A 57,671-nucleotide genomic window follows, 5' to 3' on the forward strand; every position below is an offset into this window, starting at 1 on the left:
CGCTAATACACCGCTCAGCGTTTTTCCGACCCAGACGGCGGCATTCAATGGCACGCTGACGTCCGTCAATGGCTACGTGAGCAAAGTCACGCTCAGTTGCGGAACGGGTGCTCCGGGAGCGTGCACGATTCCGGGCAATCCAATTACTCCGACGGCGGGCGGTGCTGCGTTCGGCGTTTCGATGAACAGCGGGAACACCGCGGGGGACTACAGCTTTAACATCCACGGCGTGGGCGCGGATGGCAACTCGATCACGCACGACGCGGCGGTTGCGCTGCACGTTGTCGATTTCGGATTGAGCCCGCCGGTCCCGAGTACGGTCACCGCGCAACAGGGTGGAACCTCTAACACCACAACGTTTCAAGTGACGGGATTGGGATCGTTTGCAGGAGCTGTGACGCTGAGTTGCCAGGGGACGGTGATTACAACCGGGGCAACCTGCAATTTCCTGCCGTCGGCTACGGTGAGTCCGACTGTGGCGAACCCGGTCACGGTGTCGTTGACGGTATCGGTGCCGTCGAGTGTGGCGGTGAACAGCTATGCAATCACGATCCAGGCCGCAACTGCGGGTGCACCCGCGCCGAAGACGCAACCGCTCACGCTCGGAGTGATTGCGCCGCTGCCGGATTTTGCAGTGGCGGTCACGGCGAATCCATCCACGGTACTGGCACAGCAAACGATCCAATGGGCCGGTACATTGACGGCTATCAATGGATACAACAAGACGGTCGTTCTTTCGTGCGGGGTAGGAAAACCCGGGACGTGCAAATTCACGCCTGCATCGCTGGTGCCGACAGCGAACGGAGCCCCGTTTACAGTCACATTGGGGAGCGTCACCGCGGCAGTGTTCGATTTCACGATTCAGGGAAGTGACGGAACGTTGGCCCGCGCATCGACCAACAAAACACTAACCGTGAATACGGATGTGCAAGTCCCCACATCAATGGCAGACGCAACGGCGCAGCCTGGACAGACGGCGACGACGTCGCTCATGCTGGCGCCGATCGGTGGCGGCACATTCAGCGGGGCGGTGACCTATGTATGTTCAGGGCTTCCCGCCGGACTGTTGTGTGTGTTCAATCCTCCGCAGATTGCCGCGGGCGGACCAGCGACGAGCGTGGGCCTGAGCATCCTGACGGCGGGACCGTTTGGGGGAACGCAGCGGCCATCGCACGGTCAAAACCGCCTTCCCCGACTGCTCACGGGGCTACCACTGGCGGGCATCATGCTCATCGGACTGGCCAGGAAACGGCTGCCCCGCTGCAACCTCCTCGCGCTGAGTATGATGCTGATTTTCTTGGCAACCTTCATCGCGTGCGGAGGACTCGGCGCGAAGAATGAACCTCCTCCACCTCCACCGCCAGTGAGCGTGACGGTGAATCCGAGCGTTGTGAATACTCTCTATCCGAACCTGAACGGAGCACCACCGCAGACACAACTGTTCGCAGCCACGGTCCACAATTCGACTAACCAGAGTGTGACTTGGGCTGTAACCGGCGGAGCCGCAAACGGGACGGTCGATGCGAACGGACTGTACACGGCTCCGGTGGCGCTTCCGGTGGGGGCAGTCACGGTAACAGCCAGCGCTCAGGCAGACAGTGGCAGGTCTGGAGATGCCACGGTCAATATCCAAACTCCAACGCCGTCCGGGACGTCCGCAATCACCGTCACTGTAACGGAAGCCACGCAGCCACAGGCGCAGCATAGTGTGACCTTCAACCTCACGATCCAGTGAGAAATTTGTAGTTTGGTGATTGGAAACTTCACGGCACGGCGGCGAGTGGCACATTCTTCTGTTGCGTCGGCGGGATCATCGACTCTTCCGGCCGTTAGGGATGCGATAGTATCGAGTGTTGTCGCATTCGGGTTGCAACCACAAATTGCAAATCCTATGTACGACATTGCGATTGTTGGCGGCGGTATCGTAGGCCTCTCGGTGGCCATGCAGGCGAGCGAGCAATATCCTGGCTTGCGGGTGCTGATCCTGGAAAAGGAAAACGGGGTTGCACAGCATCAGACCGGGCATAACAGCGGCGTCATCCACAGCGGGATCTACTACAAACCGGGATCATTGAAGGCGCGGCTGTGTGTCGAGGGTGCGCGGGAGATGGTGGATTTCTGCCAACGCAACGCCATCGCCTACGAAGTCTGCGGCAAAGTCATCGTTGCGATCAACCCCGAGGAGACTGCGCGTCTCGATGGCTTACATCAACGCGGGCTGGCCAATGGCCTGACCGGTCTCGAAGTGCTGGGTCCCGAGGGGATGCGCGAAATCGAGCCACATCTGGTCGGCGTGAAAGCACTGAAGGTGCCTTCGACCGGAATCACCCACTACGGGGAAGTCGCTCGCAAGTACGCAGAGATTGCCGTCGCTCATGGGGCTGACCTCAAGACCGGCGCGGGAGTGACGGGATTTCGGAATTCCGCTGATGAAATCGTGGTGCAGACTCGCGCGGGAGATTTCTCCACGCGTTATGTGGTCAATTGCGCGGGCCTATACAGCGATAGGATTGCGCGGCTGGCAGGGCACGATCCGGAAATCATGATCGTGCCGTTTCGCGGCGAATACTACGACTTGATCCCAGAACGCAGTGGATTGGTGCGGAATCTCATTTATCCGGTCCCCGACCCGCGCTTCCCTTTTCTGGGTGTGCATTTTACGCGGCGTATTACTGGAACGATCGATGCTGGTCCGAACGCCGTCCTCGCACTGCGGCGGGAAGGTTACCGGCGTACGGATTTCAAAGTTGGTGAAGCGTTCGAAACGCTTACCTATCGCGGGTTCCTGGCGATGGCCAGCCGGCAATGGCGCTACGGGCTTTCGGAATACAAGCGGTCGTTTATGAAGAGCGTGTTCGTGCGCTCGCTGCAGGAACTGATTCCCGAAGTCCGGGCAGAGGATTTAGTTCCGGGCGGAGCCGGCGTACGCGCGCAGGCATTGGCTAAGGACGGCAATCTGGTGGATGATTTTCGCTTCGTTCCCAAGGACCGGTTTTTGCATGTGCTGAATGTTCCGTCCCCGGCGGCAACGGCCTCGCTGCCGATTGGACGAGAAGTTTTGAAGATGGTTCCGATGCAATTTTTGACGCACTGATCGGCGTCCGCCGGCCCGCAAACCCGATCACCCTGGTGTAGTCTGGACATTCGCGAATACCAGCCCGGAGAACAAGCCATGAGCAAGAGTGTGACCCGCAAACAGAAAGTCGCTTTCCTCGGTACCGGCAAGATCGGCGGCATCATATTGCAGGCACTGCTCCGCGATGGCCTGCTTTCACCGTCGCAGACGTGGGCCACGGTGGCGCACCCCGAACGCGCGCGGGCACTCAAGGACAAGCTCAAAGTCCACGCCGGAACCGACAATCTGGAAGCGGTACGCGACGCCGACATTATCTTTTTGGGTGTGAAACCGCAGGTCGTAGTCGAAGTGGTGCGGGAGATCCGCGCGCATGTCACTCGCAAGCAGCTATTGATTTCGGTCGCTGCGTCGGTGCCCACGGAGATGATCGAGCGGGAACTGGACGGAGAGGTGCCCGTCGTACGCGCCATGCCGAATACACCTTGCGTGTTGGGTGCGGGCATGACCGCTCTGTGCAAGGGACGATTCGCGCAGAAGCATCATCTGGATCTGGCGTCAAAGTTTTTCGATGCAGTCGGCCGTACGGTTGTGGTCGACGAAAAACATATGGATGCGGTGACTGGTCTATCGGCGAGCGGGCCGGCGTACATCTACATCATTCTCGAGTCGCTGGCCGAAGCGGGAGTGAAGGTCGGATTGCCACGCGATATTGCGACTTTGCTCGCCGCCCAGACGACACTCGGCGCGGCGCGGGTGGTGCTCGAGACGGGAGATCATCCGGCACTGCTGAAAGACGCGGTCACTACTCCAGCGGGATGCACGATCGACGGAATCATGGAATTGGAAGAAGGCAAATTGCGCGTGACGCTGATCAAGGCGGTGGTAAAAGCGGTGCAGCGCGCGAAGGAACTGGCATTCTCGTAAATTGAGAACGGGCCGTTACCGGATTCAGATTGACCCTTGCTTGTGCGACCGCATAGTGCGACGAGCGCAGTTCTACCTGCTTCAACCTCCGGAGCTGCAATAGCCCCAGAAATAAGCGATCCATTTATTTCGGCCGGTAGTGTGGAATCGAATCTGGGCCGTCAACGGCAGCGGCTCAAGCCGGATTTTGGCGGGCCTGAAGGCCCGCCCTGATACGAACTTTTCCAACTAGCGGCACGAGTGGAACTCGTGCCCTTCCCGAACTCGCGCGAAATAGGAGTTTTTCAGCAGCCTGTCATGCCGTTTCTTCTTCCGAGCATTGCGGCATCGCTAAAGCGATGCCCTGATACGAATCCCTGACACGAATCCCCGGCAGGACTCCCTGATGATCAAACTGCACCACCACCCAGAAGGACGGGCACTTTAATCCGGCAGCGAAAACTTCAAAGTGACATCAGTTTGGAATTCCGCGGGACGGCCCTGGAGGCGGTACGGTTCGTAACGCCAGTTGCGGACAGCGTCGGTGGCGGCTGCGGCCAGGAGTGGATCGCCGGTCAGGACGCTGGTAGACGCGATCGAGCCGTCCGCGGCAACGATTACTTCCAGAACAACCTCTCCGGTGCGGTGAGCGGCTAAGGCATCCGGCGGATACTGCGGTTCGGTGCGCTGGCGCAACCGGCTTTCGGCTAGATCGGGTGCGAGCCAAACGCGTCCAGAAGGGCCGACGGTAGCCGCTCCGGGTCCCGCATCACTGGCAGCGGATTTTTTCGGCGCAGCCGGATCCATCCGGAAAACAACTTTGCCTTTCTGGTAGACGACGAGCCCACCGGGGTTCGCGTCGGACGGAGGCTTAGCGGTGACGTCCGCAGCACTCTGTTGTCTTGCCGGAGTTGTGGAGGGACCGGAACTTTTTTCAGCAACTTGCGGCGCCGGCGCAACCGATCCACGCGTTCCCCCTGTGCCAAGCCATCCGATACGGGATCCAATCAGGAAGCTGATCGCAACCGCAAGCAAAATGGCTAGACCGCCGAGAACGAGAGTCCAGATTTCGTAGGGCGCATGCTTGTTCGGCACCGTATAGGTAGACGAGAGCACGAAGGGCGTTATGTCCGGGACAGTCGCGATTTTTGGCCGCTGTTCCAGTTCAAGCGCGGCACGGCGGATTCGAGTCACCTCACGAGCAAAGATCTCCAGCAGGTTCTGATCGGTGTCGACAAACTCCGACGAGTCGGTAGCGAACACTTCCAGCACTCCGACCAAGTCCGCCGAATCCAGCACGGGAACGATCAGCATGGAGCGGATTCCCAGCCGGCGAGCGGCTTCAGCATCGACCCGGGGATCGGTTTCGGTGTCGAGACAGAGTTGGGATTTGTGTGTGCGCAGACAGGCACCGGAGAGGCCGTCGCGCGTGTTGAGAGAGATGCCGAGATCGGGAGCGTGGTCTCCGGTGGCGGCGCGGCACACCATTTCGTCATCGCGCTTGAGGGCCAGGGCAGCGGATCGGGCGCGCGTGGCGGTAGCGGCGCGCACCACTAATTCATTGAGCACCAAATCGAGAGCGAGTCCGAGCGGAAAGCCGCCGGCGATTTGCTGCTCAAGGGCTTCCACCAGATCCGTCCGGGCAAGCGGATTGGAATCTTCTTCGCGCGCTTCAGACCACGACATGGGTTGCGGGAACATGGCAGAGTCCCGGTAGCCTGCCGGCGTGGCAATCGAAAGCAGGCTCAGAGGCGAGTTTCCCGCGAATTCGCAGAGATGTCAATTCGCGGAACGTACCTCGGCACTTGCGAGTGTTACCACTCGTAATTCCGGAGTACGAGGCAGGTTGTAAAAGGGGCCCGGATACAGAGCAAAGCGAACTATTGCGCAACTTCGGTAAAAAGCGCCGGACTGCCGACGCCGGCAGCGCTGGCACTGATCGTCACACCGCCCGGGACGCCGGGCAGTTGGTAGAAGTCCAGGGCGGTTCCCGTATTGTCCGTGGCGACGGGATTGCCGGAGAATTGGCCTCCGCTTCCAGCATCGTCAAACACGACGTCCACACCAGAAACAGGGTTCGCGTACTGGTCGGCGACGATCACTGCGAGCGGCTGTGGTAGCAGAGATCCGGCAGGCCCGATCTGACCATCGCCCCCGCTGACCGTCACAGACGACGGCGGTCCGGGAGTGATGGTTTCGTGAAACGACGCGGAGGCGGAACCTGCGGTGGCGGTAATTGTGACCGGACCGGCGATCGTCCCTGCCGTGTAGGCGGCGCTCGCACTACCACCGCTGTCGGTTGTGGCGGGACTACCGGTAAAACTTCCAGACGGAGCCGTGAATGTCACCGATGTTCCGGCAACTGCATTCCCTCCTTGATCGGTCACCTTCACGGCGAGCGATTGTGGAAGTGGAGAGGTAACGGTGGCGGACTGACTGTCCCCGGAGATGATTGCAACATTGGCGGGGGGCCCAATTACAGCAGTTTCGCCGAACTTGACGGCTTTCAGACCGGTCGAATTGGCAACCACAATGACCTTACCGGGAAGGTTGGGCAACTGGTATGAGACACGAGCTTTGCCCGCTGCGTCCGTCACCAGCGTTGAAGGAGTCAGGATACCGCCTTTGCCACCGTCATCGAACGTCACGGTGACATTGGGGACACCATTCTTATTGGCGTCCTGCACGGTTACACCGAGCAGAATTGGCAACACTGTGCCTGCGGGTCCAGTCTGGCCGGGTCCGCCCGCATTCACCATTCTCACCGGCGCGCCTGCGGTAGCGCTCGCCGAGAAGAGCAGATCGCCAAAGCCGACTGAGGAAGCCGTCAGCGTGTAGGTCCCGACTTTTGCAGGTGTCGTGTAGACAGTTGTCGCGATGCCGCTGGAGTCGGTCGTAGCCGATGCCGGATTGAACGAGCCACCTTTGCCGCCGTCGCTGAACGTGACGGTGACGCCGGGAAACGGAACATTCGAATAGGCCTGTACCGCCTGGACCTGAATGGGTTGCGGCAGCGGAGTCTTGACTGGTGCGGTCTGGTTGGCTCCGGCGATGAGCGACATGTAGTGACGAAGTCCGAATACTTCCAGGGTGGTGCGGGTCGCCATATAGACTCTGCCATTGGCGACGGTCTGGGTAACGAAGTGCGAAATTTCCGGCAGGTTGTCGCGCGACATCTGGTGCGAGTTGTAAAGCATCTTCAAGCTGATCGCGTCGTAGGCGTACAGCTGGCCGCCGTTAAATTCCCACACAATTCCATTGGTGTTCCCATTGGCGGAGATCGATGGCGCGTGTGCGCCCGTCAGTTTGAGGGTGGTACTGGCAACCGGTGCGCTCGAGAGCATGCCCCCGGAGATTGAAAATACTTTCAGGAAATCAGCCTTCGCACTGAAGTAAAGCCGCCCGTTCCAATACGCTGGAGCGCCGCGCATCGAACCGACAACACCGACCAGCTCCTGGATGATCTGAGTATCATTCGGAGCATACATGCCCAGAAGGTCACGATTCAGAACGTAGATGGTGCCCTGCTTGCCGGATGCCACGATGACATGCGGGAATGGTCCCTCCAGATCGGGCAACACGAGCGGCGAGCAGCCGCTGAGATCAAGATCGTGAGCGTTAAGGAATGCCACCGAGCCGGGAATGAAGTAATCGACCAGATCCAGATTGCCGTCCAGTTTAAGCACGGCGTGCGTGTAGCCCTGGCCACCAGTGTCAACGTCGAAATTTCCTTCGGACGTTAATGGATAGATGTATCCAGCGTCGTCCGCAGCCAAACCACCACCGGCTTGCCAGATCGAGGTCAGGCCGTGATCAGGATTGGTATTGAAAACACCGGTCTGCTGCAACGTGGCGCCGTCATAGCCCAGCACCCAGGAATGGTTGTTGTCATTGCAGTAGTTCGAACCAAAGGCGAGGTACACGATGCCATTGAGGAAGAGCAGGCCGGGACGGTTCTTCTGATGCAGACTATTGAAGTTGACGACTGTTCCAGCGTTGCTGGTGATCGTAGCGCTAATCGTTACCGGACTGCCGGGCTTCTCCTGCCCGGTTGCCACATCCAAGGCGTGCAACTGATGGCGCACGGTCCCGTTGTCCAGGATCTTCGCGACCACGTACATGGTATTCGTGACGGTATCGATGGCAGGGGTGGCAACAATTCCCTCCTGCGTGAAACCAGGTCCTCGATCTTCCGTGGTAGCGCAGGGCAGAAAAGCCCCGCTCGCGGTCGTAATGCCGTTGCCCGGATCCGTGAAATTCACCTGCCACAGGGGTGTGGCGTTGGCTCCTCCGTTGCTCTCCGCATCGAAGGCGTAAACCGTATCAGCCATGGTCGCCACATAGACGACGTTGTGCACTCCCTTGCCCGGTATATTCACGTTCGGGACGTACAAGGGTTGCGCCAGAGCCTGATAGTCAAGCGGGTAGCTGAAGAGACGGCCAAAGTTATTCTTGTCGATGTTGCCGGGAGTCAGCAGACCTTCGTTGGTGTTCGCGCCGGTGCGCGCGTTGTCTCCGTGACTGGTCGGCACGGGCGTCTGTGCGAAAGCGACGGACGCAAGCATGCAGAACACAAGGCAACTCGCGGCCATGAGCCTGGTGCCTGGCCGGCCAAAACTCGAACGCAACGGACGCACTGCATGGGAGCGGGGGGTACCCACTCGCTCGACGGGCTTCATGAACCTCATTACCACGTTCCTCCAGAGATAAGTGCTGCCAAGTCAGTATTCGATGAAAGACGAAACGGTACCTGGGAAAGAGCAGTTGTTACGCCAAGGGGGAAAGGAGTTCTGTTCCTACTAAAGGGTTCTGGGGACTTGGCTTCCTTATAACACGGTCGTTTTGGCCCCGAATAGAAATTTTTGGAACTGCAAACGTTTGCACATATTGAACAGCTGATCGGCGACATCCGAGACACTACGGCAGGAGTTAGTAATCGAAACGCAACCGCACGGAGACGCTGCGTGGTGAGCCAATCGCGGTGCCCGAGAAAATGCTGGCGAAGTTAATGACATTCAAGCGGTCGTTCAAATTCCTTATGTCGCATTGCAAACGTACGGCGCGAGTTTCTTTGCGGTACAGGTCCACTGCGCCGGAGAGGTCGACCGCCAGCAACGGCTTGACGCGGCCGGCGGGCAGGTTGACTCGATCTACCACCGCTTGGCCGAACTGTTCCACCAATGTGGCGATGTCTTCGCCATCAAGTTCTACCGGAAGGCCAGTCCCGTACGAGGAACCGAGCGCCACCCAGAACCTTGACCATGGCTGATAACGAACTTGCCCATGGACGGTATGCCGCTGGTCCTGCGAATTCCAGACACGGGCGTGAGAATTCAGCTCATCGCTCACGTCCTCACCCAGGAACAGCCCTCCTACAACCGGAAGCTGGGCCGAGGCCACCTGATACGAATAACTGACCCACGCAGTGACTGGTCCCCACTGCGGGAGCACGAATTGACTCTCGACACCGTAGACATCCGCGGAATGGAGCGCGATGGGAAAGCTGACTCCGGTATTGAGCAGCACATCGTCGTCGGCAAAATTCCGCAGATTTCTTCGAAACAGATTCGCAGAGATATGTGCTTTCCGGAATAGCTCTTTCGTGGCCCCCAACTCGTAATAGTTGCCGCGCGACGGTCGCAATGTAAGTTGGGCGGCCTCGCCATCCAGTGTGCGCACTTCTGCCGAGGTGCTAAGGAGAAGGTTTTCAATGGCCGGCGTACCAAACACGCGGTCATACGATCCACGAAACACGACGCCCAATTTCGGCACATACCAGGCAAAGCCAACACGAGGACTGAACGCCGATTCATCAACTCTGACTTGATAGTGGTCGAAGCGAATACCGGCGCTGACATTCAGGTTGCCGAAATGAATGTTGTCCTGAAAGAAAATCGCTTGTTCCCGGTCGCGTCCACTCTCGTGAAACGCGAAATCGATGGGAGTAGACGGATCGAAACCTTCGGGATCCGTAATGTGATAGGAGAATCGTTCGTGAACCAGGGTGTAGATCATGTCCACACCCGCCTTCAGTTCGTGGTGTTTCAGTGCGGCGGCGACGGTGCCACTGAGATAGCCTTCGCGAAATCCACGATCCTGAAAAACTTCGATCGGCGTAGAAAGCGCATTGGAAACCAGGCCCGCTTCGGTATCGCGCACTCGGCCTTGCACTGTGCCCATCACGTCGGACGAAAAAGTGTGCTGATAGGAAAACTGCCCGGACACTTCCTTATTGTTGCGGTCCTGTCGCTGGCCGGCGTCCTGCTGGATCAATTCATTGGGAACCAACAATCCCGAGCGCGCATAGATCACGGAAAAGCGGAGTCGATCCTGGGGAGTGAGGTCACGCTCGAAGCTTCCCTTCACGCTGGCCATGGTCGCGCGGTTGGTGAAGTTCTGGAGGACGGGCGGGTCGAGAAAGCGGTCGGTGCGCGCACTCTCCATGCTCAGGCCCAATACATTGCGACCGTCGTAGTAACTGGTCCCCAGGAAGCCGTTCGCGGTGCCGAAGCTACCTCCACCCAGCAGTACCGTGCCGTGCAACCCACGGGCCGGATTACGGTCCGACACAGTTTCGATGACGCCACCGACTTTTCGTCCGAATTCAGCGGGGATGCCTGAGGTATACATCTTCACGGACTGCACATCCTCTAAATCCTCGGTGGCGGAGAACGCGGGGGAACGATTGTTCAAAATGGGCAGGCCGTCGACTACATATTGTGTGTCGTATTCCGCACCGCGCGGATGCAGCACGCCATTGGCTTCAAGCAGCCAGCCGGGCTGGGTCTGCACAACGTCGATTGCCTGCCGTCCGGGGGCGGTTGCCTTCCAATCGCGCAAAGCGATCGCCCCGAGTTGATAGGTGTTCCCGGTATTGATGGTGTCCATCAGCGTGTCGGAATCCTGGACATTGACGGTTTGCGTCACGGAAGCGACGGCGAGCGAAGCCGCAAATTTCAGCGGCAATTCGGAGCGGATTTCGATCAGTGTGGCGAAGATCGAGAATCCAGCCTCCTCCAGGGTCAGTTTGTAAGCACCCAGCGGAAGCTTGCGGGCGACATATTCCCCGGAGGCTGAAGTATCGAAGCTCAACTCGAAGTGATTGGCCTGGCTTGAAAGCGTGCCATGAGCGGGCAAAGCGGCGCCGGAAGCGTCCGACACCGAGAGGCGAAGTTCACCCGAGCGATCTTGTGCGATTGCGCCCGGCGGCAACACGACCAGGAAAGCCGCAAGGAATCCGGCACGTAAGAAAGTTTGATTCACCTGTTTCTCTTAGATGCGTCGGGGATGCGCCGTCTAGCGGTTATTATATCTGGGCCACGAGCCTGCCCTGCCGCTCCGGATGTCCCACACCTTCTGGTGTGACGGCACGAAGGTGGCATCCGGTTGCCTTGGTGGCGAGGGTTTGGAATCTACTATGGCGCATGCCCAATGACAGCGGATCAACCTTCGCGGTTCCCTCTCACTTCCGAGCAGCGCCACGCCGTCAGTGCCAGCTTTCTGGGCTGGACGCTGGATGCCTTCGACTTCTTCGTACTGGTCTTCATGGTCGACGTTCTGGCCGCGCACTTTGGAGTGTCGCCGTCCAAGATCATCTTCACCACCGCTATCACTCTGGCGATGCGTCCCTTGGGAGCCTTGCTCTTCGGCATGTTGGCCGACCGCTACGGGCGCCGCACACCACTCATGGCCAACGTGGTGTTTTTTTCAGTCGTGGAGTTGCTCTGCGGATTCGCTCCCAACTACACCGTGTTCCTGATCCTCCGGGCGATCTACGGTATCGGCATGGGGGGAGAATGGGGCGTCGGGGCGTCGCTGGCGATGGAGAGTGTCCCTGCAAAATGGCGCGGCACAATTTCCGGGATCGTGCAGTCCGGATATTCCTGCGGTTATCTACTAGCCGCGGTGGCCGCGAAAGTCATCCTGCCGATGTGGGGATGGCGGGCGATGTTCTGGGCGGGCGGCCTGCCCGCACTCCTGGCTTTCTACATTCGCTTCAAGGTGACGGAGTCGGAAGCGTGGAAGCAGCATCGGATGCCGGGCTTTCGCGCGATTGTCAGTACAGCGGCAGCAAATTGGAAACTGTTCCTGTACATGGTCGGCATGATGAGTTGCATGCATTTTCTGTCCCATGGAACGCAGGATTTGTATCCCCACTTCCTGAAATCGGTGCATGGCTTCTCCACGTCGACCGTGGCGAACATCGCGATCATCTACAACCTCGGATCGCTGCTCGGAGCGCTCACCTTCGGACAACTCTCGGAGCATATCGGGCGACGAAAGAGCCTGATCAGCGCGGCGCTGCTTTCTTTGTGTGTGATCCCACTGTGGGCTTTTGGCAACAAGTTGACGGCGTTGGCAGTGGGCGCGTTTCTGATGCAGGTGGGAGTGCAGGGTGCGTGGGGAATCATCCCAGCCCATCTGAACGAACTGTCTCCGGCGGCGGTTCGCGGGCTGATTCCGGGATTGGCGTACCAACTGGGAATTCTGGTGGCTTCGCCCGTCAACAGTATTGAATACGCATTGCGCGATCACTTCGGATACTCACGGGCGCTGGCTGGCTTCGAGATTGCGAACATCATCCTGCTTACGGTCGTGGTCGCTCTCGGGCCAGAAAAGAAAGGCAGGGACTTTCTTGCAGGACCAGACCGCACCGGACCTTAGACCCCAGACCCTTTCGGGCCTTCGGACCAAGTCAACTGTTTCATTCGGAGGGCACGAGATCACACAGGGAAAGGCCTTGCGGTTGCGCTGTCAAGCAACTGCGCCAGGAGCGGCACGCCTTCAACCGATCTTGCCGGCACCAGGTGTCGCACTCTTCACTTTTTTGTGTTCGAACGTTACTGCCAGGGCCAGCATCACACCGATGAGGCCGAACGCTGCCAAAGCTACTAAAGCGATGATCAGGATGGGCATATGACCCTCCTACTTTCGCATTCTGACCACCGCTGCAAGTCGACGCCGTGACCGCTATCACTGGTTGGTGTGACAGACCGAATTCCCATTCCTGCTCTCGATGAAACCAAGATTCATGTTGCGCCGCAGACGCGCTCCGAAACACTGCTAGATTGGTTTTCAGACGACGGGAACATACCCGCGTGATCCCTTGAAGGAGCTTGGCGTCATGCGCATCGCAGTGGTTGGATCTGGTTATGTAGGGTTGGTTACAGGGACATGTTTTGCAGAACTCGGGCACGAAGTTGTGCTGGTCGACAATGATGAGAACAAACTGGCGGAACTTCGGGCCGGCAAGGTTCCCATTCATGAGCGCTTCCTGAATGAAATGTTGGCGCGGCTGCGCGGCCATCGCATGCGATTCTCAGGCGATCTGGAAAACGCGGTGCGGGAGTGCGACGCGATCTTCATCGCGGTCGGAACCCCTCCCACTGACCGGGGAGATGCGGACATGTCGTACGTCGAATCGGTGGCGCGTGAAATCGCGGGCGCGGTGGACAGCTACAAGGTAGTGGTCGAAAAGAGTACGGTGCCGGTATACACCAGCCAATGGATCCGCACCGTCATCATCCGCAACGGAGCGAGCGCGGCCTCGTTTGATATTGCTTCCAATCCTGAATTCCTGCGCGAAGGAACGGCGGTCAGCGATTTTCTCTACCCTGACCGCATCGTGGTGGGAGTGGAGAACGAACGCTGCGCCGCCGTACTGCGGCAGATTTATGAACCGCTGACGAGTGGCGAATATTACCGTCGCGCGGATGCGATCCCGTGCCCGAACGGTGCTGCGAACCCGCCCCGTCTGATCCTCACGAGCACGCGCAGCGCGGAATTGATTAAGCATGCTTCGAATGCATTCCTAGCCATGAAGATTTCTTTCATCAATGCGGTGGCGTCAATCTGCGAATCGGTGGGAGCGAATGTCCAGCAGGTATGCGATGGGGTAGGCGCAGATTCACGGATTGGGCCAGGCTTTCTGAAGCCAGGGATCGGCTACGGAGGATCGTGTTTCCCCAAAGACTTGCTGGCCTTCCGCGCAGTCGCGAAGGAATGTGGATACGATTTCCGGTTGCTCGACGAAGTCATCCGTATCAACGAAGACCAGCGCCATCGCTTCTTACGCAAGGTCCGCAGCGTGCTTTGGACATTGCGGGGCAAGCGTTTGGGAGTGCTCGGCCTCGCATTCAAAGGGGGTACGGACGACATCCGCGAATCGCCCGGCCTGGCGCTGGTCCAGGAACTGCTCCACGAGGGCTGCCACATTTGCGCCTACGACCCCGCGGCCATGGAGCGCGCCAGGGAGATTCTGCCGTCGAGCGTCGAATATGCGGACGGACCGTATGCGGCTGCGGCACACGCGGATGCGTTGCTGATCCTGACGGATTGGGAAGAATTTGCAGCGCTGGATCTAGTCCGCCTGCGAAAGCAGTTGAAATATCCCATTATTCTTGACGGGCGGAACTTGTATGATACTCAAAGCATGTCGGCGCATGGTTTTTCGTATTACAGCGTGGGCCGCCCGGCGGCGTTGACGGAAGAGGCGGCGGTTGCGGCCGAACCGGCAAGAAGGCAGGTTTCCTGAACTCATGAAAACGCGGGCTCTGGTCACGGGAGGAGCAGGCTTCCTCGGTTCACATCTCTGTGATGCTTTGCTGGGAGACGGCTACTCCGTCATCGCCGTCGACAACCTGTTGACAGGACGGCTTTCCAATCTCGAACACCTGCGAAATGAATCTCGTTTCGAATTCCTTGAACAGGATGTTTGCAGTCCGATCGAGAGTGGCACGGTCGATTACGTATTTCACTTTGCCAGCCCCGCTAGCCCGGTGGAATAGCTGTGCACGGAATTGCGACTCTGCGAGTAGGGTCTTACGGCACGTTTGAAGCGCTGGAACTGGCGAAGCGCTACGACGCTCGATTTGTCATGGCTTCTACTTCGGAGTGTTACGGTGACCCGCTGGAACATCCTCAAACCGAAAACTATTGGGGACACGTCAATCCAGTTGGGCCGCGGTCAGTTTATGACGAGGCCAAGCGCTTCTCCGAAGCCGTCACCATGGCGTATCACCGTTATCACAAGGTAAATACCTGCATCCCGCGAATTTTCAACACCTATGGACCTCGTATGCAGATCAACGATGGCCGGGTGATTCCCAACTTTATGGCACAGGCACTGCGGGGTGAGAAATTAACCGTCTATGGCGATGGCAGTCAGACGCGGAGTTTCTGCTACGTGAGTGACGAGATTGAAGGACTGGTGCGCCTGTCGCGATCTTCGGAACACCTGCCGGTAAATATCGGAAATCCCCACGAGTTCACCATCCTGGAATGTGCGCGGCAAATCATTGACGTCAGCGATTCGGCGAGCAAGATTCAATTGGAACCATTGCCGCTCGATGATCCGAAGCAACGATGTCCGGATATTTCCAAGGCGCGGCGATTGCTGGGCTGGGAACCGAAAGTAGATCTGGCGCAGGGGCTGAAGTTGTCGCTGGCCTATTTTCGTAAGGAAGTACAACTGACCAGCGGTGCCGTGCGCTAGCGCGGCATCTCATCGAGAGTGGGACCGGCAGCGAGTTGCGCCAGGAGGCGCAGGATTTCTTCGCGTTCGGCCTCACTGTCAAACGTGAAGCGCACGCCCATTCCAAATCCAGGATGAACAGCCTGTACCTGACCCCGAATCTTCAGTTTCATGTCCGCCGTGCGAACCACGATCTCAACGGAAGGCTGGCCGGAAAGAGGGGACGGCATCTCCACGTAACAGCCGCCTTCGCTTACGTCAGACAATGTGCAGCGCATCGGTACGCTGCTGCCCGCGCGGTAGAGTTCCGCGCCCAGCTTACAGGCGAAGCGGCGCTCGCCACGACGATTCCCAGCTAGTCCGGGCTTGTTTGCTTCCGGCCGTGGTTGCGAACCTTGGGGCGTGACGGGACGCGCAGGCGGTGCATCCTTGTCTGGAGCGGACCGAAAACTATTCTGCAGGAGCCACTCGTGCATGAGCCGGCGCGAGGACTGGGGAACATCCACGAAGCGGATTCCGGTACGGCCCGCCGCATCCTGCCAGGCCACTTCTCCGGAGAGGCGTACCGGTTTCTGTTGTCCGGGAAGAGCAAACTGAAAATACACTTTACCGGCGGGAGGCAGAGGATCTCCGCTCCGCAATGAGGTACCGCCATCGCTGAGATCCACGATGGTTCCACTGCCATCTTCCTTGCCTGGATAGGCAACCGTGGTCGGTGAATTCAGCGGAATGCGAGGGCCGCGTCGCCGCTCGCGACGCATCAAGCCTCGGGCCGCGCGCAGGCTGAGCCGAATCCGATCGATGGAGAGTGGCCGGTAGAGAACAAAATTTGCGCCCAGTCCAAAAAGTGGGCGAGCGCTGAAGTCCGCGTCGAGGATCGCGATGAGAAGCGTCTTCCGACTCTTGGTATGAGTCTGGCGCAGCTTGGCCACAAATTCTTCAGAGCTCTGGTCAGCCCGATAGTCAAGGATGACTGCGTCGAACGTGTCTTTATGCAGGCGTTCCAGTCCGCGGGAAATGGAGGGCGTGTGCTCCGCCGCAATGTCCATTTCCGTGAGTACGGTGCTCAGCAAGTTTGCCGAGTCCTGGTCCGGACACACCACAAGAACGCGCAAATCCATGATGTCAGCATCCTAGGGGGCACGCGGAGGTAACGACAAGTTACCTGTGTCATGAGGAAACTTTCGTCATCTGGACTTTCTTACCGCCGGGTCTAAGCTGACCGTATGTGCAACCCCCGCTTGCACGTCGATCTCAACCCCAGGAACTCCTAACATGGCAACCAAGACCGGCAATTGGATGATGGCAGTTGGCGCACTCATCGTGTTTATGGGTTTGTGCTTCCTGCCTGCAGCGTTCGGGCCCGATGCAGACCGAACCATGCTGGGCGCCGGATTCGTGGTCGTATCCATGGGATTGCTGACGATATCGTCGGGATTCTATGTCAAGGCGCGGAACATGGAAGGCCCCGCGGAACCGGCGAGCGGGTCGGCGAATGCCAAGCGAACGCGCGGGAAAGCGATTTGCGATCAGTGTGGCGAGGATGAACCCGTCATCCAGTGCCGGGTGCATCAGCTGCATTTGTGTGCCAACTGCTTAAGCGCACACTACGACTTCCGCTCGTGTGCGTATGTCCCGAGTACAAGGCGCGGCGTAACGGCCAAAGCGCATGCGGCCGGTTCCTCACAGACCAGCAACGCCTAAACTTTTGTAACCTCCTGCCGATTACATCTCCAAAGGACAGTGTGCGAAGGTGCGGTGTACCCCGGTACTTTGACCGATGCCCCATTGGTCCCTACCATCACCGTAGTTATCCCCCATGTTGAGAGCGGTCCGAAAGGATTGCGCTTGGCGTGGGCGAAATTCTATTTGCAGACAACGAGTGAGAAAGCGGCTTCGGCAACGCTTATGAAAAGCCTGCGAACCAATCGATCGCGTCGGACCAGTGGCTTCAGTCTGCTGGAAATGGCCATGGTGCTGGCGCTGATAATCATCATGGCTACCATTTCGTTCATGAGTCTGCAACCGATGTTACGGCAGCAGCGCCTGAACAATTCTTACAACCTGGTGCTGGGCGCAATGCGACAGGCGCGGGATAACTCGGTCGCGCAGCGCACTTCCTACGTAGTCATCCTGGACAGTTCGACCTTGCCGCACAAGATTACGGTCTCGCCCACGTTTTCAGGTCCGCAGGGGATTCAGAGTACGGTCACCTATACCTTTCCGAGCGATGTGCAGTTCAAGGCGGAAGCGGGCATTCCGACTGCCGCCAACAAAACGCCGGATGGTTTTGGAACCGGGGCGCAGGCGATTGATTTCGGATACACGGGCCAGGGAGCGGGTGTAGGCGGTCAGAATCGAATTTATTTTTGTCCGGACGGTTCCGCGCAGGACGCAGCCGGCGGTGTAGGCCAGTGCTCGGGCAATCTCAACGGTGGCGTGGTCTATATTTCGCGCCCCGGAGAGTTAATGAGTTCACGCGCGATCACGGTGTGGGGAGGGACGGGTCGCATGCGCGGGTGGCGACTCTATCCCGGTGGAGGAGGTCCAACATGGCAACGACAGTAGAAGTGGAAAACAAGCCGGCAGCCGAGGTTCGCAGATCGCAAAGCGGATTTTCGCTGCTCGAAGTGGTCATCTCCATGGCAATTCTCACCATCGGGCTGGTCAGTCTCTTGGGCGTGTTCGGCATTGCGATGGCGGCGACGCAGGACTCACAGCAAGACATGATCGCGAAGCAACTGGCCAACGAAGCGGTCGAGAGTATTGTCACTGCGCGCAATACCGCCCAATTGCAATGGAGCGATATCCAGAACGTGTCCGATGGCGGCATCTTTCTGAATAATTATCAGCAGATGTTCGTGGCCGGCGCGGACGGCGTGCTGGGAACGGCAGACGACATCTCGGGTGGCGTCTATCAGAAACTTACCGAACCGGGCCCGGACGGAATCTACGGGACCTCGGATGACATCAAGCTTCCCCTGTCGAACTACCAGCGCAAGATTGAGATTCAGCCAGTGACGGACGCAAGTGGAAACGTCGTGGCCTCGCTGCGCGCTGTCAACGTGACGATCCAGTACAACACACCGCGGTTGCAGTCTTCGAAGACGTATGTACTGACATCGTTTGTTTCGCAGTTCCGGTAATAAGGGGGAATATGCAACGCCGAGTCAAGATCCGCAACCAAGGTTTCACCTTGCTGGAAATGATGATCGCGATGGCACTGGGAGCCGTTGTGCTGGCCGCGGCGGTGGAGATGTTCAGCAAGAGCCTGGGCGCCACGTGGCTGGTTTCACAGCGCGCGGAAATGCAACAGGACTTTCGCGCTGCCGCCAACATGCTGACCAAGGACGCCAGCATGGCGGGCTCGGGCATGGGCAACAACGTCCAAGTCGCATTGCCCTCGGGCAACGGCGTGCAAGTTCCTGTGTACGGCTGTGACCAGACGCCGAAGTGCTACATCAACGGCAGCGCGGTGGCGTATCCGACGCAGGTCGTCGGTGGCGTCAATGTCCCTTACATGTATGGATTGATGCCGGGATCGCAGTTCGGCCCCATCATCAATGCGGCAGCCGGAGCAACCGACGTACTCACGGTCGTGAATGCGGACACAAATTTTCTACTCAGTTGCTATTCGGTGAGCGTGACCAGTGCCACGGTGGTGAAGTTTACTTTGAATAATCCCTTGCCCGTCACTTGCATTGTGCCAGCACCGTTGACAGCGCCACAGGCCATCAACGATCCAGTCATGGGTCTGACGCCGGGCGACCTGGTGCAGTTTCAAGTCACGATCGGGGCGGGAGCGGGAGCAACCAGTTCCACAGTGGTGGGAGAAGTAACGAACGTTACGCAAACTTCCGCCAATACCTGGGACGTCGCGTTTGCGGCGGGTGATCCGCTGCGCATGAATCAGCCTACCGCCGCCGCTGGCAGCATCAAGCAGATCGTAGGCGGCGCCGGATCCGGCACACGTATCAACGTGATTTCGTACTACATCGACAACAGCATCGTTCCTCCCCGCTTGATGCGGCAGACGAGCGGACACTCACCCATTCCGGTGGCAGAGAACGTCGTCTTCCTGCAATTCAGCTACGACCTCTACAACTTCAATACCGGGGCCGTATTAACCGAACAGGCAGACGGCGGTAAGTCGCAGAACCTAACTCCCAACCAGATCACGAAGATCAATATCATGCACATGAGCATCAACAGCACGCTCCAGGGAAGCGGCGGCTATCAGGGTCTGGATCTTCAGACCTCGGTAAGCGCACGCGATCTGACATTCAAGAACGACTATCCCCTGTCGTCGCCGTAGAGCGAGAACCGCCCCCAGGGAAGTTGGCGTGGCCAATTCATGCGCGGAAATATCAGGAGTTCAACGATGAGAAGCACGAAACTTCATTCACGAGGATTCACGCTGATTGCAAGTTTGCTGTTGTTGCTGCTCTTGTCGGGCATTGCCATCGGTCTGATGATGATGGTCAATACCGAAGGCAAGGTGGGCGGAGTTGACTTGCAGAACAACGTCGCGTACCACAACGCCGAGGGCGGCATCGAGAAGATGACGTCGGACCTGGCGGCCACCTTCCGGTCCGCGCAGTCGCCGCAGCCCAGTGATATTTGCGCGTTGAGCGCCTTGCAGCCAACGATCGCGGGAGTGACCTGGAAGGACTATCAGGTACAACCGGCGTCGGGTTGCTCCGCGGCTCTGACCAACCAGTATGGACAGATTCAGTCGGGACCGAACCAGGGCTTGTGGGCACAGATCATTCCGGTAACGATGCTGGCGACCGCCGCACAAGCGGGCGGACAAGAAGTCAGCATGATGCGCAACGCACAAGTCGCGCTCATCCCGGTATTTCAGTTTGGCGTTTTCTCCGAGAGCGACCTGTCCTTCTTCAGCGGTCCGAACTTTGATTTTGCGGGACGCGTCCACACCAATAACGATTTGTATCCCGAAGTTGGCAACGGCAGCACGCTGACGTTTCACGACAAAGTGACTGTCTTCGGCAACGTAGTGCGAGCGCAGCTGGCGAACGGGTTTCCGACCAACGCGAACTATGCGGGTACGGTGCTGATGCCGACCGCAGCCCAGGGTTGCGACGCCGGCAGGCCAGCTTGCCGGGCACTCAGCTTGACGGAAGGCAGCGTGACTGGCGCGGGAGGCAATCCGCCGCAATCGGGGAACAACACCGGCTGGCCGACGGTTTCGCTGAGCAACTACAACTCGGAAATCGTAAACGGCAACTTCGGCATCACGCCTCCGGGCGGCACGGGTGCTAAGAACCTGCAACTTCCGTTTGTGAACGGAACCGCGCAACCTTTCGAAATCATTCGCCGTCCGCGAGCCGGTGATTCTTCAGGACTCGCATCATCGCGCGAATACAACATGGCGCAGATTCATGTGTTGCTCTCCGACGATCCCGCGGACCTTCCAGGGGGCGGCGGCGATGCGGAGAACGTGCGCCTGGCCAACGTGCCGGGCAGCAACCAGTTTGGCATCGCGGCATCCTATCCCGCGGGCTTGCCTGGATTGGCGGTGGGGGCGAGTTACAACACTTATTTCGCAAGCGGTTCCACGGCGATCCCGGATAACTCGACTTGCACGGCAGCCTCGCCGGGTGGACCGACGTGTCCGCCTCTGAACACGACCGCCGCTGCGACACCGTTGTTGTTCGACTGGCCTTTGGCTCCGGCTAATCCTGCTCCTGGAGCGCAGACACTGGTTCCTGCGGGAGCGCCTAATGTGTTTGCGGGCGGTGCGCCTGCACCGGTCGTCACACTTTGCCCTCCGGGAAACTTGAACGTCGCGCCACCGGCTGGATGCCCGGTTACCAACCCACCGTATCCGTACGAAGTCACAGCGAACCTGGACAAGGCTGCAACTTGGAACATGTTGGACGGCTACCTGCGCGTGGAATACAAAGATGCTGCCGGCGCATGGCACGCGGTAACGAACGAATGGTTGCGGCTGGGCTTTGCAAGAGGCCCGCTGCCTCCGACCGCTCCGGGAGCGAACCCGGTGCATCCAACCGCAATTCTGCTTCTGCAAGCGCCAGCGGATCGCAATGGCGATGGTGCCATCGATGCCGATGGCCTGGCCCCGGTCTGCACGAAAACGAACGCCCCGACGGTGCCGACCAAGTGCATTCAATGGAATTATGGGCGTCCGCCTGAGGTCATTAAAGAAACCAACAGCACCAGCCCGTACGTCGAACTCACCAACGGCGGCGCGAACACCGGGATCACTAGGAACAACTGGTATCCAATCAACCTTTACGATACCCGTGAAGGCGAACCGCGCGACGTGGCGGCGGGCAACAACTCGTGCTCTGCGGCGGGCGTGCTCAATGCCGTTGAAATCGATACCGGCAACCTGAAGAGATGGCTCTGGGGAGCGATTGGAGCAAGCGGCACCAACGTCGACTTCCTGGCCCAGAACGGATGGGTGTTGTACTTCTCCGATCGGCGGGGCATGTTAAAGAACCCGAATCCGCCGTACAACGGGATTGAAAAATCGGGAGACTCCGGGCTCGAGGACGTGATCAATTCAGCTTCGGCGGGCGGCGTACCCGATGGCGTTTTGGACCCGATCGCGCCGGGCAAGAAGTTCTCCGCAGAAGATGCCAGCCAGAACAAGCTTCCTGATTTCTATGGCCCGGCGAACATCGGCCTGGGTTTCTACAACGGTGCCATCAACATCAACGGCCAGATCATCGGCGCGGTGCCGGACAACCCGTATCTTCCGCGCATCAATGCCTGTCTGACAACAGGGCGCAAGAACTGGGTGAGCGGCGCACGTCACGCGCTCAAACTGGTGGATGGTTCACTGGGCAACGTGCCGTTGCGTACCGATAACACCGGAGGATTTACGGTGGCTTCGGAGAATCCTGTCTACGTGCAGGGCAACTACAACTCCAACGCCGCGGACCCGACCTGGGGCGGTGGCGCGGACGTCGGCGGACATGCGGCCGCCGCGGTCATCGCGGACACCGTGACGCTGCTCTCAAACAATTGGACGGATCTGAACAGCATGGCGAACCCGACCACGGTCGGAAATCGCAATGCGGCGACCACCTACTACCGCCTGGCAATCGCAGGCGGCAAGAACCAGAACTTTCCGAAGCCGGCCTGGGGTGCGAATGACTATGGCACTGACGGCGGCACGCACAACTTCCTGCGCTATCTGGAAAACTGGGGCGGACAGACTCTGAACTACAAGGGTTCGCTGGTCAGCCTCTACTATTCGACTTACAACACGGGCGTCTTCAAATGCTGTACCACGGTCTACTCGCCGCCGGTGCGTAATTACAGTTTTGACGCTGACTTCGCATTGCCGTCAGGACTGCCACCGGGAACACCGTTGTTCCGCGATGTGGACACGCTCGGATACCGCCAGATGTTCGCAGTGCGTGACAAGTAGTTGGGTGCGCGTAGAAAGCCCTGTGATGAGGTGGAATGTCAGGAAAGAGTTAAGGTACAACTTCCGCCGGCACGATAGGTTTCCTCCACCGCCGGCTACGTTTGACCCGCTGAGGATCCGGGAGCAGGCCGCCAACCTGCTCCGGGACTCCCACGATTGCAAATCCACAAACTTTCGTAACTCTGTGAATAACTGAGGTTTGCGGGTATCTATTGGCAGGCGAGGCAAGTGCCGATCTAATAGAAGACGACACTAACTAGGCCATGAGGGACACAATGATCCGGTCACGTGGATTCACTTTGATAGCGAGTTTGCTCTTGTTGCTGTTGTTGTCCGGCGTCGCTATCGGCCTGATGATGATGGTCACCACGGAAGGCAAGGTGGGTGGAGTCGACCTGCAGAACAACGTCGCTTACCACAATGCTGAAGGTGGCATCGAAAAGATGACCTCCGACCTGGCGGCGACCTTCAAGTCGGTACAGGCCCCGAAACCCAGTGACATATGCGCTCTGAGTTCCCTGCAGCCCACAATCACCGGAGTCACGTGGAAAGACTACCAGGTGCAGCCGGCGTCAGGATGCTCCGCTCCGCTGTCGAACAATTACGGGCAGATCCAATCCGGACCGAACCAGGGTCTATGGGCACAGATCATCCCGGTCAGCATGCTGGCGACGGCCGCTCAACCGGGAGGCCAGGAAGTCAGCATGGCGCGCACCGCACAGGTGGCGCTGATTCCGGTATTTCAGTTTGGTGTCTTCTCGGATAGCGACCTTGGTTTCTACAGCAGTCCCGATCTGAACTTCGCGGGACGTGTGCACACCAACGGCGATCTGTACGTAGGCGTTTCGAATAGCGCGACGCTGACTTTCCACGACAAGATCACAGCCTACGGCAACGTGGTTCGCCAGAACCTGCCGAACGGTCTGGCCTCGAGTTCTTACAACAACACGGGGACGGTATTGATCCCGACCGCGTCGCAAGGATGCGACGGAACCAAGCCCGCTTGCCGCGCGATCGGACAAAGCGAGGGAAGCGTGACCGGGCTGGGCGGAAACCCGCCTCAGTCAGGTCAAAATACAGGCTGGCCGAGTATCTCCCTGAGTACATATAACGCGCGCATCATCGACGGGAACTACGGAAACACGGGCGGAACGGGCGCCAAGAATCTGTCTTTGCCGTTCGTGAACGGCACCACACTCGCGAATGAGATCGTGCGCCGGCCGCCGGCCGGGGAAAATCCTTCGACCGCGTTGGGCGCATCGCGCGAATACAATCTGGCGCAGATTCGAGTGTTGATTTCGGACGATCCGGCGGAACTGCCGGGCGGAGCGGGCGATGCCGAGAATGTCCGGCTAGCCAATGTGCCGGGCAGCAACCAGTTTGGAATTTCGACCTCGTATCCGGGTGGCTTGCCTGGGCTGGCTGCGGGCGCGTCCTACAACACCTACTTCGCGACTGGTTCGACGGCGATCCCGGATATTTCGACGTGTACGTCTGCTTCACCGGGTGGACCGACTTGTCCGCCGTTGAATACGACTGGCCCAGCGACCGCTTTGTCCTTCGATTGGCCGCTCGCGCCGGCTGCACCGGGCGCAGGCAACCAGACACTGGTTCCGGCAGGCGCTCCGAATCTGACTGCGGCGGGTGCTCCGGCACCAGTGGTCACACTTTGTCCTCCCGGCAACCTCAACGTTGCACCGCCAGTAGGATGCCCGGCTATCAATCCGCCTTATCCATACGACATCACTGCGAACCTGGATAAAGCTGCTACCTGGAACATGTTGGATGGCTATCTGCGTGTCGAGTACAAAGACACGGCAGGAAACTGGCATCCAGTAACGAACGAATGGCTACGGCTGGGATTTGCGCGTGGACCCGTTTCGCCCAATGCTCCTGGAGCAAACTCGGTGAATCCCAACGCCATCCTGATCCTGCAGCAACCGGCGGATCGCAATGGCGACGGCGTCATCGACCCAGACGGACTGGCTCCGGTCTGCACGAGAACGAACGCCCCGACGGTGCCGACCAAGTGCATTCAATGGAATTATGGACGTCCGCCCGAGGTCATCAAGGAGACCCTGAGCACCAGTCCCTATGTCGAACTCACGGCCGGTGGCATCAACACAGGCGTGACGCGCATCAACTGGTATCCGATCAATTTCTACGATGCCCGTGAAGGCGAACCGCGCGATACGAACGCCGGCAACAACAGCTGCACTGCGAACGGTGTTATGAACGCGGTGGAACTCGACGTGGGCAACTTGAAGCGCTGGCTATGGGGAGCGATCGGTGCGAGCGGCCCCAACGTTGATTTTCAGGCGCAGAACGGGTGGGTCCTGTATTTCTCGGACCGGCGCGGAATGTTGCCCAATCCCAACGCGGCCAACGCGAAGACTGGCGAATCGTTGCTGGAGGATACGGTCAACGCGGGTTCAGCTGCCGGAGCTCCCGACGGCGCCCTGGAAGCAAAGGCTGCCGGCAAAAAGTGGTCTTCGGAAGACGTCAACCAGAACAACTTGCTGGACGGGTCCGGCGCGCGAAATATCGGACTGGGCTTCTTCAACGGCGCAACCAATATCAATGGCCAGATCCTGGCGGCGAATCCTGACAACCCATATTCTCCGCGCATCACGAGTTGCAGCACGGCGGGACGCAAGAATTGGGTGAGCGGTGCGCGCCACGTCCTGAAACTGGTCGACGGATCGCTGGGAAATGTCCCCTTGCGCACCGATAACACCGGAGGCTTCACGGTAGCTGCGGAAAATCCTGTATACATCCAGGGCGACTACAACTCCCGCGCAGGCGATCCGATTTGGGGTGGTGGCGCCGATCTGGCTGGACACGCCGCAGCAGCGGTCATCGCCGATGCGGTCACAGTGCTCTCCAACAACTGGTCGGATCGAATCAGCCTGACGGGAACGCCGACGGATGCGTTGACTCGTCCGGCGTCAACGACCTACTACCGCGTCGCGATTGCGGCTGGAAAGAACATGAACTTCCCGTTCCCCAACTGGGAAAACGGAACGAACTTCGGCACCGGCACCGACGGAGGCGTGCACAACTTCCTGCGCTTCCTGGAGAGTTGGTCGGGCGTCAACCTGAACTACGAAGGGTCGCTCGTCAGCCTCTACTATGCGACGTACAACACCGGCATCTTCAAGTGCTGTACGTACTCGGTGTATCGCCCGCCGGTTCGTAACTACGTATTCGATCCGGACTTTGCAACGCCCACCGGACTGCCGCCCGGAACCCCGTTGTTCCGCGACGTCGATACCTTGGGCTATCGGCAGGTGTTTACCACGCGCACTTACTAGTCCGTTTCGTCCTATCAATCCGGCCCCGGTCCTGCGAAGGATCGGGGCCTTCTTATTGGCTCAATTTTTGAGCCGACAAATAAAATCCCGAAGGCCGCATCCGCGAGATCAGTCGTCCCTCCCGGGACTTTCTTCGTACTAACGCGGGCCAGACCCCGGCGTTGAAACGCCGGGCTATTGTCGGTTGTCCCTCCGGGACTCTTTGCGTTGGGTTGAAATAACCGTCCCTCCGGGACGCGTTGGATTGAATAGCAGTACCGCCGGGGCAGCAGTGCTGCCGGGCTGCATGGGGTTGAATTCGGTTTCCGAACTGAGCTACTGCCTGGGGTGTTTGTTGGTTCGCGTACTCGTGATATTGCGGTCTACGATTTCTTTAGAAGGACTGTCATCAGAAGAGCTTTCATCCCTACCGAACTTTTCGCGCGGGAGGTGGTTCAGGCGCTTTTCGCGCTGGATCGGCAGGCGATGCTGGACTTACCACGGTGTCGCTCGACCAGCAATCGGCGAGAATCTTCCAGGCACCGGCCGGCTGCCGCACTAACACGATCAGATATTTTCCTCGCTCTTCGCGGCGCTTCCCCATGGCAACGGGGACCAGCATTTTGCAGCGGCCAAGATCGATGGCGACTTCTCCCATGACATCGGTGCGAAGCGATTCCATTTCCACGTCGCCCAGCCCCGCTTCGAGCAGCGAGAAAAGAAATTCGCGAATTGCGGGCAGGCTGCGTACGGGCGGCAAGCTGGCGCGGATCACGGTCGCGTCGGCGGCGTAGAGTTCGAGCACATCGTCAAGATGCTTGATATTGCAGGCTTGCGCCCAATCCTGGACAACCTGTCGCACCGCAACTTCGGCGCGGCTGTTCCCGGTGCCACTCGAAGACGCGGCGGACGCCTTGCCGCGCGGCGCCGATGACCCCGGCTCGGCAACGGACGCAGAGGGATCCGCTCCTTGCCCGCCAGCGAAGTGATGATAGTGGTGGTGATAATGATGCTGGCCGCTCGCGCGAGGAGCTGATTCGGATGCCGATCCGGCGGAAGCTCCGTCTTGGGCAAGCCCGCACCATACACAAAAGCGCGCGCCCGGAGGCAGCTTTCCTGCGCAGCCGGAACAACTGCCAGTCAGTTCCGCAGCCGCTTCCGCGAGCACGGCTTCAGCGCCGCTCCCGCCCGATAAACGCTGGATGGCTTCTACGGCCGCCGCAACTGCTTCATCGCTGGGCTTCGGCCACTTGAAGTTCGCGGGCAGGCGCTGAAAGAACTCATCCAGTTCGGAGTTTTCGGGAACACCACCGGTTTCAACCCCCGCTTCCGGGAGCTTGGGCTTTTCTGGATTCAAAGCAACCTCTCCGTTGCCATTGTAGGAGAATCCGGCCATCAGCGGATGCCGAATTGTATGCGGGCTTCCGAATCGGTTGGTACACCATTGCAGAGCGCAGGACGATAGCGCCAGCGCCCAACCGCGCGCAGCACCATCTGGTCCTCGCGCGTGCCGCCGGAATCGAGAATAAATGGACTGTGCACGCGCCCGTCCGCGCCCACAATGAAGCTGACGCGAACCCGCGGCCCCTCTTCATCGAACTGAAGCATCGGGTCGGGAGTTACCAGGGCTTCGGGTGGTCGGACATTCCCGCAACGAGGCAAGGCGAGAGGTTCAGAAACTGGAGAGAACTCGGAGAGGTGCACCGGAAGATGGCGCAACTGATCTTCCATCTCCGCCAGAGCGGGCTGATCAAGGCGAACACGGGATTGGGATGACGTGGCGCTCCACCCTGGTATCCCGGTAACCCCGATTATCACAACGCATGCTGCCAGTGTCTTTGTAATCATCGCGCTCTCATGCGGCCAGCTAGAGATACCGCGTCACAGGTTACACGGGCAATCGACGGCCCAGTTTTGCGTCACCAGGATCACCTTTTTTATCAATTAGTTAGAGATCGGGTATCGACAGGAGTCGGGATCGTGTGTGAAACAGGTTGCAACACTGCGAAAAACGCGATTTCATGGCTGTTGGAACGGTGCCCCTCGAACATCGCGATGTGAGCTACGTCACTGGGTATGGGCCGTTCCAAGCGGAGAATAACACTCAAGCGACGGCGCTACGCTGCATCGCGAACCTGCCGGAGGATGCCATGTTTGAACAAGAAATTGAGATGGAGAAAAAGAATTCATCGATCGTTCCGCTGTTTCTCATCTTGTCCCTGATTGTAGGCGTAGTCGGAGTCGCACTCTATTTCGTGATCCAAAGCCGCAAGGTGCTGACCAATGCCGAGGCCTCGACGGCCATCGTGTCCGTCCTCGATGGGCAGGGTCCCGCACTTCTTAAATTCCAGACTGGAATCGTCAGAGGAAGTGACAACCCGCATGATCCTCACTATCGATTGCTGGAAAAAGCGGGCTACCTCAAGATCGGCAAAGACACGTCTGATTGGAAGACTCCGGTTAGCCTCACTGCCAAAGGGGAAGCTTTCCTCGGCGAGATTCCTGGAGTAAAGAAATCCAAGAAGGACACCACCGAAGACTACACCGTGCCGCTCGCGCAACGGAAACTGATGGAGATCAACAAGATCACGATGCTGACTCCGTCGAAGGCGGTCGTGGACTACACATGGAAGTGGGAAACGAATCAGGCAGGCGAACTGCTCGACGCGGCCGGACCTGCAGTGAAGGCGTTCAACACCTGGGATCGCTCAACATTGATCGACAAGCACGGCGCGCACTTTTACCACGACGCTCCGAGCAAAACCAAGATTGCGCTGATGAAGACTGAAAAGGGCTGGATGCTCAATAACGAGTAACCACGAAGAATTGAACGAGAGGCTTGCCGCGTCTTCGAGTCCGGCAGTGGAGACGCGGCGGGCCGCGTCTCCAACCGAAAGACCTTCCGCTTACTGCAATCCGTTCTGCGTTAGTTTTATGGCCAGGTTAGGCGCCGCTGCTCCAGTGAAATAAAGACTGGATGCCTGTGCGTCACCGCTGTCGTTGTCAATCACGATTCCACTCGGTCCGCCAGTGACGTTGGCAGTGCTGATGGTTCCATCGCCGTTGCGTACTGCGACGCAGCCCGACGTTCCCGCGCCACTGCAATCCGCAGTCAACCCGAAGAAAAACAAATCTGTACCGCCGTTGAGATTGGTATTGAAGAACTCAGTCCAGGCGGTGCACCGGGCGGTGGTTGAGGTGAGCAACTGCGCCGAGAACGTTGGCGTGGTGTTCATCACAAACTTGCCGGACTGCAGCGTGAATCCGCCAAAAGCATATTGCCAGGGCGTATTGTCGGCGGCGCCAGTTCCGCAGAGGCGGACTGTTCCAGTTGTTGGATCATTGAAGTAGGCATCATCGAATGCGGGTTGAAACAGGCTGATCGCGGTTCCAGAGTGCGAGGCTTGTCCAATTTGCCCTTTGGCAAGCTGCGTCATGGTCTCGGAGTTCACCTCGACGAAGACTCCCGATGTGCCGTCATTTGAGCTGACGACGAAACTCGTGCCATTGGTTACATCGACGACCGGCGCGGCGAGAATGCCGGGGTTAGTGCCGCCGCTCCGACCCACGACGAGAGACTTGACGGCTCCGGTCGTGGCGTCCACGGAAAAGAAAGTTCCGCTTTGGTTGCCGACCATGACCAGTCCCAGAGTCTTGTCCAGAACAGGGCTGGAGACGCGCACATTGGTGGCAAGCGTAACCGGCCAGGGAGCGCCCGCCAGAGTGGGCGTTCCAGTAAAGACCGTCAGTATCTTGTAAAGTTTGCCGTCGTCAGACCCGACATACGCAGTATCGGTGTTGTAGTCGATCCAGGGAGAGGATCGGGTGTTGAGGGCAGCGGCGTAAACAAGCGAAGTCATCGCTCCGCCCGGAGCAGCTGCGGCGGCGATGGCACCTGTTCCAGGGGTCCAAGTCAGCACATGGAAGGTCGAACTGCCCGCGCCACTCTCAACGAATGCGATCTTCGTGCCATCGCGGGAGAGCGCGGGAGAATCCAAAATTCGACCGGCCGCCACGGTGCTGATGTTGTAGGCAAAGAGCACTGTGGGTGCAAGACCGCAGATCCCGGGGACCACAGCATCGGAATAAAGGTTATTGAAGGCCACCAGGTTGGCTTGGCCGCCGTTGGCGCCGACGCGGTTCAGGCCGAACACGACGTAATCGTTTGTGCAATCCGGAGCCGCTTGCGGATCAAAAGAGAATTTCGCGGGAAACATATTGGGCGCGATGCGTCCCAAGCCCAAGGATACGTTCCAATCGCGTTGCGGTTTAGATCCACTCGGGCTGGGGACCAAGCCGGAGATTCCTGTTCGAGCGTGTTGCCAGCGGGTGACTACCTGGTTGGCGATGCGAGGCTCCGCGGAAACCAGGCTCGGGTTCTTCAGCAGTGCAGATCGACTGAATACGATGTGGTGTTGGGTCCAGTCCTGTACCACTCCGTTGTGAACGGGCTGCGCTGGCGACTGCGCATGAAGATAGGAAACGAGCAGGAATAGACCTGTAAAGATAGCGAATGCACCCTTCGCATGCCTGTGCTCCACAGCGACCTCCGAATGTTAGGAAATTGCCGTTATTGTAGCTGCTTTGAGGCACAGGATGGGAACTGAATTTTGCAACCCGTCGCTCAGGCGCCCATTAACCACAGTGGTCCATCTCCGACTGGACAGCTGTATTGCTCTGCTTGCAATGGCAAGGCGGCTTCGTTCAATCGCATTGGAACAAAAACTAAGAACTCCGAACGCTCTGGATCAACCTACTTCCGGTCGTGCGAATTCCATCGGTGTGATTCATTTCTGCGCCACTCGAAATTCCAGGGATACTCAATCGCCCGGATGGAAAGGCATCTATCTTGGACAGATGCCCCACCGGCCCTCGAGTACAGGCCGGAAGGGCCGCCCCTAGCGGATTCTCGGAATCGCGTAAGACGATTTTTTTTTGCACTGGGCTGTAGCGTAAGTGCGAGGTTATCACTACAATGCTCGTGCAAGTAACCTGAGGGGGTTTTCTAATGACCAATATAAGTAAAGCTCTAGCTCGGCTCCGCGAGGATCGCCGGGATGCGCAAAAGCAAGTCGATAAACTCGCGGAAGCGATTTCCGTCCTGGAAAGGCTGACGCGGGGGCACGGAGCGTCTTACGCTGGCGGACCGGGTCGCGCCAAGCGGGTGCTCTCGGCGGCTGGACGCAGGAGAATTTCTCTTGCTCAGAAGGCGCGTTGGGCCAAGATTCGCCAGATCAAGAAAGCGGCCTAACGACAAAGCGGGCTGCATACTATGCGAGACTTCCCCTGGCATAGTTGCAGCCCGTTTTCCTTGTACCGCTAACCCAGTAACTTCCCCGCTTCCTGCTCGGATACACGAAAAACCTTATTGGATTTTACCCGTGGCCGCCGCTGAGTTCCCGCACAATGCTGCCGACGAAAGCCTTCGCGTCTCCAAACAGCATCAGGTTGTTATCCAGATAGTAGAGCGGGTTATCAATGCCCGCGAAACCTGGATTCATGCTGCGCTTGATCACCATGACGGTGTGCGCCTTGTCGACGTCGAGAATCGGCATGCCAAAGATGGGACTCGTCGTGTCAGAACGCGCGGCGGGATTGGTCACATCATTGGCTCCGATGACCAGGGCTACATCGGTTTGCGGGAAATCGCCATTGATCTCGTCCATTTCAATTAGACGGTCGTAAGGAATATCCGCTTCCGCGAGCAACACGTTCATGTGGCCGGGCATTCGGCCCGCGACCGGATGAATCGCAAACCGTACTTCGACGCCACGCTTGGTGAGCGCGTCATAGAGTTCGCGGACTTTGTGCTGCGCCTGGGCTACTGCCATTCCGTAACCGGGAACCACAACGACCTTGTTGGCCGCGGCAAGGATGGCCGCTGCTTCTTCGGGCGTTGCGCTGCGAACGGGCTTCGCTTCCTGTCCAGCGGCAGCGGAAGTCTGCACCTGTCCGAAGGCTCCGAATAACACGTTCGAGAACGAACGATTCATGGCCTTCGACATGATGATGGAGAGGATCAATCCCGAAGACCCATCGAGCGCGCCGGCGATGATCAGCAGTTTGCTATCGAGCACAAAGCCCATCGCTGCGGCAGATAGTCCGGCATATCCATTCAAGAGCGAAATGACCGTCGGCATGTCGGCGCCACCGATTGGAATAATCAGCAGGACGCCAAACGCAAGCGCGATCAGGATCATGAACGGGAAAAGGTGACGCGCTTCCGGATGCAGCACCAGAAACACGGCCAGAGTGGCTGCGACCGCGAGCAGGAGGAAGTTGACGAAGTTCTGCCCCTTGTATGTGAGAGGGCGTTGCGGAAGAATTTCCTGCAACTTACCGGCCGCCATCAAGCTGCCCGTGAACGTCAGTCCGCCGAGGATCACTTCCAACGACAGTACCGACATCATGAATTTCGAGATGTTGGGCGAGCGTAAATAGAACTCGGCGGATCCGACAAGCGTTACGCACAGGGCACCGAAGGCATGACTGAGTGCGGTTCGTTGCGGGACAGCAGTCATCGCAACGCGTCCGAGAGGAATGCCGATCACGGTGCCGAGCACGAGAGCAATCGCGATCAGGCGGTAGTCGACGATGCCGTGGTGCAACAGGGTGCCGCAGATAGCCAGCAGCATGCCTGCTTCGCCGGCCCATATGCCGTGCCGGGCCGTGGTGGGAGAACTCATCCACTTGAGCGAAAAGATGAAAAGCACGCTCGCGATGAGATAGAGGATCTCAATGACGATCTGGCTGGTAGCGAGGTCCGGGGTCATGCTTTCCCCGCTGGCCGGCTGGATTTGAACATCTTCAACATGCGGTCCGTGATGAGGAAGCCGCCCACGATGTTGCTGGTCGCGGCGACCACGGCGATGAATCCCAGGGTGGCGGCGAGTTGGGTCTCGTGTTGACCGACGAGCACAATCGCGCCGACGACCGCGATCGCATCGAGGGCATTGGTGAGCGACATCAGCGGCGTGTGCAGCAGAGGCGAAACTCGCCGGATGACTTCAAATCCGATGAATCCCGCCAGCACAAATATGAACAGCGAATCAATCAGGTTCGAACTGCTGGCCATCTATCCTCCGTGAGCAATCGCAGCCAACTTCGCGCGGGTTAGCTTTGCGCAACCAGCGCCGGCAAAGCCAAATATTCCCGTACGCGCGCATTCACAATTTCTCCGCCGCGTGTGACGAGCGTCTCCCGCACAATTTCATCCTGCAGGTTCAGGTTCAATTTCTGGTCTTTGATCAAGTGCGTCAAAAAGGCGGTGATGTTCTTGGCGTACATCTGGCTGGCATGGTACGGAATGCCAGTCGCGATATTGATCGCCCCGATGATGGTGACGCCGTGCTTGATCACAGTCTTTCCGCGTTCGGTAATCTCGCAATTGCCGCCCCGTTCAGCTGCCAGATCAAGGATCACGGAACCTGGCGCCATCCCCTTGACCATGTCTTCGGTGACCAGTACCGGCGATTTCTTGCCGGGAATTACAGCCGCGGTGATGACGACATCGCTTTCCTTCACAACCTGACCAAGCAGTTCGCGCTGGCGGCGATAGAAGTCTTCGCCCTGTGCGGTGGCATAACCGCGGGCATCCTGCGCGTCCTTCGCTTCAATCGGCAATTCCACGAAGCGTCCACCCAGGCTCTGCACTTGTTCTTTCGCAACCGGACGCAGATCGTAAGCAGAGATCACCGCACCCAAGCGACGCGCGGTCGCGATGGCCTGCAAGCCGGCAACACCCGCACCGATCACAAAAACGCGCGCTGGAGTGATCGTTCCGGCGGCAGTTGTCATCATGGGGAAAATCCGCAGATGCGAGTCAGCCGCCATGAGAACTGCTTTGTAACCGCAGATCGTGCCCATCGAGGAAAGTGCGTCCATGCTTTGGGCGCGAGTGGTGCGCGGCATCAGTTCGACAGAGAACGATGTCACGCCCGCCCCGGCGATATCCTGCGCCACTTCGCGTTCGCCGAAGGGACGCAGGAATCCCACGAGTATTTGATCTTTATGGAAGAGCGGGATGTCCTGCTTGCCGGTGATATCGTTCGATCCATAACAGAGGACCTGCACGATGATGTCGGCGGCGGCAAACAGCGACTGCCGGTCGGCAATGATCTTGGCGCCTTTGTCGGAGTATTGCGAGTCGGGATACCCAGCTTCGATTCCCGCGCCAGCCTGCACGTGAACTTCGAAACCTGCCTTGGTGAGAGTCGGCAGGACGGAGGGCACCAACGCGACCCGCCGCTCCCCGGGATAAATTTCCTTCGGAACACCGATGATCAAGAGTCCCTACCTGTTCCGCGCCCGGCGCTTACCGCTCTGCGCGCCGGATGAGCGCCTTTTCAGTGCTGCTTGAGAACTGAGGATTTTAGATGAGCCGGCGGGGATGCGCAAATGACATCGATCACAACCGGTTGTTCATTCTTGCTCGCCGAGCGTTAACAGCAGACTATTGCCATCGAGAACCGCCTGGATGTCCGCGCAATTGCGAACGATCCAATCCGCGCCCGCCTGTTTCAGTTCTGCCCGATCGGAGGTGGTGGGAAAACCGATGACCCGTGCTCCGGCGGCTTTCCCCGCACGAATACCAGCGGGCGCATCTTCGACAACGACGCAATCGGGAGCGGCAAATCCCAGTCGGGCAGCGGCTTTGAGATATGGCTCAGGGTGCGGCTTGCCATGCTGAATGTCGCCGGCGGTGATCAGGGTGGGCAATACGGGTATACCCGCAACCCGCAAACGTACCTCGGCGAGAGGACGTGTGGCGGAAGTGACTACGGTCCAACGTCCGGCGGGCAGGCTCTTGATGAGTTCTGGCGCGCCGGAAATTGAAACTACTCCCTCGACATCCTCAATTTCCTGGCGCTCGACTTCAAGGTTCTCGGCATTGCTATCTGCGTTGGGCAAAAAATCGCGGACCGTATCGATGCTGGGCCGCCCGTGCGCAGCGCGGACAACTTCATCGGGATCGAATCCTCGAGCGATCGCCCATTTGCGCCAGACACGCGCTACGGCGTCGGTGGAATCGACGAGTACACCGTCCATGTCAAAGAGCATGGCCTGGCAACGAACCTTGGTCATGCTTTCTACTTTAACCGGAAACGCGCGATCACTTCACTGCGGGGTAGAAAAATTGGGTGGATTTCCGTGGACCTCGAAACGAAACGCGAGGACGAACCAAATTCGTCCTCGCGTTCGGTTTCAGTGCGTCAGCGAACTCGTTGCTAGTTTCCGCCGTTGCTTTGGGTCACAGTGAAACTCCAATCATCCAAGCGGAAGGTTGAAGCCGGATCCGTCACTCCCCACTGTACTTTCACGAAATAAGTGCCGGAAGCCAGCACAATGGAGCGGTCCACGGCGTGTCCCTGCCAGAACGTCTGCGGGCTGTTGACGGCGTCGAACGCGTAGTCGAAGCCGGAAGCAGGAGAAAGTTCCGTGGTGGCATTACTGGAATCCACTACCACAATCCGGACTGAGCACCAATTGCCGGCAGTGGGCCCTGCACAAATCGACTCCGCCGTGTAGCGCGTGGTGATCAGTTGTTTCTTGTTGGCGGGAACAGTGATCGCCACGACTCCGCCCGGAAGGTCCACAAAGGCGTTGGACGACGTGGTGAGAGCGTTCGTCTCGCTCACGACCGTAACCTTCGCCTGGGCCGTACCTTTGTGCGTGCTCGCCGCAAAAGCAGCACTGGATAATGACATCGCAAATAGAACGGCTCCAACCATAAACTTCTTAGAACTAGACATGGAATAGTCCTTTCAGGACAGGTCTCACCCGTCCGGTCTAGGGGGGAAGTCAGGTTGTGGTTTGCGCGTCGACAGAAACATTGCCTTATGTCGACACATTCAGAAAATTAATAAGCGGGGAAAAATACTGGGGTAGTTACGGGAAAGGACTTGCTGAACGAGACTATGATGCAAGACGTTTCGGTTGTCAACAAAAGACTCCGCGCCTGCTGCAAATAAATAGTCGACACACTCTGTAACGTTTTGCGAATTGCTTCACGAAGGCTACGGCTCCACTCCCAGCGCGGAATAGAGTTCGGCGGGCCGGTACAGGTCGCCGTCTCTTACCACCAACGCCGTCTTTCTGATGTCACTGATGTTGGCCACGGGATCGCCGTCGATCAGCGCGAGGTCCGCGAACTTACCCGGAGTGATGGAACCGAGATCGCGATCCATGCTCATGATGCGCGCGGCGTTCAGCGTCGCGTCTTGCAACACGCGAGAAGACGGAATGCCTGCCTCCACATGGAGTTCAAGTTCCCGTTGCAGTGCGAATCCAACAATCGAGTCCGTGCCCGCTTCCATTTGGATCCCGGCGCGGTAGAGCAGTCCGACCAGATCGACCATCTTCGCGAACGACTGGCGATAAGTCTGGTCCATGCCCTCCGGAGGCGTGAGGCCGCTCGACAACAACCCGCGGCGGACTTGCGGCGGAAGGCGTTTTGCAATGGGCTGAAAGCCGCGTGGAATCTCTCCGGCGCGATTCAGAAACATGTCTTCGAAGACACTGAGGGTTGGATCGAGCGTGGTGTGATGATCCTGCAGCAGCTTCACAAAAGACTGCACATCCGAAGACTTCAGATCGATACCAGCGCCGCGCTTGGCAACTTCGGTGAAGCGAGTCGGCGTATTCGTGTTCTTGACGTCGGGCAGGAAGTTCAGCATGAGAAAGTTAGCGTGCTGAATTTCGTCGTAGCCGAGTCTCACGCACTGGGCGGCAGTCATCTCCGCTGGAATGTGCCCGCTGACGCGCAGACCTTTTTTGTGAGCCTCATCAATGATTGCGGGAACTAGTTCGGGCTTCACCGAACTGTAAATCTTGATCTGAACGTATCCGAGGTGAGCGTAGTTGTCGACCGCAGCCCGAGATTCCTCCTCGGTCGAGACCAGCACTTTGGTTGGTCCTTGAAACGGCCCGCGCCCGTCAATGATCCCTGCGAGAACGATGCGGGTGCCGATCTCCTTGCCCTCTTCGATGCGCTTGCGGCGGGCCAGAAGTGTGTCGGTATCGTTCGCGAGATCGCGAACGGTAGTCACTCCGGCGGCGAGATTCAGGAATCCATCGTTGTCGGAGACATGGGTGTGCATGTCCCACAGGCCGGGGAGAAGAGTCTTGCCGCTCGCATCAACTACTTCTGCTTCAGCATTCGGTGTTGGCGAAGAATTTGCGGGCCCCACGCTCTGGATGCGATTGCCTGCAACGACGACGGTCTGGTCTTTGACGATCTTGCCGGACTCGGCGTCGAAGACATTGGCGTGCTGGAATACGATCCCCTTGGAAACGCGGTGAGCCAACTTGCTCGCCAACTTCGCTGAGCGAGCATTCGCGATTTCGTCCTGGACCTTATTGAGAGTGGCAGCGTTACCTTCCCATCCTTCGGGGACAATCGTGCTCCAGGGGCTAACGGTGCCAAAGAACTTTTCGTGATCGTCGAGCCACACGTACGTGGGAGAAAAGTCCAAGCCAGTGACGGCGTAGAGCGCAACGTGTTTCTTCTGGCCGGAATTTTCCAGATCGCTTTCGGCGACCCGTTCGATCTTCGCCTCCCCTTCAGGCAACAGAGAGAGCTTGCCGCCATTCGCAAGGGCCGCATGCGCCAGTGTGCCCAATTCGGACGGCGCTCCGTTGATGGAAACGTACAGGGCTGGCACGCCAATTTTCTTCTCACCCTTTTCGGAGTCGTTCTTCCAACTCGCGGTTCCGTCTTTCAACGAGTAGTTCTCATTTACCGGGGACTTGAGATAGTCGTTACCGCTAACGATTTCCGCCACCGGCACCCCGTGCGCGTCGAGGGTCAAGATGCTGGTCGTCTTGGGACCACGGCCACGGTCATTGAACTGAAAAAACATGTGCGTGGTGCCGTCGGGAGCTGTCCAGACTGCCTGTTGTCCGGCCAGGTTTCCCATGATCGTGACGGAGTAACGCTCCGCGTTCGCGGGAATATCAGCGGGGAGCGCGGGCACGGCGCTGGCTTCTTTCGGCGCTTGCGCCCACATGGACGTGAGCAGCAGGCAGAACAGCATCCCAAACAACAAAACTGCTGCAGTTTTTCGGGTCATGAAAATTCCTCTCATGCAGTCCCCCAGATATCTCCGAGTACCCGCTGAAAATTTGCTCCCAGGACTTTTTCAATTACGGCTGACGGCTGCCCACGTTTCGCGAGCTCAGAGGCAATGACTTCCATGTGATCCGGTCCATTCAGGTCCGGGACATACGGAAATCGGTCCTCGCCCGGTGCGCCGATGCCGAGTTTCTTGCGCTGCGCAATGTCGGCCTGGAAAGCCTGCTTCTGCTCATCGGTGAGAACGACTCTTTCAATTGCGCCGTCGGAGCCGATTCCGACATGGTCAGCACCACAGACATTGATGGCGTGCAACAGGTGCGCCATCACATGCTCGCGCGTCGGCACCGTCGGTGACGCCACCAGATAGGGCATAAGGAACACGCCGAAGTATCCGCCACGGTCGGCGAGTGCCTTGAGAATCTCGTCAGGCTTGCTGCGCGGATGCGCGTAGACGGCGGCACAGCCAGAATGCGAGATCAGTACAGGCTTCGTGGACGCCGCAATCCCCTCCGCGGTCGTCCGGTATCCACTGTGGGATAGATCGACGGCCACGCCGATCTCATTCATTGTTTTGATTGCAGCGAGTCCCGCTTTGCTCAGACCTGCGTTGCCCGGCTCGAGGCATCCATCACCGAAATTGCTCCGGTTGTTATAGGTGATCTGCATGATCCGAACACCCATCTTGCGGAACATCGCGATGCGATCGGGATTCTCTTCCAGAAACTGCGTGTACTGAAAACCGGGCAAGATGCCGATCTTGCGCTCCCGTTTGGCACGCGCAATATCGGAATGTTGGCGCACGAGGGTGAAACTATCCGGAAGCTTTTCGACCAGTTCGTCAACTGTGGCCAGGGCATTGATCGTCTCCTCGAAGGTCGGGTAGGAGATCGTCCAGTTCACGGCTGTGATTCCCGACGAGCGCACGGCGGCCAGACTTTCGGCACTCGGCAACTTTTCCAAGTCGGTAAATGGAGCGGCCAGGGAGTCGATGACGATAGCATTCCTGTAAAGCGCAGAGATATCGCGCGAGGTGTCGTCGAGCGCGGTCGCGAGCAGGGGCCGGGCGATCGCTAGCGCGGCCGACAGCTTCGGAATAGAGACGAGAAAATCCCGGCGATTCATGCAACGTTTCCCTGAAAAACATTCGAAAGCGGGATCAGGCGAGCGATGGGTGGTGAGCGCGGCAGGATTCGAACCTGCGACCCACGCCTTAAAAGGGCGTTGCTCTACCACCTGAGCTACGCGCCCACACTCATTTCAATCTAACATATCCGCGCCGATTACTTTGGTGGCGTTCGACTGGCGCGGCTCGCTGATACACTGACGTTTCGGCGATCTGCGGGAATGTTTCGCCGACGTGCAAGCGATTTTTCGTGGTCGCAACGTTGTCCGAAGATTCGATGGTGATTCCGCAACTACGGCAAAAATGAGACCTCCGGTCTTTATCGTTGGTTGTCCCCGTTCGGGAACGAGTTTTCTCTATCACCTCCTGCTCTCCGCGGGAGGCTTCGCGCGCTTCCACACGCAGATGAACGTTTTTGACGTGCTGGAGCCGATTTTTGGCGACCTGAATTCTCCCCCGAACAAGCAGAAAATGCTGCGGGAATGGCTGCGCAGCAAGGCTTTCGCGGTCTCGGGCCTGGATGCTGCCGAACTGGAAGCGCAAGTCTTGTCAGAGTGTCACAACTACGGCGACTTCATGCGCATCGTGATGGATGGCGTGGCGCGCAAGCAAAACGTCGATTGCTGGATCGATTCCACCCCCACGAATGTCCCGCACATGTTGCGCATTGGCCGCGATTTTCCTGAGGCGCTGTTCATTCACATCATCCGCGATGCACGCGATGTAGCGCTTTCGCTCGACAAGCGGCAGTGGAGCCGTCCTCTCCCGTGGGATAAGGAACGCAGTCTGCTGGCCGCTGGCCTCTACTGGGAGTGGATCGTCCGCAAGGGGCGAAAGTATGGAACGCAACTCGGGGCACGATATATGGAGGTGCGCTACGAGGATCTGGTCGAGCAACCGGAATCGGCGCTGAAGAAAATCGGCGACTTCACCAAGCACGACCTGGATTATGCCCGCATTCAGGAAACCAGCGTTGGATCCGTGAAGAAGCCTCTGACTTCTTTCAAGGAAGATCTAAAGGAAGGGCACTTCACGCCGGTAGGCCGGTGGAAGGACAAGTTTCCAGCGAAACAGCTGGTTCAGTTCGAAGAACTGATCGGACACTACCTTCAAGAACTCGGCTATGTGCTTTCCGATCCCAGCCATGCTTCTGCAAGTTCTCTCGCTTTGCGAAAAATGCGCTGGACCTATCGCAACTTCTACGAGTTCAAACAGTGGGCGAAAGTGAACACGCCACTCTCTCGCTGGATGGTGACGTATTCAGACATTCTGATTGATAAGTAGGGGCGCGAACTCAGGCGACGCGGCGCAGGATCCACAGGGCGATCTTTAATCCACGCATGACCTGCCCGGCCGCTTGCATCGGTTCGACAACGTCGCGGTAGATTCCGCGGCGTCCTTGCTCGCCTTCGACTGTCCCCACGCCTTCGATCAATCGCAAGCGGATCCGCTCGGCACGCCGACTGGTATCGTCGAGCGCGGCTTGAATCGATTGCGAGCGCGCGGAGACAAGAGTCGCAATTTCCTGGCTGTCGCGGCTGATCGACTCGATCCTCGGCTGAATGTATTGCTGTAAGTCCTTCGCCATCCGAACCGTGGGTTCGATCTGTTGCTGAATTTGCTCTGCAATTTCGGAAGCACGGCGAGCCGACCGCGCGGCAACCACAGCCATCCCGATGAAGGCAAACATTTCTACCAGAAGAGCCGCTGCCATCAGGATTACGACCGTCCACAGGAATGTCGTCATGGGGCTCCTAAGCTCCGGAGATGGTAACAGGTCAGGCGTGCCGCCCAAAGGCCTTTCCCTTGCCCCGTCCGGCCCGGTTGAGTAGTCTTGCCACATCTCTGCCATGCGTATGCTGCGCCGCCGCGCCTCGAATCAGAAGCTCGCCCTTACTCTTTGCGTGTTACTCGCCGGATTTCCGTGTTACGCCAAGAAGAAGGAATTGCCCGCCCGACGCTGGCAACAGGGAACACCCGGTTGCGAGTTTCAGCGCGGGGATGACGGCCGATATCGTTGGCGGATGGTTGGCGACAATCTCGATATGACGGTCTTGATGGACTCGCAGGAGTTATCGAAGAGCGAGCACCGCCTTTACAAGCCCCTCGGCTTGTACATGACCGTGACCTACACCGGTTCCGGCAAATTCGACTTCCCTGCCGACTTGAGGATGGAGTTTGTCCGCCATCACAACGTGATCGAGGGGTTTCTCGATCCGACGGACTTCTCGACCAGAATGCAGAATGATGTCGATACGCTGGTATTCGAAACTGAGCGTGAAATCAAGAAGCATCCAGAAAAAGCGGAAGAGAAAACCAATCGTGCACGCGAGTTCCAAAAAGAGGTGGCTGAGTTCATTGAATTTCTCAGCACGCAGAGCCTTGAACCCGCAATTCTCAGTGCTGCGAACCCCGAAGTTCACGGCTGGGTCTTTTTCGGCACCAAGAACAAGTGGCTGGGATCGTGGAAGAGCCGCGAAGATTTCATCCTCCGGGTGTGGATGAAAGACAAGATCTACGAATTTCCCTTTTCGCTGCCGCCCAGCGAAGGCGACCTGATCCTGCGGAAGCGGGACGAGTAGCGCGGGATATCGTGCGAAGCGCGGGGGCGGTTTGTGCTAAAGTTTGTCGCGCATGGCTTCCATCCGGCCCCAGGAACCTGTAACCCAGAAAACTGCTGCAAGCCTCTACTGTCCAGTGTGCGCGGTTGAAGTTGCCGACCCCCTCATTTGCGGGGACTGCTCGTCTGTGATCTGCAGGATCTGTGGAACTCCTCTTGAGTCTTCCGACGAATTGGGGATGGGATAACGAATGAGTCTCTCTCCCGCTTCCCCGGCCGCTCCCACTGACGCTTCCAAAGAAAAACCAAGTCTCGTTCGCGGACTGAGTTTGCTGGACGCTGTGCTCCTGCTGGTGAGTGGCATCATCGGGTCTTCGATTTTTCTTACCGCCAAAGACATTGCGGCTCCGCTGCCAAATCCATTCTGGTTCTTTCTGGTCTGGATTCTGGGCGGAGCCATCTCGCTGTGCGCCTGCGCCGCCTTTGCGGAACTCGGCTCCATGTTTCCAGATTCGGGCGGACAGTACATCTATCTGCGCGAGGCCTACGGAGACCTGGTCGCGTTTCTCTACGGATGGATGCTGTTTGCAGTCGCCAATGGTGGCACGATCGCTGCGTTGTCGGTAGCGTCGGCAGCGTACATGGGCAACATCTTCCCGGCAATCTCACAACAGCATGTGATTTTTTCAGTGCTCGGCATGGCGTTCACGCGGTCTCACGCGGTGGGATTGCTGTTGATCGTCGTGCTCACCTATGTGAACGTTTTCGGATTGCGATGGGGCGCGCTGCTGCAGAACCTTTCGACTTGGACGAAGTTCATCGCCATGTCCGCGTTTGTGGTGCTGGGATTCACGATCGGCAAAGGTCATTGGTCGAACTTCACCGCTCATTCCGGCGGCATGAGCATGGGACTGAGCCCCGGACAGCTGATCTCCGCGCTGGGCGTGGGACTGATCGCCGTCTTCTGGGCCTATGACGGATGGGTCTACGTCACATGGGTTGCCGGCGAAATCAAGGATCCGCGGAGAAACGTGCCGCTGGCCATGGTTTTCGGCGTGCTCGCTGTCGGCGCCATCTATCTGGCGATGAACATGGTTTATGTCTACGCGATGCCGCTGAGCGAAGTGGCCAAGCATGACACGATCGCGCACGCTGCGGCCGCCGCGTTGTTTTCGCCTGAGGCCGCCGTCTGGCTCTCAGCCATGATTGCCATTTCGTGTTTCAGCGCTGCGGCTTCGTGCACTCTTTCCGGGTCGCGCGTCTATCTCGCCATGGCGCAGGACGGCGCCTTCTTCAAACGCATGGCGGAGATCCACCCCAAATGGCGAACGCCCGCTTTCAGCTTGATTGGACAAGGGATCTGGGCCGCATTGCTCACGATGAGTGGCCGCTACGATCAGCTTTACACCTACGTCATTTTCGGGATGGTGCTTTCGTACACGCTGACGGTGATCGGATTGTTTGTCCTGCGTTGGAAGCAGCCCGATACTCCGCGTCCTTACCGTTGCACCGGGTACCCGTGGCTACCGGGTTTCTATGTATTGATCGGCGTCATCTGGACGTTGAATACGATTTTCACGCGTCCCACGGAGGCCTTCTGGGGCGCCACGATTGTGCTCGCGGGCGTGCCCGGGTATGTGTATTGGAAGTACGCGAACCCCAAAACACCGGCGGCGAATTAATCCCTGTAAAATCACTTTTACACTGCCACGACGCTGACTGATCTTATACGGGAGACTCTTGCCGATGCCTGATCCGCTGCTGATTGCACAAAGCACCGATCCGCTCTATTTACTGCCGCAGATGGCGAATCGCCATGGCTTGATCGCCGGGGCAACCGGGACTGGCAAGACTGTGACCTTGCAGGTGATGGCGGAGAATTTCAGCCGCATCGGCGTTCCCGTTTTTGCTGCGGACGTGAAAGGCGATCTCTCGGGAATCAGCCAGCCCGGCAAGGACAATCCTAAAATCGCGGACCGCGTGAAGAAGCTCAAGCTCGACGACTTCAAGTTTGAAAGCTGCTCCGCCACGTGTTGGGATGTTTTTGGAACCCAGGGTCATCCCGTACGATCCACAATTTCGGAGATGGGGCCTCTGCTCTTTAGCCGCATCCTGAACCTGAATGACACGCAGGCCGGTGTGCTGACTCTGGCCTTCAAGATTGCGGACGACAACGGCCTGCTCGTTCTAGACCTGAAGGACCTGCAAGCTTTGCTGCAGCATGTCGGCGATCACGCCGCCGACTACCAGACGCAGTATGGAAACATCTCCGCTGCCAGTATCGGAGCGATTCAGCGGGGGCTACTCACACTGCAACAGCAAGGCGGCGACAAGTTCTTCGGAGAACCAGCCCTCAACCTCGACGATCTGATCCAGACTGACACGAACGGACGAGGCATCATCAATCTGCTGGCCGCCGACAAATTGCTCGGCTCACCACAACTCTACGCGACGTTTCTCCTGTGGCTTCTCTCGGAACTGTTCGAGAAGTTGCCGGAGGTGGGCGATCCCGAAAAGCCCAAGCTGGTTTTCTTTTTTGACGAAGCGCACCTGCTGTTCACGGATATTCCGCCCTACCTCCAGGAGCGTATCGAGCAGGTCGTGCGGCTGATTCGGTCGAAGGGCGTGGGCATCTATTTCATTACGCAGAACCCGCTCGACATTCCGGACGTGATCCTCGGACAACTGGGAAACCGTGTGCAGCACGCCTTGCGGGCATTCACTCCGCGCGACCAGAAATCCGTCAAAGCGGCGGCAGATACATTCCGCGTAAATCCCAAACTCGATGTCGCCACCGTCATCACTCAGCTCGAAGTGGGAGAAGCACTGGTTTCTTTTCTCGACGAGAAAGGCACGCCGGGGATCGTGCAGCGCGCACTCATTTGCCCGCCGCACAGCCAGATTGGCCCGATCACTCCGGACCAGCGAGCGCAACTGATACAGAATTCCATCGTGCAGGGCGTCTACGAAAAGACAGTCGATCGCGAGTCTGCCTACGAGCGGCTGAAGGGGCGAGCCGAACAGACTCCTGCCCCGGGCGCGTCGCAGGACAAACCGTGGTATGCGAACCTGCCTTCGCTCGGCTTCCCCTCAACTGGCAGGCGCGGCGACAGCGTGGTCGAAGCGATGGTGAAGAGTGCCGCACGATCGGTGGGCAGTTCGGTCGGGAGGCAGATCGTGCGCGGAGTACTCGGGTCGCTTCTGGGCGGAAACCGGCGCTAGATCAGCTGGAAATACGACTTGCCCGAACCTCAACTCTCTGCAATCCTTACCGCTCGCCATTTGACGGCGCCATACAAACTCACGCGTGAGTGACCCAGGGCCAGAGTCCATCGCTATCGCCGGATCCGGCGTTTCTGTCGCCGAGGCCGCCGATCCTAACCGCCCCAAGCGGGTCATGGGATTCCGCGACCTGCTTCTTTTCTATGTTGTCACAGGCATCAGCCTGCGCTGGATCGCAACCGCGGCAGCGGCGGGCCCAAGTTCGATCGTCATATGGATCGGGGCGTGGCTCGCTTTTTATACTCCGCTCGCGCTGTCGGTCATCGAGATGTCGTCGCGGTATCCGAATGAAGGCGGCCTGTACGTTTGGACCAAGCGGGCGTTCGGCGACTTCTCCGGGTTCATGGCGGCGTGGACTTACTGGACTTCGAATCTTCCCTACTTCCCTGCCGTGCTGTATTTCGCCGCCAGCAACGTCATCTTCATTCGCGAGGCGGAGTGGGGATATCTTTCCGGCAACGCGACTTTCTACATCACGTTCGCACTGCTGACCCTGATCGCGGCAACGCTGCTGAACATCGTCGGACTCGATGTCGGGAAATGGCTGCACAACATCGGCGCGCTGGCCATGTGGATTCCCGTGATGATCGTGATCGGCATGGGCCTGCTCGCGTATCACCGTTACGGATCGGCAACTACTTTCTCGCTGCACACTATGACGCCGAGCATCCACATGAATGACATTATTTTCTGGTCGGTGCTGACCTTCGCGTTCGGCGGTTGTGAGGCGGCCTCGTTCATGGGAGAGGAAATCAAGAACGCCCGCCGCACGATTCCTCTCACGCTCTTCGTGGCCGGACTAACGGTGAGTTTCTGTTACATCATCGGCACAGTGTGCGTGCTGCTGGCGCTGCCCTCGACGGAGATCAACAGCCTGCAAGGCCTGGTGCAGGCGATCGGCAAGACGGCGGAACGCGTCGGCATGCCCGGAGTTCTACCGCTAGCGGCTTTTTTGATCGCGCTCAGCAACATCGGCGCTTCGGGTGCGTACCTGGCCGCATGTGCGCGCCTGCCTTTCGTGGCCGGCATCGACCGCTTTCTGCCGCCCGCGTTCGGTGCACTCCATCCGCGGTGGGGGACTCCGTGGGTCGCTATTCTGACGCAGACCTTCATCGGGAGTGTTTTTATCTTTCTCGGACAGGCAGGCACCACCGTCAAGGGAGCCTACGACGTGCTGGTCAGCATGGGCGTGATCACCTATTTCATTCCCTACCTTTACGTTTTTGCGTCCATGTTCAAACTGCAACGGGAGGAAGCGGGACCGGACGTGATTCGCGTCCCCGGTGGCAAGCCCGTCGCCTATGCGCTCTCGATCGTGGGATTCACGACCACGGCGTTCACTATTGCAGTTTCCGTGATTCCACAGCCGGATGAGCCGCACAAATTGCTGGCTGTCACCAAAATCGTGGGCGGTTGCGGTGCGCTGGTGCTGATCGGAGTGTGGATTTATTGGGCCGGAAGAAAACGAGCCGCAAAACTTCAGTAATGCATCCCAACATTCGTTGCCTGTGCGGTATCCAGCACAACAATTACGCAGGTATTACAAAGCGGGGCGTAGCGGCGTGTTCCAATTGAGCTGGGACCCGAAACTCCGCATGAGCATTTTCAGCCGCGACAAGACCTTTAGCCAGCCGGTCAATCTGACCATTTCATTGTCATTGGCAATCTTTCACGTTTGCGCCATCGTTGCCTTATTCATGTTCAGCTGGAAAGCCTTGGCATTCGGCCTGTTGATGTGGTGGGTTGCCGAGAGCCTCGGGATCGGCATGGGATACCATCGCCTGCTCACGCACCGCGGGTACAAGACGCCGAAGTGGGTGGAATATTGCCTCACCATCTGCGGTACGCTGGCTCTGCAAGGCGGGCCGATTGGCTGGGTGGCGACGCATCGCCTCCATCACCAGAATTCCGATAAAGACGGCGATCCACACTCGCCACGCGATGGCGGCTTCTGGGCTCACATGGGATGGATCATCACCGGCGAGTCGCTGCACAACAAGTCCATCGAACTTCTGCCCTACGTCCCGGAACTTCGCAAAGACAAGTTCATGATCTGGATCAGCGAATGGCACTGGGTACCGCTGACCGTGATTGCAGTCCTCACGCTTGCGCTGGGTGGATGGAAATTCGTGATGTGGGGAATCTTTTTGCGCACCGTGGTCGGCCTTCACGCCACCTATCTGGTCAACTCGGCCACTCATATATGGGGATCGCGCCGCTTTCGCACCACCGATGCTTCAACCAACAATTTCTGGGTCGCGATGCTGAGTTTCGGCGAAGGCTGGCACAACAACCATCATGCGCATCCGCAATCGGCGCGCCATGGACTGGCTTGGTACGAGTTCGACTTGAACTGGTACGGGATCGCCGCTCTGCGCACCGTGGGCCTGGCATGGGACGTGAAAGTGCCCTCTGCAAGCCGTCTTTCAAGTTGACAAGATCGCTTCTCTAAAGCAAACTTCTGCAACTGATTTTTAGCCGCAAGCGTTAGTCCCCGTACGCTGCATTCACCCACGCACCACACAGAAAGGCTGCTATGAAGACCCTTACCCACCGCACGCTCTCCTTCTCGTCGATCGTTCTCCTCACCGTTCTCCTGACTTTTGCATTGGGCGCCACCGCCGCTGCGCAGTCCCACCTTACCGGGACATTGCCAGACGGTGCGACCTATGTCATCGATGTGCCGGCTAACTGGAACGGAACGCTTCTGCTCTATAGCCACGGCTATGTTTTCCCGGGCGGCGCCAATCCGGCTCAGGACGTGGGCGATGGGATCACGGCAACCTATGTTTTCGGCGCCGGATACGCGCTGGCAGGTTCTTCTTATGCTTCGACTGATTGGGCTGTAAAAGAGGCGATCCCGGATCAGATCGCGGTGCTCGACGCTTTCAAGACCCGCGTCGGCACGCCCACCACAACCATTGCATGGGGACACTCGATGGGGGGCATGATTTCAGCGGCGCTGGTTCAGCAGTTCCCCACCCGGTTTAATGGCGCGCTGCCCATGTGCGGGATCGTCGCCGGCGCCGTAGGACAATGGAACCAGTGGCTCGACGGTGCGTTCGTTTTCAACACGCTGCTGGCGGGCGGCACACTCCAACTCGTTCACATCACCAACCCTAACAATTTTGCAAATGCCGAAACAATCCTCGGCGCCGCTCAGGGAACTCCGCAGGGGCGGGCGCGTCTTGCACTCGCGGCGGCCTTTACCGACACACCAGGCTGGGCCGATCCGTCTTTGCCGGAGCCTGCACCGACCGACTATACGACTCGGCAGGTAAACCAGTTCTTGTGGCTGGCCAATGGCGAGTTCCCGTTGATGTTCGCGTTCCGCGCGGAACTGGAAGCGCGCGCCGGAGGGAATCCATCCTGGAACACGGGCGTGAATTACGCCACGCTCCTGAAAAAATCGAATTCACTGGCCGAAGTGCAGGCGCTGTATGCCGCTGCGGGCCTCAGTCTGGATGCCGATCTGGCCACGCTGAAGGGTGCAAAGAGAATTTCCGCGGATGCCGCGGCGAAGACCTATCTGACCCAGAACGTTACTTACAACGGCCAGATCACCGTCCCCGTGCTGACCTTGCACACCACCGCCGACGGCGGTGTAAATGTCGAAAACGAAAAAGCCTACAGCACGACTGTACACACGGCAGGCAACACTCTGCTCTTGAAAGAAACGTTCGTGCATCGCGCGGGGCATTGCGAGTTCACGCCCGCGGAAACCATCGCAGCATTGCAGAAACTTGCAACCCGCGTGACGACTGGAAAATGGAAGGCGATCACACCGGCAAGCATGAATAGCGCAGCGACTGCGCTCGGTCCGGGATACAACGTCCTCTTTCTCAATAACCAGCTCGTACCGGTGGCCCCGGAGTTTGAGAAATTCACTCCGCTGAATTTCCTGCGCCCGTTTGACGCGTTCAGCAACTGAGTAGGGCGTGCCCCTGAAACACGTTGCTACAGGGCCGTAGTTTGAAGACCGACCAAAGTGGCTGTGACGGGGGCCACAGACTGCGGCCATTGATTGCCTCATCGTAGTAACGTCCTCGAAACACATCGTTGCCGCCGCACCCTCAGTTGCCTCAGCCGCGTAGCGGCGGCATGCGAAAGCCCGGCACGGCAGTGCCGGGTAGGCGAGCGGCGGGCACGAGTCCCGCAGGGACGGCACCCATGGCGCACAAATATCCGAACGTCCTGATTCATCTCGTTTTCAGCACCAAACAACGCCGCGACCTGATCCCGGTCCAACTCCACGCAATGTTATGGAAATATCTCGCTGGCATAGGACGGAATCACAAGATCCCTGTCTTCTGCGCGGGGGGCACATCCAATCATGTCCATCTTCTAATTGCATTGCCGTCGGATGTGACCGTTGCCAAGGCGGTCCAGGTTTTGAAAGCGAACTCCTCCCGTTGGATCGGTGAGCATGGGATCGCATTCGCCTGGCAGGAAGGTTACGGAGCATTCAGCGTAAGTGCGTCAAACGTCGCGATCGTGCGCCATTACATCGAACATCAGGCGGAACATCACGCCAAACGCAGCTACGAGGATGAGTTTGTGACATTGTTAAGAAAAACCGGGGTGGAATTCGAACCCGATCAGGTTTTCGGGTGAGGGTGCCGTCCCTGGCGGGACTTGATCTTTGCTGATGCCTACCCGGCACTACCGTGCCGGGCTTTCACGTTCCGCCGCTTCGCGGCTGGTCATCAGAACGGGAGTCAAACACCGTGATCATTTGACCGCGAGTAGACCCACAACGCTCTCCGGCGCGCCAGAATTCCCTCACACCAACTGGAGAGCCCATACAGCACCGCACCCACTAAGAGGCCAAGCGTTACCATTACTCCGACTTCGGCTAGGCCCCCTGCAGCGGCCGCCAACCAAAATTGCTTCTCTTGTGCAATCCCGACCAGGATGTTCGTGACGCCGTCCGTGAGCATTACAAAGGCAAGGATCAGCGTAAGTACAGCCATTCTCTTAATTCCCACTGCTTTGGAAGCACACATTTCATATGCATACAGAAATGAAGCGTCGGGAGGCTTTTTGCTTTTCGACAATAGTCCTCCAAGCCAGAGTTGGCGCGCCATGCCTACTGACCTGATGATAGAGATCCCCAGAACCAAAAGTAGATAGAGAACAAACAGTTTGTTCTGCCAAGGCATCTGGCGGTCGACTATGATCGGATCCCACGCAACGTTTGTCTCTTGCACTCAGCCTCCGGGATACAATTCGCTCTATCGACTAGAGAATCTGTCACTCTATTAGACACCGGCAGTCTGAAATTGGCGCTGGCACGCAACCCATACCCGCAACAACAAGAAAGGCACGAAGATATTCTCCGTGCCTCTGTGTCTCTGTGGTGAATAAGTCCTTAGACCGGCGTCGCCGTCTTCCTCTTCGGATTGAAGAACGGCAAAGGCACGACCGTCGCGGTGGTCTGCTTGCGTTGCGCTTCGATGGTTAATTCCATCTGGAGCTTTGTCCCGACTTTCGAATGATCGGAATCGACGCTGGCTAGCGCAATCAACTTCTTCAATAGGGGCGAGAACGCAGTGGTCGTGGCTTTCCCTACCTGGCGGTCTCCGGAATAGACCGGCACTGGTGTTCGCGAAGCCTGGCTGGGCGCGGCGGGAGACAATCCGAATTTGTCGAACTGCTCTTCGACTTCGACCCAATCGACTTCGAGTCCAACCAACTGGCGGGCTACTCCCTGTCTGACATCGCGCGCCAATGCACGTTTCCCGATGAAATTCTCTTTATCGAGATGCACCATCTTCCCGAAACCCAATTCGTAGGGCGAATATTTCTGGGAAGCAATCAGCGCTTTCTTGGAACTCGAGTAGTCCACTTCGATCAGTAACAGGCCGGCTTCCACGCGAGAGACATCCAACGCCAGCATTCCGGCGGGATGAATATCGAACTGCTTGCCCTTGGACATCAGTTCATCCCAGACCTTGACAGCGTCATTCCACGGGATCCAGATTTCGTAGCCGAGATCGCCGGTATATCCGGTACGCGAAATGTCCACGGGCACGCCTGCGATCTTGCCACTCGTCTTGCGGAAGTATTTCAGGTTGCTGATATCCGCGTCGGTCACGGCCTTGAGCAACTTCGCCGAGGTCGGCCCTTGCAATGCGAGGGCAGCAGTCTGTTCCGAGATGTCTTCGACCTGAACGTCCATGTTTAGACCGTTCTGGCGAATCCAGCGCAGGCTGGGATCGGCAGCGGTCCAGCGATACTTGTTTTCTTCGAGGCGCGTAATCGTACCGTCGTCGATCACCTTGCCGTCTTCATCGCACCAGCAGCAATAGATCACCTGCCCGACCGCGACTTTGTTAACGTCGCGCGTGATGATGCGGTTCACGAGCTTGGTGGCATCCTTGCCGGTGATCAGATACTTGTAGAGCGGTGAGATATCAATCAGCGCACACGCGTTGCGGATCGCGTTGTACTCGTGCTCGTGATGTACTTCATAAACGCTGACCGTGTAGTATCCCGACCATTCCCGGTAGTTCAGGCTGTGGCAGAGGGCAAGAGTTCGCTCGTGAAATGCAGTTCCAACTGGCAAGGGTGGCCTCGTGTGTCGGCTTTCCTCTGTGTTCTCCGTGACCTCTGTGGTTAAGACTTTGCCTTCCTAACCGAAGATGTCACACGATACACAGAGAAAACCTTGAACGCCGGATTATATGAGCCAGCAGGCTCGCTCAGCAAGGGTGGAAATACATTGACCCAAAGTCAGAACTGGCGCGTAAGTGTAGAGACAAAAAGATAGTTTACCGATAGAATGGCGAGTCACTTTCGAAGCACTTCCTGCCCTCTGGATCGAACTATGCCTGCAGCCGCAAGCAGTAACAAATACGACGTGATTGTGATTGGCGGAGGCCATAACGGCCTGACCACGGCCGCCTACCTGGCCAAAGCGGGACGAAAAGTTCTGGTGCTGGAGCGCCGGCACGTTCTCGGCGGCGCTGCGTGCACGGAAGAAGTTTTTCCCGGATTCAAGTTTTCGGTTTGCTCTTACGTCGTGTCGCTGCTGCGGCCGGAGATCATCCGCGATCTCGATCTGCCGCGGCATGGCCTGGAAATTCTTCCGCTCGATGGGACGTTCACACCCATGCCGAGCGGCGATTATCTGTGGCGCGTCAACGATCATGGCAAGACGCACCGCGAAATCGCGCGCCACTCGCGGGTTGACGCTGAGGCTTACGACGAATTCGGCAAGGCGATGCAGGCAATGTGCCGCTTCGTGAAGCCAATCCTGAGCATGGTCCCGCCGGACCCCGCGACGCTGAATCCGAAAGAACTGATGAAGATGTTGTTCCTGGGACGCCGTTTTCAGGACATGACGAGCGGCGACAAATACAACCAGGTCCAGCTCATGACGATGAGCGCGATCGATTTCCTCGATCAATGGTTTGAGACGGACGTGCTGAAAGCCACCATGTCGGCGTCCGGAATTATCGGGACGTTTCTCGGCGTGCGCTCGCCGGGGACGGCCTACGTACTGCTCCATCACTACATGGGAGAGATCGACGGCGCATTCCGCGCCTGGGGATTCGCGCGCGGAGGTACGGGAGCAATCTCGAATGCGATCGCGGCCGCGGCCGTGGAGGCAGGCGTCGAGATTCGCACCCAGACGCCGATTTCAAAAATTATCGTCAAGAACAATCGCGCGGTTGGCGTCGCTCTGGACAATGGCGACGAAATTTATGCGGATGTGATTTCTTCGAGCGTCGATCCCCGGCTGACGTTCGTCAAGATGATCGATGCAGGAGTCCTGCCAGCCGAATTCATGGAAGGCGTGAATCGCTACAAGTTCCGAGGATCGTCGGGTAAAGTGAATCTCGCTCTCGACGGCCTGCCGAATTTCAAGTGCCTGCCCGGCGTAGGCGCGCACCTTCGCGGTGCGATGTCGATCTCACCAAGCGTCGAGTACATGGAAAAGGCGTACGACGAAGCGAAGTACGGACACTGGTCCTCGCATCCTTACATCGACATGGTGATCCCGACGCTGACCGATCCCTCGGTTGCGCCTCCGGGCAAGCACGTGATGTCGTGCTTCGTGCAGTACGCGCCGTACAAGCTGGCGCCCGGCCTCGACTGGGATACGGAAAAAGAAAAGTTTGGCGACGCGGTCATCAACGCCATTGCCGAATACGCGCCCAACATTAAAGACATCATCCTGCATCGGCAGGTAGTGACGCCGCTTGATCTGGAGCGCGAATGGGGATTGAGCGAAGGCAATATCTTCCAGGGTGAACTCTCGCTGGAGCAACTGTTCTTCCTGCGTCCAGTGGCAGGATGGGCGGCTTTCCGCACTCCCATCAAGAACCTCTATCTGTGCGGTTCGGCGACGCATCCGGGCGGCGGCATCATGGGCGCTCCGGGACGATTGGCGGCGCTGGAAATTCTTAAAGACGGAAAGGCTGCCTGATTTCCAGGAAAACGATCATGGCTGAAACACGCGATGTGATCATTGTCGGTGGCGGGCACAATGGCCTGGTCACAGCCTTTTACCTCGCCAAGGCGGGATTCAAACCACTCGTGCTGGAACGCCGCGCGCAGGTGGGCGGCTCGGCAATCACGGAAGAATTTCATCCCGGGTTTCGGTGCTCCACACTTGCCCATAACGCGGGATCGCTGCGCGCCGATGTCGTGCGCGACATGCAGCTCAAACAGCATGGCTTGGAATTAGTGACCCCCGAGGTCAGCACCGCTTCGTTGCTGCCGGACGGCCGCGCATTGCTTCTCTATGCCGATCCGAAACGGGCGGTGCAGGAAATCGCCCAGTGGTCGCAGAAAGACGCCACCGGCTATACCGACTTCGGAGCCGCGCTCGGCAAGATCGGCAAAGTCATTGGTCAGGCGCTGACGTTGACTCCCCCAAACATTGACAACCCAAGCAGTGGCGATCTTTGGGGCATGTTGAAGACGGGCCGTGCGATCCGCAACCTCGGCAAGAAGGATATGTATCGCGTGCTGCGCTGGGGACCGATGGCGGCAGCGGACTTAGTATCCGAATTCTTCGACACCGAACCGTTGCGGGCAACGGTTGCGGCCAGGGGAATTTTTGGGACGTTTCTCGGACCGTGGTCAGCGGGAAGTGCATTGGTCCTGATGTTGCGTGCGGCGGCGGATCCGACGCCCGCGGGCACGGTACAGTTTGCGATCGGAGGCGCCGGCCAGATTACGCAAGCCATGTCGGCGGCCGCCCGACAGGCGGGTGCAGAGATTCGTCCGTCCGCTGACGTCGTCGAAATTCGAGTCAAGGATGGCGTCGCAACCGGAGTGGTGCTCGCTTCGGGAGAAGAAATCTCCGCGAAGGCCGTGGTCTCGAACGCAGATCCAAAACGTACTCTGATGCGTCTTGTGGATCCGACTCACCTCACGCCTGACTTCGTGCAGAAGATCCAGAATTATCGCTCGCTGGGAACAGTCGCGAAAATCAACCTCGCACTTTCAAGTCTGCCGGAGTTCCCTGCTCTCAAAGACTTCAACATGCTGAAAGGCCGCATCCAGATTAGTCCTGAGATTGACTACATCGAGCGCGCATTCGACGAATCCAAGTACGGAAACTTCTCGCGCCAGCCTTATCTCGAGATTACTTTCCCTTCGCTCACCGATCCATCGCTCGCTCCAGCGGGCCAGCACGTGATGTCGATTTACATGCAGTACGCGCCTTACAAACTGAAGAATACCGATTGGGAAAGCCAGAGGACGGCTCTCGGCGAGGCCGTGGTAAAAACGATCGCTCAATATTCGCCTTCGTTGCCGCAGAAAATCCTGCGCCACCAGATCATCACCCCCAAGGATTTGGAAGACAATTACGGACTTACGGGCGGCCATATTTTCCATGGCGAGCTTTCGCTGGATCAGTTCTTCACGATGCGGCCGTTGCTCGATTGGGCGCGCTACCGGACTCCAATCGAAAAGCTCTATTTGTGCGGGAACGGAACGCATCCTGGAACAGGGTTGACCGGCGGTTCGGGCGCCAACGCCGCGCGGGAGATTGTACTCGCTCTCAAAAAGTGATCCGCAAAGTTGTTTCTTGTAGCTGTCATCCCGAGCGGAGCGAGGGATCTGCAGTCTCCCCTGGGCGAATACCTGCAGATCCCTCGCTCCGCTCGGGATGACAGAGCTCTTAGAGCATCGTGGAAATTGGATTATCCATGCATAACTCCGCCATCCTTCTCGTCTCCTGCCCCGACCGCAAGGGCGTGGTGGCTTCGATTGCGGACTTCATCTTCCGGCACAACGGCAACATCCTGTTCGCCGACGAGCATGGAGACGAGGAGTCGAATCTATTTCTGACCCGGGTCGAGTTCGATCCATCGCAGTTCAATTTTGACCTTGCGGAATTTTCCGATCGTTTTGCCTCGATTGCCAGGGAATTTGAAATGTCATGGCGCCTGGCCCATTCGACGGACCGGCCGCGCCTGGCGATTTTTGTTTCCAAGTACGACCACTGCCTGCAGGACCTGCTCTACCGGCATCAGAATGGAGAATTGCGCTGCGACATTCCCCTGATCATTTCCAATCATCCGGACAACCAGCGTATCGCCGACTTCTATCACGTACCCTATGTTGTCGTTCCGGTAAACAAAGACAATAAGCGGGAAGCAGAACAGAAGCAGATGGCGCTTCTCCGCGAGCACCAGTGCAACCTGGTCGTGCTGGCGCGCTACATGCAGGTGTTGTCAACCGAATTTACGGCCGCCATCGGCTCCCAAAATCTTATTAACATCCACCATTCCTTTCTTCCGGCCTTTGTTGGCTCGCGTCCTTATCACCAGGCGTTTCAACGGGGAGTCAAGCTGATTGGGGCCACCGCCCATTACGTCACCGAGGTACTCGACGACGGACCGATCATTGAGCAGGACGTGGTCCGGATCTCGAACCGGGACACGGTCGAACAGCTCACCGAAAAGGGCCGCGATATCGAAAAAGTCGTACTTTCGCGTGCCGTTCGCTGGCATGTGGAAAACCGCGTGTTGCTGTATGGGAACAAGACGGTCGTTTTTCAGTAGCAACTCGAAAGCCCGCCAGCTCGCGGATCGGGGTTCCTGCCTGCGGTCGTGTCACTTCCGTAACCACGCTTACAATTGCGCCCCAATCCCGTTTCGGCTTTACTAGAGTTAACCCTTTAGAAGATCAGTGGGGACTTTGCCTCCAAAGGAGCGCGTTTGGCAGAGGATCCAAAATGGGAACTGGCCCTTCTGGTTACCGTCCAGAGCTTTTATCAGCGCCTGATGAGCGACCATCTGGGCGGGGAAATTCCTACGCCTGCCGAACTCAACGCTGAGGCGATTGGGCGGGATGAGGATGTCCGCGGCACGCTGGCTCGGATGAAAGTCTGGATCCAGTTGCTCGACATCGCGGTCACGCCGGCGATCTTGCGAATCGGCATGGGCTCCGACCTGGATGCCGAAATTGCCGAAGCGCTGCTCCGTTACTTTGCCCGCCATCGCGATGACTCGGCTACGAATCGCGATAAGACTGATCTCGTAGCGACCTTCTTGTATCGCCGACCCAGAGTCTCCGGTCAGTGGGAACAGCGCGGTTATGGCCTGGATGGATCACTGCCGCTGGCGCCGTTTGAAATTGCGTTGCTGGAGATTCTCTCGGAGTCCGAAGCCCCGAATCTGCCCGAACAGCATGTCCAGCGGCTGCGCGAGTTTGGCCCGCTCCTGGACGAAGCCAACCGTTTCCAGGATTTCAACGCACTCATGGATTCGGGAATCATTCCGCGTGTCCGCGCATTGAAAGCCTCGCTGGGAGACTCGTTTTATCATCCCGGAGTGCTGGCTACCCTGGCTCCCTATAACGCCGCGTTTGGGCAACGGTTCGATGAACTGTTCGCTGCAGCGACTACCGAAATCAAGGACTTTGCGAACCGCCTGGAAGAACTCGGCGGCAACATCCTGAGCACCGTCGATGGCGTGGAAGTCACGGTCGAACACGTGGCCGCCCTTAACGAGGGCGAACTGCTGAAGGGCGATTACGCGACTGCCCTCGAAAAATTCGGGCGCGTGTCCAAACTGAAAAAGGAATTAGAGCGCCGGCCTCCGTTACGGCGTGCCCCGCAGCCGGCGACCGCAGCACATTCGGTAGGTAGTGGCGGTGCGGCAGCAGCGCCTGCTCGCGCCCCGAAGTTCGTTCCATCCGCGATCACGCCGCAGGCGCTTTCCATTGAGGAAGCCAAGCTGCGCCGGGTGGAGGAATCGATTCGCGTTTTTGTGCGGGTTGCCGATCCCAAATTTCGCCAGATCGTCCCCATGCGCTATTTCAACCTCATGCTCAGTCCCTCCGAAGTCGAGGCGTACACCGCCGACTATCTGGAGGAGGCAAGTCCGCGCGCCGGGATTGGCCGGATGCTGCTGCGCGTCGTGGCCGTGATTGCGCGCATCACCACTGAACTGGAAGAACTCAAGCGCTCGCAAAATTCCCCTTCCGTCTGGAAGT

42 protein-coding genes, 1 tRNA gene and 1 pseudogene (2 of these 44 only partly in view) are annotated in these 57,671 nt (G+C 58.1%); 26 read left to right on the top strand and 18 right to left on the bottom strand.

Annotated features, from left to right (window positions below):
- The 3 genes from HY010_02340 to proC form a co-directional block, all read left to right on the top strand.
- A protein-coding gene (locus HY010_02340; GenBank protein ID MBI3474545.1) for a hypothetical protein crosses the window boundary here: on the top strand, positions 1-1,735 show its end. 2,669 nt of this gene lie to the left of the window's left edge; only the last 1,735 of its 4,404 coding nucleotides appear in the window; its start codon lies off the left edge, out of view; the stop codon is at positions 1,733-1,735.
- A gap of 156 nt (positions 1,736-1,891) precedes the next feature.
- On the top strand, positions 1,892-3,094 hold the full coding sequence (lhgO, locus tag HY010_02345; GenBank protein ID MBI3474546.1) for an L-2-hydroxyglutarate oxidase: 1,203 nt from the start codon (positions 1,892-1,894) through the stop codon (positions 3,092-3,094).
- Between the two features lie 78 nt (positions 3,095-3,172).
- On the top strand, positions 3,173-4,000 hold the full coding sequence (gene proC, locus HY010_02350; protein ID MBI3474547.1) for a pyrroline-5-carboxylate reductase: 828 nt from the start codon (positions 3,173-3,175) through the stop codon (positions 3,998-4,000).
- Positions 4,001-4,423: 423 nt separating this feature from the next.
- Here the strand turns inward: proC and HY010_02355 are convergent, their stop codons facing one another.
- From HY010_02355 to HY010_02365, 3 genes are all read right to left on the bottom strand, one after another.
- On the bottom strand, positions 4,424-5,680 hold the full coding sequence (locus tag HY010_02355) for a TonB family protein (GenBank protein ID MBI3474548.1): 1,257 nt from the start codon (positions 5,678-5,680) through the stop codon (positions 4,424-4,426).
- Positions 5,681-5,859: 179 nt separating this feature from the next.
- Entirely contained in the window at positions 5,860-8,658 is a 2,799-nt protein-coding gene (locus HY010_02360; protein MBI3474549.1) for an Ig-like domain-containing protein, read from the bottom strand.
- A gap of 250 nt (positions 8,659-8,908) precedes the next feature.
- Positions 8,909-11,242, bottom strand: a complete 2,334-nt coding sequence (locus HY010_02365) for a TonB-dependent receptor (GenBank protein MBI3474550.1) — start codon at positions 11,240-11,242, stop codon at positions 8,909-8,911.
- A gap of 168 nt (positions 11,243-11,410) precedes the next feature.
- Here HY010_02365 and HY010_02370 point away from each other — a divergent pair, with 168 nt between their 5' ends.
- The 3 genes and pseudogenes from HY010_02370 (at position 11,411) to HY010_02380 (ending at position 15,473) form a co-directional block, all read left to right on the top strand.
- Positions 11,411-12,643 carry an MFS transporter gene (locus HY010_02370; GenBank protein MBI3474551.1) on the top strand — a complete coding sequence of 411 codons (1,233 nt, stop codon included), beginning with the start codon at positions 11,411-11,413 and terminating at the stop codon, positions 12,641-12,643.
- Between the two features lie 460 nt (positions 12,644-13,103).
- The gene (locus tag HY010_02375) at positions 13,104-14,513 is read left to right on the top strand and encodes a UDP-glucose/GDP-mannose dehydrogenase family protein (protein ID MBI3474552.1); all 1,410 of its coding nucleotides are present in this window, start codon (positions 13,104-13,106) and stop codon (positions 14,511-14,513) included.
- A 4-nt stretch (positions 14,514-14,517) separates the two neighbouring features.
- Positions 14,518-15,473, top strand: a pseudogene (locus tag HY010_02380) (SDR family oxidoreductase).
- Here HY010_02380 and HY010_02385 read toward each other — a convergent pair.
- Positions 15,470-16,573 (bottom strand): PilZ domain-containing protein, encoded by a 1,104-nt coding sequence (locus HY010_02385; protein ID MBI3474553.1) that lies wholly within the window; start codon positions 16,571-16,573, stop codon positions 15,470-15,472. The pseudogene HY010_02380 and the gene HY010_02385 sit on opposite strands and share 4 nt — an antisense overlap.
- Before the next feature lie 154 nt (positions 16,574-16,727).
- Between HY010_02385 and HY010_02390 the strand changes: the two genes are divergently transcribed.
- The 6 genes from HY010_02390 to HY010_02415 all read left to right on the top strand — a co-directional run bounded on the left by HY010_02390 (position 16,728) and on the right by HY010_02415 (position 26,189).
- A complete protein-coding gene (locus tag HY010_02390; protein MBI3474554.1) occupies positions 16,728-17,156 on the top strand; it encodes a hypothetical protein in 429 nt (142 codons plus the stop codon).
- A 204-nt stretch (positions 17,157-17,360) separates the two neighbouring features.
- Positions 17,361-18,020 carry a hypothetical protein gene (locus HY010_02395; protein MBI3474555.1) on the top strand — a complete coding sequence of 220 codons (660 nt, stop codon included), beginning with the start codon at positions 17,361-17,363 and terminating at the stop codon, positions 18,018-18,020.
- Positions 18,005-18,598 carry a prepilin-type N-terminal cleavage/methylation domain-containing protein gene (locus HY010_02400; GenBank protein ID MBI3474556.1) on the top strand — a complete coding sequence of 198 codons (594 nt, stop codon included), beginning with the start codon at positions 18,005-18,007 and terminating at the stop codon, positions 18,596-18,598. Before HY010_02395 ends, HY010_02400 begins: the two co-directional genes overlap by 16 nt.
- 11 nt (positions 18,599-18,609) lie before the next feature.
- Positions 18,610-19,767 carry a prepilin-type N-terminal cleavage/methylation domain-containing protein gene (locus HY010_02405; protein MBI3474557.1) on the top strand — a complete coding sequence of 386 codons (1,158 nt, stop codon included), beginning with the start codon at positions 18,610-18,612 and terminating at the stop codon, positions 19,765-19,767.
- A gap of 66 nt (positions 19,768-19,833) precedes the next feature.
- Entirely contained in the window at positions 19,834-22,875 is a 3,042-nt protein-coding gene (locus HY010_02410; GenBank protein MBI3474558.1) for a hypothetical protein, read from the top strand.
- Between the two features lie 275 nt (positions 22,876-23,150).
- A complete protein-coding gene (locus HY010_02415; GenBank protein ID MBI3474559.1) occupies positions 23,151-26,189 on the top strand; it encodes a hypothetical protein in 3,039 nt (1,012 codons plus the stop codon).
- A gap of 406 nt (positions 26,190-26,595) precedes the next feature.
- On the opposite strand, the gene HY010_02420 is transcribed toward HY010_02415, so the two are convergent.
- Positions 26,596-27,525, bottom strand: coding sequence for a DUF4440 domain-containing protein (locus tag HY010_02420; protein MBI3474560.1), 930 nt, complete (start codon positions 27,523-27,525; stop codon positions 26,596-26,598).
- 38 nt (positions 27,526-27,563) lie between these two features.
- The gene (locus tag HY010_02425) at positions 27,564-28,016 is read right to left on the bottom strand and encodes a TonB family protein (protein MBI3474561.1); all 453 of its coding nucleotides are present in this window, start codon (positions 28,014-28,016) and stop codon (positions 27,564-27,566) included.
- A 173-nt stretch (positions 28,017-28,189) separates the two neighbouring features.
- On the opposite strand from HY010_02425, the gene HY010_02430 reads away from it, so the two are divergent.
- The gene (locus HY010_02430) at positions 28,190-28,984 is read left to right on the top strand and encodes a hypothetical protein (protein MBI3474562.1); all 795 of its coding nucleotides are present in this window, start codon (positions 28,190-28,192) and stop codon (positions 28,982-28,984) included.
- A 90-nt stretch (positions 28,985-29,074) separates the two neighbouring features.
- Here the strand turns inward: HY010_02430 and HY010_02435 are convergent, their stop codons facing one another.
- Positions 29,075-30,709 carry a hypothetical protein gene (locus HY010_02435; GenBank protein ID MBI3474563.1) on the bottom strand — a complete coding sequence of 545 codons (1,635 nt, stop codon included), beginning with the start codon at positions 30,707-30,709 and terminating at the stop codon, positions 29,075-29,077.
- A 467-nt stretch (positions 30,710-31,176) separates the two neighbouring features.
- Between HY010_02435 and HY010_02440 the strand changes: the two genes are divergently transcribed.
- Complete coding sequence (locus HY010_02440; protein ID MBI3474564.1) at positions 31,177-31,419, top strand: hypothetical protein; 243 nt, start codon at positions 31,177-31,179, stop codon at positions 31,417-31,419.
- Positions 31,420-31,543: 124 nt separating this feature from the next.
- Here the strand turns inward: HY010_02440 and HY010_02445 are convergent, their stop codons facing one another.
- The 8 genes from HY010_02445 to HY010_02480 all read right to left on the bottom strand — a co-directional run bounded on the left by HY010_02445 (position 31,544) and on the right by HY010_02480 (position 39,492).
- Positions 31,544-32,941, bottom strand: coding sequence for an NAD(P)(+) transhydrogenase (Re/Si-specific) subunit beta (locus HY010_02445; protein MBI3474565.1), 1,398 nt, complete (start codon positions 32,939-32,941; stop codon positions 31,544-31,546).
- Positions 32,938-33,243: an NAD(P) transhydrogenase subunit alpha gene (locus HY010_02450; GenBank protein MBI3474566.1), complete on the bottom strand. Its 306-nt coding sequence runs from the start codon at positions 33,241-33,243 to the stop codon at positions 32,938-32,940. Before HY010_02450 ends, HY010_02445 begins: the two co-directional genes overlap by 4 nt.
- A 38-nt stretch (positions 33,244-33,281) precedes the next feature.
- Positions 33,282-34,454, bottom strand: coding sequence for a Re/Si-specific NAD(P)(+) transhydrogenase subunit alpha (locus HY010_02455; protein MBI3474567.1), 1,173 nt, complete (start codon positions 34,452-34,454; stop codon positions 33,282-33,284).
- Between the two features lie 135 nt (positions 34,455-34,589).
- Positions 34,590-35,252 carry an HAD family hydrolase gene (locus tag HY010_02460; protein ID MBI3474568.1) on the bottom strand — a complete coding sequence of 221 codons (663 nt, stop codon included), beginning with the start codon at positions 35,250-35,252 and terminating at the stop codon, positions 34,590-34,592.
- 143 nt (positions 35,253-35,395) lie between these two features.
- Positions 35,396-35,920 (bottom strand): hypothetical protein, encoded by a 525-nt coding sequence (locus tag HY010_02465; protein ID MBI3474569.1) that lies wholly within the window; start codon positions 35,918-35,920, stop codon positions 35,396-35,398.
- 264 nt (positions 35,921-36,184) lie between these two features.
- Positions 36,185-38,239, bottom strand: coding sequence for an amidohydrolase family protein (locus HY010_02470; protein MBI3474570.1), 2,055 nt, complete (start codon positions 38,237-38,239; stop codon positions 36,185-36,187).
- 11 nt (positions 38,240-38,250) lie between these two features.
- The gene (locus tag HY010_02475; GenBank protein ID MBI3474571.1) at positions 38,251-39,366 is read right to left on the bottom strand and encodes a membrane dipeptidase; all 1,116 of its coding nucleotides are present in this window, start codon (positions 39,364-39,366) and stop codon (positions 38,251-38,253) included.
- Between the two features lie 50 nt (positions 39,367-39,416).
- A tRNA-Lys gene (locus HY010_02480) sits at positions 39,417-39,492 on the bottom strand.
- A gap of 178 nt (positions 39,493-39,670) precedes the next feature.
- On the opposite strand from HY010_02480, the gene HY010_02485 reads away from it, so the two are divergent.
- Positions 39,671-40,651, top strand: coding sequence for a sulfotransferase (locus HY010_02485; protein ID MBI3474572.1), 981 nt, complete (start codon positions 39,671-39,673; stop codon positions 40,649-40,651).
- Positions 40,652-40,661: 10 nt separating this feature from the next.
- Here the strand turns inward: HY010_02485 and HY010_02490 are convergent, their stop codons facing one another.
- Entirely contained in the window at positions 40,662-41,114 is a 453-nt protein-coding gene (locus tag HY010_02490; protein MBI3474573.1) for a hypothetical protein, read from the bottom strand.
- Positions 41,115-41,217: 103 nt separating this feature from the next.
- On the opposite strand from HY010_02490, the gene HY010_02495 reads away from it, so the two are divergent.
- The 7 genes from HY010_02495 (at position 41,218) to tnpA (ending at position 49,823) form a co-directional block, all read left to right on the top strand.
- Positions 41,218-41,949 (top strand): hypothetical protein, encoded by a 732-nt coding sequence (locus tag HY010_02495; GenBank protein ID MBI3474574.1) that lies wholly within the window; start codon positions 41,218-41,220, stop codon positions 41,947-41,949.
- A gap of 229 nt (positions 41,950-42,178) precedes the next feature.
- Complete coding sequence (locus HY010_02500) at positions 42,179-43,609, top strand: amino acid permease (protein ID MBI3474575.1); 1,431 nt, start codon at positions 42,179-42,181, stop codon at positions 43,607-43,609.
- A 64-nt stretch (positions 43,610-43,673) separates the two neighbouring features.
- On the top strand, positions 43,674-45,149 hold the full coding sequence (locus tag HY010_02505; GenBank protein MBI3474576.1) for a DUF853 domain-containing protein: 1,476 nt from the start codon (positions 43,674-43,676) through the stop codon (positions 45,147-45,149).
- An 85-nt stretch (positions 45,150-45,234) separates the two neighbouring features.
- The gene (locus HY010_02510) at positions 45,235-46,695 is read left to right on the top strand and encodes an APC family permease (GenBank protein ID MBI3474577.1); all 1,461 of its coding nucleotides are present in this window, start codon (positions 45,235-45,237) and stop codon (positions 46,693-46,695) included.
- A gap of 109 nt (positions 46,696-46,804) precedes the next feature.
- Positions 46,805-47,644: an acyl-CoA desaturase gene (locus tag HY010_02515; GenBank protein MBI3474578.1), complete on the top strand. Its 840-nt coding sequence runs from the start codon at positions 46,805-46,807 to the stop codon at positions 47,642-47,644.
- Positions 47,645-47,745: 101 nt separating this feature from the next.
- Positions 47,746-49,140, top strand: a complete 1,395-nt coding sequence (locus HY010_02520) for a prolyl oligopeptidase family serine peptidase (GenBank protein ID MBI3474579.1) — start codon at positions 47,746-47,748, stop codon at positions 49,138-49,140.
- A gap of 170 nt (positions 49,141-49,310) precedes the next feature.
- Positions 49,311-49,823 carry an IS200/IS605 family transposase gene (gene tnpA, locus HY010_02525; GenBank protein ID MBI3474580.1) on the top strand — a complete coding sequence of 171 codons (513 nt, stop codon included), beginning with the start codon at positions 49,311-49,313 and terminating at the stop codon, positions 49,821-49,823.
- Positions 49,824-49,927: 104 nt separating this feature from the next.
- Here tnpA and HY010_02530 read toward each other — a convergent pair whose 3' ends face one another.
- Both HY010_02530 and HY010_02535 read right to left on the bottom strand, forming a co-directional pair.
- Entirely contained in the window at positions 49,928-50,419 is a 492-nt protein-coding gene (locus HY010_02530; protein ID MBI3474581.1) for a hypothetical protein, read from the bottom strand.
- A gap of 161 nt (positions 50,420-50,580) precedes the next feature.
- Complete coding sequence (locus HY010_02535; GenBank protein MBI3474582.1) at positions 50,581-51,777, bottom strand: aminomethyl transferase family protein; 1,197 nt, start codon at positions 51,775-51,777, stop codon at positions 50,581-50,583.
- Positions 51,778-52,038: 261 nt separating this feature from the next.
- Between HY010_02535 and HY010_02540 the strand changes: the two genes are divergently transcribed.
- From HY010_02540 to HY010_02555, 4 genes are all read left to right on the top strand, one after another.
- Positions 52,039-53,643: an NAD(P)/FAD-dependent oxidoreductase gene (locus HY010_02540; GenBank protein ID MBI3474583.1), complete on the top strand. Its 1,605-nt coding sequence runs from the start codon at positions 52,039-52,041 to the stop codon at positions 53,641-53,643.
- 17 nt (positions 53,644-53,660) lie between these two features.
- Complete coding sequence (locus HY010_02545) at positions 53,661-55,241, top strand: NAD(P)/FAD-dependent oxidoreductase (GenBank protein MBI3474584.1); 1,581 nt, start codon at positions 53,661-53,663, stop codon at positions 55,239-55,241.
- A gap of 137 nt (positions 55,242-55,378) precedes the next feature.
- Positions 55,379-56,236, top strand: coding sequence for a formyltetrahydrofolate deformylase (gene purU / locus HY010_02550; GenBank protein ID MBI3474585.1), 858 nt, complete (start codon positions 55,379-55,381; stop codon positions 56,234-56,236).
- A gap of 156 nt (positions 56,237-56,392) precedes the next feature.
- Positions 56,393-57,671, top strand: partial view of a hypothetical protein gene (locus HY010_02555; GenBank protein MBI3474586.1) — the 5' portion only. The gene runs 185 nt beyond the window's last position; only the first 1,279 of its 1,464 coding nucleotides appear in the window; its start codon is at positions 56,393-56,395; its stop codon lies off the right edge, out of view.

It is taken from the genome of Acidobacteriota bacterium (assembly GCA_016196065.1).
In the GTDB taxonomy this organism is placed as follows: Bacteria; Acidobacteriota; Terriglobia; order Terriglobales; family Acidobacteriaceae; genus Acidiflorens.

Bases quoted from the DNA above. Each gene is read 5' to 3' on its own strand.
- lhgO (MBI3474546.1), top strand. From the start codon at position 1,892: ATGTACGACATTGCGATTGTTGGCGGCGGTATCGTAGGCCTCTCGGTG.
- proC (MBI3474547.1), top strand. From the start codon at position 3,173: ATGAGCAAGAGTGTGACCCGCAAACAGAAAGTCGCTTTCCTCGGTACC.
- HY010_02355 (MBI3474548.1), bottom strand. From the start codon at position 5,680: ATGTTCCCGCAACCCATGTCGTGGTCTGAAGCGCGCGAAGAAGATTCC.
- HY010_02360 (MBI3474549.1), bottom strand. From the start codon at position 8,658: ATGAAGCCCGTCGAGCGAGTGGGTACCCCCCGCTCCCATGCAGTGCGT.
- HY010_02370 (MBI3474551.1), top strand. From the start codon at position 11,411: ATGACAGCGGATCAACCTTCGCGGTTCCCTCTCACTTCCGAGCAGCGC.
- HY010_02375 (MBI3474552.1), top strand. From the start codon at position 13,104: ATGCGCATCGCAGTGGTTGGATCTGGTTATGTAGGGTTGGTTACAGGG.
- HY010_02385 (MBI3474553.1), bottom strand. From the start codon at position 16,573: ATGGATTTGCGCGTTCTTGTGGTGTGTCCGGACCAGGACTCGGCAAAC.
- HY010_02390 (MBI3474554.1), top strand. From the start codon at position 16,728: ATGGCAACCAAGACCGGCAATTGGATGATGGCAGTTGGCGCACTCATC.
- HY010_02395 (MBI3474555.1), top strand. From the start codon at position 17,361: ATGAAAAGCCTGCGAACCAATCGATCGCGTCGGACCAGTGGCTTCAGT.
- HY010_02400 (MBI3474556.1), top strand. From the start codon at position 18,005: ATGGCAACGACAGTAGAAGTGGAAAACAAGCCGGCAGCCGAGGTTCGC.
- HY010_02405 (MBI3474557.1), top strand. From the start codon at position 18,610: ATGCAACGCCGAGTCAAGATCCGCAACCAAGGTTTCACCTTGCTGGAA.
- HY010_02410 (MBI3474558.1), top strand. From the start codon at position 19,834: ATGAGAAGCACGAAACTTCATTCACGAGGATTCACGCTGATTGCAAGT.
- HY010_02415 (MBI3474559.1), top strand. From the start codon at position 23,151: ATGATCCGGTCACGTGGATTCACTTTGATAGCGAGTTTGCTCTTGTTG.
- HY010_02425 (MBI3474561.1), bottom strand. From the start codon at position 28,016: ATGATTACAAAGACACTGGCAGCATGCGTTGTGATAATCGGGGTTACC.
- HY010_02430 (MBI3474562.1), top strand. From the start codon at position 28,190: ATGGCTGTTGGAACGGTGCCCCTCGAACATCGCGATGTGAGCTACGTC.
- HY010_02440 (MBI3474564.1), top strand. From the start codon at position 31,177: ATGACCAATATAAGTAAAGCTCTAGCTCGGCTCCGCGAGGATCGCCGG.
- HY010_02445 (MBI3474565.1), bottom strand. From the start codon at position 32,941: ATGACCCCGGACCTCGCTACCAGCCAGATCGTCATTGAGATCCTCTAT.
- HY010_02450 (MBI3474566.1), bottom strand. From the start codon at position 33,243: ATGGCCAGCAGTTCGAACCTGATTGATTCGCTGTTCATATTTGTGCTG.
- HY010_02460 (MBI3474568.1), bottom strand. From the start codon at position 35,252: ATGACCAAGGTTCGTTGCCAGGCCATGCTCTTTGACATGGACGGTGTA.
- HY010_02465 (MBI3474569.1), bottom strand. From the start codon at position 35,920: ATGTCTAGTTCTAAGAAGTTTATGGTTGGAGCCGTTCTATTTGCGATG.
- HY010_02470 (MBI3474570.1), bottom strand. From the start codon at position 38,239: ATGACCCGAAAAACTGCAGCAGTTTTGTTGTTTGGGATGCTGTTCTGC.
- HY010_02475 (MBI3474571.1), bottom strand. From the start codon at position 39,366: ATGAATCGCCGGGATTTTCTCGTCTCTATTCCGAAGCTGTCGGCCGCG.
- HY010_02485 (MBI3474572.1), top strand. From the start codon at position 39,671: ATGAGACCTCCGGTCTTTATCGTTGGTTGTCCCCGTTCGGGAACGAGT.
- HY010_02490 (MBI3474573.1), bottom strand. From the start codon at position 41,114: ATGACGACATTCCTGTGGACGGTCGTAATCCTGATGGCAGCGGCTCTT.
- HY010_02495 (MBI3474574.1), top strand. From the start codon at position 41,218: ATGCGTATGCTGCGCCGCCGCGCCTCGAATCAGAAGCTCGCCCTTACT.
- HY010_02500 (MBI3474575.1), top strand. From the start codon at position 42,179: ATGAGTCTCTCTCCCGCTTCCCCGGCCGCTCCCACTGACGCTTCCAAA.
- HY010_02505 (MBI3474576.1), top strand. From the start codon at position 43,674: ATGCCTGATCCGCTGCTGATTGCACAAAGCACCGATCCGCTCTATTTA.
- HY010_02515 (MBI3474578.1), top strand. From the start codon at position 46,805: ATGAGCATTTTCAGCCGCGACAAGACCTTTAGCCAGCCGGTCAATCTG.
- HY010_02520 (MBI3474579.1), top strand. From the start codon at position 47,746: ATGAAGACCCTTACCCACCGCACGCTCTCCTTCTCGTCGATCGTTCTC.
- tnpA (MBI3474580.1), top strand. From the start codon at position 49,311: ATGCGAAAGCCCGGCACGGCAGTGCCGGGTAGGCGAGCGGCGGGCACG.
- HY010_02540 (MBI3474583.1), top strand. From the start codon at position 52,039: ATGCCTGCAGCCGCAAGCAGTAACAAATACGACGTGATTGTGATTGGC.
- HY010_02545 (MBI3474584.1), top strand. From the start codon at position 53,661: ATGGCTGAAACACGCGATGTGATCATTGTCGGTGGCGGGCACAATGGC.
- purU (MBI3474585.1), top strand. From the start codon at position 55,379: ATGCATAACTCCGCCATCCTTCTCGTCTCCTGCCCCGACCGCAAGGGC.